The 57,671-nt window shown below is 57.1% G+C and carries 38 protein-coding genes and 10 pseudogenes; 15 read left to right on the top strand and 33 right to left on the bottom strand.

Going from position 1 to position 57,671, the window contains the following annotated elements; genetic code table 11:
* Nucleotides 1-210: 210 nt before the first annotated feature.
* From EOA13_RS12610 to EOA13_RS12590, 5 genes are all read right to left on the bottom strand, one after another.
* Nucleotides 211-708 carry an Lrp/AsnC family transcriptional regulator gene (locus EOA13_RS12610; RefSeq protein ID WP_063169306.1) on the bottom strand — a complete coding sequence of 166 codons (498 nt, stop codon included), beginning with the start codon at nt 706-708 and terminating at the stop codon, nt 211-213.
* A gap of 493 nt (nt 709-1,201) precedes the next feature.
* On the bottom strand, nt 1,202-2,725 hold the full coding sequence (locus tag EOA13_RS12605) for a fumarate hydratase (protein ID WP_063169307.1): 1,524 nt from the start codon (nt 2,723-2,725) through the stop codon (nt 1,202-1,204).
* A gap of 27 nt (nt 2,726-2,752) precedes the next feature.
* On the bottom strand, nt 2,753-4,186 hold the full coding sequence (locus tag EOA13_RS12600; protein ID WP_063170369.1) for an NAD-dependent succinate-semialdehyde dehydrogenase: 1,434 nt from the start codon (nt 4,184-4,186) through the stop codon (nt 2,753-2,755).
* A gap of 193 nt (nt 4,187-4,379) precedes the next feature.
* A complete protein-coding gene (locus EOA13_RS12595) occupies nt 4,380-5,306 on the bottom strand; it encodes a LysR family transcriptional regulator (protein WP_063169308.1) in 927 nt (308 codons plus the stop codon).
* A 167-nt stretch (nt 5,307-5,473) separates the two neighbouring features.
* Nucleotides 5,474-5,875 (bottom strand): hypothetical protein, encoded by a 402-nt coding sequence (locus tag EOA13_RS12590; RefSeq protein ID WP_063169309.1) that lies wholly within the window; start codon nt 5,873-5,875, stop codon nt 5,474-5,476.
* Nucleotides 5,876-7,360: 1,485 nt separating this feature from the next.
* Between EOA13_RS12590 and EOA13_RS12585 the strand changes: the two genes are divergently transcribed.
* Complete coding sequence (locus EOA13_RS12585; RefSeq protein ID WP_063169310.1) at nt 7,361-7,708, top strand: transposase; 348 nt, start codon at nt 7,361-7,363, stop codon at nt 7,706-7,708.
* 48 nt (nt 7,709-7,756) lie between these two features.
* Here EOA13_RS12585 and EOA13_RS38680 read toward each other — a convergent pair.
* From EOA13_RS38680 to EOA13_RS12530, 11 genes and pseudogenes are all read right to left on the bottom strand, one after another.
* A pseudogene (locus tag EOA13_RS38680) lies at nt 7,757-7,893 on the bottom strand (IS3 family transposase); the annotation flags it as partial.
* A gap of 958 nt (nt 7,894-8,851) precedes the next feature.
* Nucleotides 8,852-8,976: pseudogene (locus EOA13_RS12575) on the bottom strand (integrase core domain-containing protein); the annotation flags it as partial.
* Nucleotides 8,977-9,000: 24 nt separating this feature from the next.
* Nucleotides 9,001-9,903, bottom strand: a complete 903-nt coding sequence (locus EOA13_RS12570; RefSeq protein WP_210326668.1) for a CoA ester lyase — start codon at nt 9,901-9,903, stop codon at nt 9,001-9,003.
* Between the two features lie 133 nt (nt 9,904-10,036).
* Complete coding sequence (locus tag EOA13_RS12565; RefSeq protein ID WP_063169312.1) at nt 10,037-11,188, bottom strand: CaiB/BaiF CoA-transferase family protein; 1,152 nt, start codon at nt 11,186-11,188, stop codon at nt 10,037-10,039.
* An 11-nt stretch (nt 11,189-11,199) separates the two neighbouring features.
* Complete coding sequence (locus tag EOA13_RS12560) at nt 11,200-12,453, bottom strand: methylaspartate ammonia-lyase (RefSeq protein WP_063170371.1); 1,254 nt, start codon at nt 12,451-12,453, stop codon at nt 11,200-11,202.
* Between the two features lie 453 nt (nt 12,454-12,906).
* Nucleotides 12,907-13,902, bottom strand: a complete 996-nt coding sequence (locus EOA13_RS12555; RefSeq protein ID WP_063169313.1) for a succinylglutamate desuccinylase/aspartoacylase family protein — start codon at nt 13,900-13,902, stop codon at nt 12,907-12,909.
* A 319-nt stretch (nt 13,903-14,221) separates the two neighbouring features.
* Nucleotides 14,222-14,464 carry a hypothetical protein gene (locus EOA13_RS12550; RefSeq protein WP_127273917.1) on the bottom strand — a complete coding sequence of 81 codons (243 nt, stop codon included), beginning with the start codon at nt 14,462-14,464 and terminating at the stop codon, nt 14,222-14,224.
* A gap of 24 nt (nt 14,465-14,488) precedes the next feature.
* Nucleotides 14,489-16,267, bottom strand: coding sequence for an ABC transporter permease subunit (locus EOA13_RS12545; protein ID WP_063169314.1), 1,779 nt, complete (start codon nt 16,265-16,267; stop codon nt 14,489-14,491).
* Between the two features lie 20 nt (nt 16,268-16,287).
* Nucleotides 16,288-17,376 carry an ABC transporter ATP-binding protein gene (locus tag EOA13_RS12540; protein ID WP_224570037.1) on the bottom strand — a complete coding sequence of 363 codons (1,089 nt, stop codon included), beginning with the start codon at nt 17,374-17,376 and terminating at the stop codon, nt 16,288-16,290.
* 190 nt (nt 17,377-17,566) lie between these two features.
* Nucleotides 17,567-18,673 (bottom strand): ABC transporter substrate-binding protein, encoded by a 1,107-nt coding sequence (locus tag EOA13_RS12535; protein WP_063169315.1) that lies wholly within the window; start codon nt 18,671-18,673, stop codon nt 17,567-17,569.
* Nucleotides 18,674-18,735: 62 nt separating this feature from the next.
* Nucleotides 18,736-19,899 (bottom strand): M20 aminoacylase family protein, encoded by a 1,164-nt coding sequence (locus EOA13_RS12530; RefSeq protein ID WP_063169316.1) that lies wholly within the window; start codon nt 19,897-19,899, stop codon nt 18,736-18,738.
* Between the two features lie 443 nt (nt 19,900-20,342).
* Between EOA13_RS12530 and EOA13_RS37895 the strand changes: the two genes are divergently transcribed.
* Nucleotides 20,343-20,513, top strand: coding sequence for a hypothetical protein (locus EOA13_RS37895; protein ID WP_164548526.1), 171 nt, complete (start codon nt 20,343-20,345; stop codon nt 20,511-20,513).
* Between the two features lie 85 nt (nt 20,514-20,598).
* Nucleotides 20,599-21,230, top strand: a pseudogene (locus tag EOA13_RS12525) (IS5 family transposase).
* Between the two features lie 2 nt (nt 21,231-21,232).
* Here the strand turns inward: EOA13_RS12525 and EOA13_RS12520 are convergent.
* Nucleotides 21,233-22,408 (bottom strand): Xaa-Pro peptidase family protein, encoded by a 1,176-nt coding sequence (locus tag EOA13_RS12520; protein WP_063169317.1) that lies wholly within the window; start codon nt 22,406-22,408, stop codon nt 21,233-21,235.
* A gap of 258 nt (nt 22,409-22,666) precedes the next feature.
* Here EOA13_RS12520 and EOA13_RS37890 point away from each other — a divergent pair, with 258 nt between their 5' ends.
* Both EOA13_RS37890 and EOA13_RS12510 read left to right on the top strand, forming a co-directional pair.
* Entirely contained in the window at nt 22,667-22,822 is a 156-nt protein-coding gene (locus EOA13_RS37890) for a hypothetical protein (RefSeq protein WP_164548527.1), read from the top strand.
* Nucleotides 22,823-22,977: 155 nt separating this feature from the next.
* A pseudogene (locus EOA13_RS12510) lies at nt 22,978-24,434 on the top strand (MFS transporter).
* A gap of 830 nt (nt 24,435-25,264) precedes the next feature.
* Here EOA13_RS12510 and EOA13_RS12505 read toward each other — a convergent pair.
* From EOA13_RS12505 to EOA13_RS12490, 4 genes are all read right to left on the bottom strand, one after another.
* Nucleotides 25,265-27,604, bottom strand: a complete 2,340-nt coding sequence (locus tag EOA13_RS12505) for a penicillin acylase family protein (RefSeq protein WP_063170375.1) — start codon at nt 27,602-27,604, stop codon at nt 25,265-25,267.
* Nucleotides 27,605-27,956: 352 nt separating this feature from the next.
* Complete coding sequence (locus EOA13_RS12500; protein ID WP_135921822.1) at nt 27,957-28,700, bottom strand: amino acid ABC transporter ATP-binding protein; 744 nt, start codon at nt 28,698-28,700, stop codon at nt 27,957-27,959.
* A 94-nt stretch (nt 28,701-28,794) separates the two neighbouring features.
* Nucleotides 28,795-29,769, bottom strand: coding sequence for an amino acid ABC transporter permease (locus EOA13_RS12495; protein ID WP_063170377.1), 975 nt, complete (start codon nt 29,767-29,769; stop codon nt 28,795-28,797).
* Nucleotides 29,770-29,829: 60 nt separating this feature from the next.
* Complete coding sequence (locus tag EOA13_RS12490) at nt 29,830-30,672, bottom strand: transporter substrate-binding domain-containing protein (protein WP_063169318.1); 843 nt, start codon at nt 30,670-30,672, stop codon at nt 29,830-29,832.
* Nucleotides 30,673-31,130: 458 nt separating this feature from the next.
* Between EOA13_RS12490 and EOA13_RS12485 the strand changes: the two are divergent.
* Both EOA13_RS12485 and EOA13_RS12480 read left to right on the top strand, forming a co-directional pair.
* A pseudogene (locus EOA13_RS12485) lies at nt 31,131-31,508 on the top strand (alanine dehydrogenase); the annotation flags it as partial.
* A 354-nt stretch (nt 31,509-31,862) separates the two neighbouring features.
* Nucleotides 31,863-33,080, top strand: coding sequence for a serine hydrolase (locus EOA13_RS12480; protein ID WP_063169320.1), 1,218 nt, complete (start codon nt 31,863-31,865; stop codon nt 33,078-33,080).
* Between the two features lie 505 nt (nt 33,081-33,585).
* On the opposite strand, the pseudogene EOA13_RS12475 reads toward EOA13_RS12480, so the two are convergent.
* Nucleotides 33,586-33,972 (bottom strand): annotated as a pseudogene (locus EOA13_RS12475) (transposase); the annotation flags it as partial.
* A 269-nt stretch (nt 33,973-34,241) separates the two neighbouring features.
* Nucleotides 34,242-35,897, bottom strand: a complete 1,656-nt coding sequence (locus EOA13_RS12470) for an MFS transporter (RefSeq protein WP_063169321.1) — start codon at nt 35,895-35,897, stop codon at nt 34,242-34,244.
* 581 nt (nt 35,898-36,478) lie between these two features.
* On the opposite strand from EOA13_RS12470, the pseudogene EOA13_RS38675 reads away from it, so the two are divergent.
* Nucleotides 36,479-36,645, top strand: a pseudogene (locus tag EOA13_RS38675) (IS21 family transposase); the annotation flags it as partial.
* Between the two features lie 400 nt (nt 36,646-37,045).
* Here the strand turns inward: EOA13_RS38675 and EOA13_RS39370 are convergent.
* The 9 genes and pseudogenes from EOA13_RS39370 to EOA13_RS12425 all read right to left on the bottom strand — a co-directional run bounded on the left by EOA13_RS39370 (nt 37,046) and on the right by EOA13_RS12425 (nt 47,337).
* Nucleotides 37,046-37,252 carry an SDR family oxidoreductase gene (locus EOA13_RS39370; RefSeq protein WP_199489648.1) on the bottom strand — a complete coding sequence of 69 codons (207 nt, stop codon included), beginning with the start codon at nt 37,250-37,252 and terminating at the stop codon, nt 37,046-37,048.
* A pseudogene (locus EOA13_RS39365) lies at nt 37,240-37,521 on the bottom strand (SDR family NAD(P)-dependent oxidoreductase); the annotation flags it as partial. The pseudogene EOA13_RS39365 and the gene EOA13_RS39370, both read right to left, overlap by 13 nt.
* Before the next feature lie 27 nt (nt 37,522-37,548).
* Nucleotides 37,549-37,746, bottom strand: coding sequence for an SDR family oxidoreductase (locus EOA13_RS39360; RefSeq protein ID WP_063169323.1), 198 nt, complete (start codon nt 37,744-37,746; stop codon nt 37,549-37,551).
* A gap of 739 nt (nt 37,747-38,485) precedes the next feature.
* Entirely contained in the window at nt 38,486-39,379 is an 894-nt protein-coding gene (locus tag EOA13_RS12450; RefSeq protein WP_224570030.1) for a polysaccharide deacetylase, read from the bottom strand.
* Between the two features lie 145 nt (nt 39,380-39,524).
* Nucleotides 39,525-40,928, bottom strand: coding sequence for an aspartate aminotransferase family protein (locus EOA13_RS12445; protein ID WP_063169325.1), 1,404 nt, complete (start codon nt 40,926-40,928; stop codon nt 39,525-39,527).
* Nucleotides 40,929-40,941: 13 nt separating this feature from the next.
* Entirely contained in the window at nt 40,942-42,420 is a 1,479-nt protein-coding gene (locus tag EOA13_RS12440) for an NAD-dependent succinate-semialdehyde dehydrogenase (protein WP_063169326.1), read from the bottom strand.
* A 973-nt stretch (nt 42,421-43,393) separates the two neighbouring features.
* On the bottom strand, nt 43,394-44,572 hold the full coding sequence (locus EOA13_RS12435; protein ID WP_063169327.1) for a Xaa-Pro peptidase family protein: 1,179 nt from the start codon (nt 44,570-44,572) through the stop codon (nt 43,394-43,396).
* 401 nt (nt 44,573-44,973) lie between these two features.
* Nucleotides 44,974-46,122 carry a M20 family metallopeptidase gene (locus EOA13_RS12430; protein WP_063169328.1) on the bottom strand — a complete coding sequence of 383 codons (1,149 nt, stop codon included), beginning with the start codon at nt 46,120-46,122 and terminating at the stop codon, nt 44,974-44,976.
* A gap of 36 nt (nt 46,123-46,158) precedes the next feature.
* Nucleotides 46,159-47,337, bottom strand: coding sequence for an aminotransferase class V-fold PLP-dependent enzyme (locus tag EOA13_RS12425; protein ID WP_063169329.1), 1,179 nt, complete (start codon nt 47,335-47,337; stop codon nt 46,159-46,161).
* Nucleotides 47,338-48,181: 844 nt separating this feature from the next.
* Here EOA13_RS12425 and EOA13_RS12420 point away from each other — a divergent pair.
* From EOA13_RS12420 to EOA13_RS12390, 6 genes and pseudogenes are all read left to right on the top strand, one after another.
* Nucleotides 48,182-48,649: an Lrp/AsnC family transcriptional regulator gene (locus EOA13_RS12420; protein ID WP_063169330.1), complete on the top strand. Its 468-nt coding sequence runs from the start codon at nt 48,182-48,184 to the stop codon at nt 48,647-48,649.
* A gap of 409 nt (nt 48,650-49,058) precedes the next feature.
* Nucleotides 49,059-50,246 (top strand): M20 aminoacylase family protein, encoded by a 1,188-nt coding sequence (locus tag EOA13_RS12415; protein WP_063169331.1) that lies wholly within the window; start codon nt 49,059-49,061, stop codon nt 50,244-50,246.
* Nucleotides 50,247-50,325: 79 nt separating this feature from the next.
* Complete coding sequence (locus tag EOA13_RS12410) at nt 50,326-51,759, top strand: amidase (protein WP_063169332.1); 1,434 nt, start codon at nt 50,326-50,328, stop codon at nt 51,757-51,759.
* A 1,116-nt stretch (nt 51,760-52,875) separates the two neighbouring features.
* Nucleotides 52,876-53,205, top strand: coding sequence for an ATP-binding protein (locus EOA13_RS12400; RefSeq protein ID WP_272482847.1), 330 nt, complete (start codon nt 52,876-52,878; stop codon nt 53,203-53,205).
* Nucleotides 53,206-53,976: 771 nt separating this feature from the next.
* Complete coding sequence (locus EOA13_RS12395; protein ID WP_063169333.1) at nt 53,977-54,984, top strand: ATP-grasp domain-containing protein; 1,008 nt, start codon at nt 53,977-53,979, stop codon at nt 54,982-54,984.
* Between the two features lie 188 nt (nt 54,985-55,172).
* Nucleotides 55,173-55,453 (top strand): annotated as a pseudogene (locus tag EOA13_RS12390) (integrase core domain-containing protein); the annotation flags it as partial.
* 48 nt (nt 55,454-55,501) lie between these two features.
* On the opposite strand, the gene EOA13_RS38660 reads toward EOA13_RS12390, so the two are convergent.
* Nucleotides 55,502-55,741, bottom strand: a complete 240-nt coding sequence (locus tag EOA13_RS38660) for an IS110 family transposase (protein WP_063169335.1) — start codon at nt 55,739-55,741, stop codon at nt 55,502-55,504.
* Between the two features lie 209 nt (nt 55,742-55,950).
* Between EOA13_RS38660 and EOA13_RS12380 the strand changes: the two are divergent.
* Nucleotides 55,951-57,155: pseudogene (locus tag EOA13_RS12380) on the top strand (IS110 family transposase).
* Nucleotides 57,156-57,671: the final 516 nt, after the last annotated feature.

Below are 57,671 nucleotides of genomic sequence, written 5' to 3'. Positions count from 1 at the left end.
TGGCTGCTTCGATCCTCTCCTGGAATAGATCGGTTCCAGATTGCTCAAGCGCATCGTCCTTGCTCGCGATCAACTGGCGGATAGCGCTCGGCCACCTTTTTCCAGCAATTAGTATACCGCAAATGTCCCTTGAGTTTCGTCGGAATGGGTGCCTTTTGCCGACGAATCTACGGGATCCGTGCCAAACGCCGTTGAAACTTAGCTTTTGGGTTACCGTTGCCTCAGGGCGGACAAAGGTATCGGTGAATTGGACTTCACTGGTTTCGTGACGACAAGGCTATAGTATTGATCAATCCCCAAGCCTGCCTGCAGCAGTCCCTCCATGAAATCCTGATAGGCGGCCATAGAACGAGATGCGACCCGCATCAGATAATCCACGCGCCCCCCAATTGCCCAGCAGTCCAGGATTTCCGGAATGTCTTGGATAGCAGTTTCGAAGTGTCGTTGGTCCTCAAGACGATGACGATCCAGCACGACCTCCACCATCACAAAGATCATGCCGCCGATGAGGGCAGGACTCAGCCGCGCATAAAATCCCTCAATAATCCCCGCGGCCTTGAGTGCTCGGAGCCGCTCCGAACAGGCGGACGCCGAAAGATGAACTCGTTTTGCAAGCTCACTTTTTGAAATCCGACCGTCTGCCTGAATTTCGGAGAGGATCCGCAGGTCCCAACTGTCGAGTTGCACGGGATCGGGTTTCGACTTCATAACCTATGCTCTCAGCGATGACATCGCGTTGTGTGCCGATCAATTCTATCATCAATTGAAACGAGCGAATGTAGCAGTGGAAGGCATCCGTTCCAGGCCCGAGATGTGCCAGAATGGGGTACGAAAATCAGCTGAGGGTGAGCGATCCGCTGAGAAAAGCTGCAGAAGTAATTTGGCTATCGCCCCAACGCCCAACGGGGCAATGGTGCAGCTGGAGAGAATAGTCGGCGGCGGCGGAGACCATGATAAATAGATAACCGATTTTCTTGAATCTCGCTGCCGTACTTGATAGACGCGCGACTGCATTCGACCCTCGATCGCATGGACGGCATACTCAATGCAGTATTCACTCGCACATTCAACTATTAGGGTGAATTGAAGGCCTTGCTTGGCCGGCTCGCCGAGGCGCAGGGCACCGCAAATGCCGCTCGTCTTATGGCTTGCCCGATAATTTGGCGCTCGGGTCTGGCCGAAATCGCCCAACCGGAAAGACTCAAACACCGATGTTGCGTGCGATGCTGTCGGCTGCCATACGCTTACGCCACTCAAGAGGCCCGGAATTGTGAATGGAGTTTCCCTCAACATCGACAGCCATGACGACGGGCATGTCCTGCACATCGAATTCATAGATGGCTTCCATGCCCAGGTCTTCAAAGGCGACAATCCGCGCCGCCTTAATCGACTTTGAAATCAGGTACGCAGCGCCACCCACTGCAGCAAGGTATGGCGTTCTGTGTCTTACAATCGACGCGATGGCCGCCGGTCCCCTCTCCGCTTTGCCCACCATCGCGAAAAGGCCGGTTTCGGCGAGCACCTTGTCCGTAAAATCGTCCAAGCGGCTGGAGGTTGTTGGACCGGCGGGTCCAACGACTTCATTCCTCACTGCCCGGACGGGACCGACGTAGTAGATCACGCGGCCCCTCAGATCGACTGGGAGCGGCTTGCCGGCATCAATCAGTTCGACCATTCGTTTGTGGGCAGCGTCACGGCCCGTCAGCATCTTTCCAGAAAGCAGGAGCGTTTCACCGCAGCGCCACGATGCCGTCTCTTCCTTCGTAAGCGTATCTAAATTGACCCGCCGGACGCCGGCTGGGTTCAATTCGTCGGCTCCGATGTCGGGCCATTCGCGCAAATCGGGCGGCTGGAGGCTGATGGGTCCAGAGCCGTCCAAAGTAAACTTCAGGTGCCGGTTGGCGGCGCATTGCGGGATGAGCGCCACAGGCTTGGACGCTGCATGAGTAGGATAGGTCGCAACCTTGACGTCAACGACTGTCGTCAGACCACCAAGGCCTTGGGCGCCGATACCAAGCGCGTTGATCCGCTCATAAAGCTCAATCCGCAGCCCCTCTTCTGCGCTTGACGCCCCCCTTGCGATCAGTTCCGCCATATCTATGGGCTCGTTCATGGCCTCCTTGGCCAGCAGCATCGCCTTTTCAGCGCTACCACCGATGCCGACAGAGATCAGTCCAGGTGGACACCACCCGCTGCCAAGGGTCGAAACGGTATTGACCACCCAGTCGGAAACGGAGGCGGTGGGATTGAGGGTGGTAAAACGTGCCTTGTTCTCCGACCCGCCGCCTTTCGCGGCGATGGTGATCTCAATCTGGTTACCTTGCACCAGGTCGACATGGACAACTGCCGGTGTGTTGTCGCGGGTGTTGACCCGTCTAGCGAGGGGATCCGCAACGATCGATGCCCGAAGGGGATTGTCCGGATCGAGATAGGCTTGACGTACGCCCTCATTCACAAGATCCGCGAAACTGGCTGTTGACTTAATGCGGGCATCCATGCCGACCTTTGCGAAGACAACCACAAGTCCGGTGTCCTGACAAATCGGGCGCCGCCCAAAGGCCGCCATGCGGGAGTTCAGCAGAATCTGACCTATGGCATTCTTCGCCGACGGGCTCTGTTCTCGCGTGTATGCGTGAGAAAGAGACCGGATATAATCTGGAGGATGATAGTACGAGATGTACTGAAGGGCGTCGGCGACGCTCCTTGTGATGTCGCTACCGGCCATGGTCCGTGTTCTGTTTCCCACCGGATTTTATCCAAATGAACCGAGGCCATTGACCATTTTCAGAATCTGGAAGCTTCGCACCCCCTGCTCGCCGCCTTCATATCCATAGCCGCTTTGTTTGACTCCTCCATAAGGGGCATCAGCGGAAACCCCTTTCAGGTAATTCACACTAACAGCGCCCGCAGAAAGACCGCCCACAAGCCTCTGTTGCGTATCGGCCGCGCCAGTAAACAAGTAGGCGGCCAGACCGTACTCCGTGGCGTTGGCTTCATCGATCGCCTCTTCGATCGTATCGAAAGGAGCCACGGTGAGAATTGGTCCGAACGGCTCTTCATGAAGCACTCTCGCTTCCTTCGGTACGCCAGTCAGGATGGTTGGCGGCCAGTAAAACCCCGGTCGGTCAAGGGGGATGCCACCGGTCTCGATTTGGGCGCCGCCCTCTACCGCATCTTTGGTCAGGCGTTGCATGGCCTCGATTCGCCGCGCGTTTGCCATGGGACCCATCTGCGTTGCAGGGTCATCCGGTGGACCGATCCTGATTTTTCGGACCGCCTCCGTCATCCGGAACAGGAATTCCTCATAGCGGGATCGGGCGACAAGAATCCTGCTGGGCGCATTACAACTCTGGCCCGCGCACTCGAATTTGTATTCCGAAATAGCCGGTATCGCCGTTGCCAGGTCGGCATCTTCGCACACAATAACCGGGGAATGTCCACCGAGCTCAAGGATGCAGCGCTGCAGATTATTCGCGGCCAGTGTGGCCAGCTGTTTCCCAACAGCGGTCGACCCCGTGAACGTCAAGACTTTGACAATTGGCGAACTGAGCAGATGCCGTGATATATGCACAGGAACACCGAACACCAGGTTGACCACGCCTTCCGGTATCCCTGCTTGACGCAAAGATTCCACGACATGGACAGCCACGCTTGGCGTCTCTTCGGCCCCTTTGAGGATCACCGGGCAGCCTGCCGCCAGCGCGGGGGCGAGCTTGCGGGCGATGAGAACGGCTGGATAGTTCCACGGCGTAAAGGCAGCGACGACACCGAGGGCCTCCGGGACGATCATCCTGTTCGGACCCAACGGAATCGGGGTCGACAACTCATCGGCATGCCGGCCATTCCATTCCAGCGTTTCGACTGCGCGCGCGTACTCTCCTGTTGCTTCGGCAATCGTCTTTCCCTGTTCGGACGACAGGTCCCTGGCTGCGGCGCCAGCTTTCTCAGCCAGATTGCTGGCGGCAGAGACGAGGATCTCGCCACGCTCTTTGGCGGGGCGTGAGGACCACGCCTTGCGGCTGCGTTCTGCCGAAGCAAGAGCTTCATCCAAGTCTGGAACCGTAGCCGAGGCCACTGAGGCAAATACCTTCTCCGTCGCCGGGTTGATCACCGGCAAAGTGGCTCGGCTACCACCGGCTCGCCATTTGCCATTAATGAAGAGCTCGTAGCTCCTGGCGTGGGACATCGCGGGCTCCACTTGTGATTCTGGCCATGCGAGCGCCGTTTCAATTTTCGAAGCCGCTGAGCTCGCTTGAGCCAGTTTCATCGCGATGGTCGCAGCGGGTCAAATATCGATTAGTGCCTAAATCCATCTGGAATCCAGATCGATCTGTTCCGACAGGAAGGAAGTCATGCCGTTGTTTACAGATCGATGGTTCTCAGGTCGCGTCAGGAGCCGATGCTACCCAGCCCCGGCTCTCAATCAATTCTCTGGCGACCTTCGGAATGAGCTTGCGGACCGCAGAAACGGCCGCAGAACGCTCATCTTTGGGATTTACAGCAAGCACCACGGAGCGGGTAATTACCGGATCGACTATCTTGACCGTCCGGACCAGCCCTTGAGAGGCTTCTTTCTGAACGGCAGACGGGGCGAGAATAGAATGCGCTTTTCCCTCTACGACCATGTTGATGATCGTTGAGAGCGAGTCCACTTCAAACTTGACGTCCATCGCGCAACCGTGTTGTGCGACGACATCAGCCACCGAACGCCTGACATTGTTGTTGCGCATGGGAACCGCCAGGGGGAATGCATGCAGGTCGGCCAGAGATATCGCATCTTCAAACGGTGGCTCGCCGGACGGAACCACCAGACAAAGGTCTTCGCGCGCTAGCACAGTCATTCGCCCCACACTGTCCGCAGTGCGGTACAGAACCGCCAGATTGAAGCGTCCAGCCGCCATCCATTCCTCTAGCGGTCCCGTCATACCCTCGACCATCTTGAGGGACACCTTGGGCAGTTCGTGTCTTACCGTCTCAAGCAGCGGACCGCTCAGGACGCGAGCAGCTCCAGACGGAATGCCAATAGTCACCTCCCCGGCGGGGGAAGCGGCTGTGTTGGTCAATTCCACCTCGGTAATTCGAATTTCTTTGAGAATCGCCCGCGCCCGCTCCAGGAGTTTGGCTCCTGACGCCGTCACGCTCACGCCGGTCCTGTCGCGTATCAGCAGCTGAGTGCCGAAGCCTTCCTCCAATTGGCGCACATGCAGACTCAGCGCACTCTGGGCGACATTCAGAAAGCCAGCGGCCTTCGTGAAACTGCCTGCTTCGACCACGCCAACAAAGTATCTTAACTGCCTGATTTCCACGGGTACTCTTCCGAGGGCGGACTGCAATGATGTAATCTATCTCGAAATGTGATGGCGCGACAGCAATAATTGCAGAGCGACATGACGCCTAACTGTCGTGTCATCTCAGTGTGGTTTGACCAAAACCGTAACCTATGTGTCCAGAATGGACCCAACCCGCCGAGGCTTCAACCGGCCAACTCGGCGCCCTGATCCATGGAGATGATTTCTCGGACCCTTCGAATAACCGGTAGATCGACCATCTTCCCGTCCAATGTGAACGCGCCTTTGCCTTGCGCCGTCGCATCTTTTTCGCCGCGAGGACACGACGGGTCCCTCGAGTTCTTGTGCGCTTGGTGAAAAGCCCCATCGATGTTTAAATGGATCGCCTGCGGCCCCACGAAGTTATCATTGTCTAAGAATCGCCGATGCTTCCTATCGAGCCGAGACTGCCGCATGGGGAACAGAACGGAAAGGTTCGGCGTCAAAAGCAGGTCGAGTTCTGGGGCACCGCCAACAGCTGCACTGAAGTCTTCAGTACCAAGCGCCATTGCAACCAGCGGCGCTAACAAGATGGGAAAGGAGGTCATTGCTATTGCCGCTGGCGGACTTCGGCCGGCCACCCCATTTCCTCTTCCGAGAGGTGAATTGTCCAACCAACCCTGCTGACTAATGACGAGCATGATCGTATCGTCAACGTGTCACAGAATTGCTTGCAAGCTCACGGCCTCAGCTGGGCCAACGAACATTGAACTCCGTGGACGAAGCCTGGACCCGTCGTCATCCAAGTCAATCCGCGCCTCGATGAGGGGACAGATCCTCAATTGGTTCAGCTGGCTTGCAGTATTGCACCTAGCAGTCACGGCGAGGACTGGGATTTGCGAAGAAGGCATTCTCGCAGTGCGGCCGTACGGTACCTCATTCCTGGCACACTGGATTAGATCGCTGGCGACATTAAGATCAGGTGTGACCGAGGTGAAATTTTATGTCGAAAACCTGAAGGCAGGGCGTCAGGCAGGGCGATTACAGAGATCCTATCGGACATGTCATCGCAGTTTCATCCACCATTGCTCGACCGAGGCGACACTCATCGTCCCATCAACCTAATCCATTGGTCGATCACGCCGTTCACGACCCTTGGCGAAGAAGGAATCAGCAGCCCCTAGGCTCAATTGGAAAGCGGGGCGGGGTCCATACGTATCTTCGTTTCCGGGCACCTCATGCTAATGAAGCCGCGACAACAGGTTGGTTATGCACCCAGGTGCTGGCCAATCCGGCTTGACTGGAAAGTTTCATACCCAGGCCTGGCACAGGCGAGCGTGATGCCGCTCTCGCTATGTTGGACCGCAGACGCCGCGACGGCGCATCGACTGGCGCTGGCGAAGCCTAGGACGCGCCAGTCAAGGACCTGCAAAGAGCAAGATCACGCCGCGCGTTGCCTTCAACGCCCATTTGAGCAGAAAGCAACAAGCCTCGCGTATAGCGATCGATGACCGCACGAAGCGCCATCCGGGCTATGATCTCAGTCAGCACTGCCCTAAGGGGTCAGAGGAGGGTTCGGTCAGTCAAGACCTCAGACGGCATGGCCAAGGTCAAGCTGCGAGGATGTGCCACCGCGGGCGCGGCATAACTTGGCGGGCTACAATTTGGTTCGCTTGCCCAGGCTGCTGGCAGCGCCGGTAGTCGGCCGCGCCGGACTGGCACCTACGTCTGGTCCATGAACGGTTGCTTTAGCAAAACCGAAGTCCTCGCCAAAACTCTTCGCCGACGTGCGACGACCGCGCCGGTGCTCGTTCCGGGGTCGGCAAGACGAAGACAGGCCTACTCTGGATTTATGCCCGCGATGACTGATTAGGGAGGGAGCGGACCGCCGGGCGTCTTATGTCTATGCGCCGGACCGAAAAGGCCCAGCGTGCGATCGCTCATCTCGCAGGCTCTCTACCGGAACTTGCAGGTCGACGGCTATAGCGGGCCATCGCTTGCTGGCCGACGAAAAGCGGCTTCACGCTCGCCTTCTGCCATGCCGCGCCCGATCGAGGCGCTAAGAAGGATCCGCGAACTCTAAAAGATCGAGGATGACATCCGTAGCCGAGGCCAACGAGGCCTTGCTGCACGCAGGCAAAAAGTGCTCAACCATCACGGCACTGGACCCAGGGCGGCTAGAGAAGCTCGGCCAAATCAGTCAGAAGACCAAGCTCACAGCGGCGATCCCCTACACGCTCTCGCGCTGGGAAGCGCCTCTCGCGCATCCTGGACGAGGCCATATCAAGATCGACAGCAACGTGGTCGAACGCTCAATCATACGCAACTCTTTTTGCAGCTCCGGCGGTGGCGCTGAGCACTGGTCAGTCATCGTGTCGCTGGGTGATCGCCGGGATTGGCCGGATAGCCTGAAGCTAAGGCCGTCGAGCCAGACCCTCTGACCTGCCACTGAACTTTCAACCAGTGGCGATTAGCCTCGGCCGTTTCTGTTATGGCGCGGTTTGAGCAACGGGCGGAGGCGCGAAGCCTTCATTGAGTGCAGCGTCGGAGCCGGTTGCGGCGAGGGTTCCGGCGAAGACCGCCGGGGTCAAATAGCGAGCGAGGAATGCGGCCTCACGGTGTTGAACAACACCAGGAAAGAACACCCACAGGACCGAGGAACGCAAGTTTCTTTATCCGTGGCATCCTTGGGCCGGGCGTTGTGTTCACGTTCATGAGGTGATCGAGAACGCCGACCGGGAGGTTTTCCGCTGCAGTCTCTCCCGCCACGCCTCCGATCGGTGGCTGGAAGTTCCGGCCTGGATGTTTGATCGCGGTCTGCACCGCGTGGCGCATTGCCCTGCCCCACATATCGATCCCAGAACGCTTGGCGTCTTGGTGACACTGCTGCAGGACCCGACGGCCAATTCCCACACCCCATCGCAATTGGAGGATTCGGGCGCAGCATCGGGTCCTCACGAAGCGAACCGGGGAGAGGTCCATACCGCGCCAGCCTACGACATATCAGTTCGATCTTCTCCAACCCGCACGACGCGCAGACCGCGCAGATGCCGCCATTCGCTCGCGCAGCCGCCGTAAGGCGCGAGATGCTGGCGCTGATTCCGGGTGCACACGAAGGCTACGTCGGCTGGGAAAGGCGGAAGCGATCCGCAAGATGGTGAGCGACCACGTGCCCACGAGCCGGCATCACGGGGCGCCCAAGCATGGCGACGCTCTGCTCGCCGACCTTGTCCGCTGCCGGCGCTGCGGCCGCGAGCTGACGGTCCGCTACACGGGAACCAAGCACAACATTCCGCGCTATTCCTGCTGGCGTGGTCTGCTTGACAATGGCGAGCCGCGTTGCATCGCCTTCGGTGGACTCGCGTCGATCGAAGGCGTTCATCCTCTGCCGGACGGTCCATGGGTCTTCAGCCGATCAACGCTTGACGAACCGGCGGCTCAGCGCATCGTTCATCGCGCGCGGCAAAACCCAAAATACCCCATGGGATCGCATCCAGATCAGCAAAACCTATTCACTCAAATGACATAGACAGATGAGTGTTATGAACAGGATTTAGGTCCTGCCTCCATTCGGCAGTGGCACTGCGGGCGTGGTCGAGGCCGAAGAACAGGCCATCGTTCAACAGCTCGTCTCGCATTCGGCCGTTGAGGGAATCGCGTAGCCATTTTGCATCGGCTTGCCCGGCGCGGTGTAGTGCCATTCGCTCCTGTTCAGCCGCTGATAACAGGCCAGTCAGTTGTTGCCCACAAGAATCAGGATCTCGTGGGCGCGCCGCACCACTGGCGGATCTATCATTTTGCCATTCAACGAGAATGCGGACAGTCCACGCGTGGCGGCATCATTTGCCGCCGCGACAACTTTATGGGCCCACTCGAGCTCCTGGGCGCTTGGCGAGAAAGCCTCATTGAATATGGCCACCTGTGTCGGATGGATCGCCAAAGCTCCGGCAAAGCCAAGCCGCCGCGCCCGCACCGCGGCCTCACGAAGTTTATGCGTGTCCGAGAACTCGCCGATGCTTCCTATGAAGCCCAGCGGGAGCAAGCCGGCCGCGCGGGCGGCAAACAGAACAGAAAGGTTCGGCGTCAAAAGAAGGTCGAATCCTGGGGCGCCGCCAACAGCGGCGCTGAAGTCTTCAGGGCCAAGCGCCATTGCGACCATCCTTGGATGCGCCGACGCAATGGCCGCAAGCCTTTGCAAGGCGCCCGGGGTCTCAATCTGGGCAAGGAACCGGATGCCTCCCTGCGGAAGATTTCTTTCACGTTCTAGTTCCGAAACCGCATTCGCGATCTCTATAACCCACTCTGCCGAATCCGTCTTCGGAAGAACCAGTGCGTCAACACCCGCCATCACGGCTGCATCGAGATCGGCCGCCAAGGCGCGCAGACCATGATTCACGCGGACCAAAACAGATGCGCCTTTCCGGCCCACCTCTGCCACGCATTCAGGAAGCTGCTGCCGTGACTCTCCTTTCCGATCCTGGGGCACGGAATCCTCCAGGTCGAGAATGACGCCATCTGCGCCCCGCTCATGGGCCGTCTCTACAAAGCGCGGAACGTGAACAGGAACGAAGAGCAGGGATCTCCAGCGCGGTACAGACATCGCGCCTTCAACGGCCGCAAAGGTGTCCTTGATCATGGAGACGCCTTTGCGGCCGATTTTAGCGCGGGCGCTGCCAGTGAGCTTTCTAGGCGGCCGGTGCGCTGAAATGATCCGAGGTACACAGGCATTTTGTAAACCGCGAGCAGTCTCACCTTACTGAAACGCGCGCTCACGCTGACGCGGCTCTTTCGCGCAAAAGCGCCCGCACCTCCTCGCGGACAGCCTCGGTATGAGAGCCAAGAGCCGGGACTGGGCGAAGCGAGGGGAGCTCCGAGTTGAAAATCGCCGCCGGCGCTATCGTCTCGACGGCTCCATCGGGTGTTCCAACCTGCACCCTGCGAATGTGTGGATGCTTTGAAACATCCACCACTTCGTTCAGTCGGCCATATGCCAGGCCGGCCGCCTCGAGCTCCTGCATCGCATCGTGGCAGGATAGTTCAAAAAACCGCTGTTCAATGATCTCATCAAGTTGCGCACGATGAGCGAGGCGCTCCATATTGTCAGCAAAACCAGGTGCGCGTGTGAGCCCGGACTGCTTCAGGAATTTCTCGCAGAAATTCACCCATTCGCGGTCATTCTGAACCGAAAAGATGACCTCTTTGCCGTCGGCACAGCGATAGGCACCATACGGCGCGAGCGACGGGTGTTTCACGCCTGCGCGTACCGTCTGGTAGCCGCTGTAATCATTTTGCAAAACCGGCACGTTCATCCAGTCGGCGACGGCATCAAACAGTGACACCTGGATGCTGGTCCCTTCGCCGGTGACCTCGCGGTGGTACAGTGCCTGAAGAATGGCGCTGTGCGCTGTCATGCCCGCCGAGATATCGCAAACCGAGACCCCTACACGCGCAGGCCCCTGTTGGTTGCCGGTGATAGCGCATAGACCTGTTTCGGCCTGGACGATCAGATCGTAGGCCTTCAAATGGGAATACGGCCCTGACTCCCCGAAACCAGAAATGTCGCAGGTGATCAGCCGCGGATATCGTCGACGCAGATCAGCGGACGCGAACCCCAGTTTTTCTATGCTGCCCGGCTTTAGATTCTGGATGAAGACATCAGCACTGGCAATGAGCGTGTCGAGGACGGCGCGATCCGCCTCCAACCTCAGGTCTAGACAGACCGACTCCTTACCCCGGTTGAGCCAGACGAAGTACGCGCTCTGCCCCCGCACCAGCTTGTCGTAGTTTCGGGCAAAGTCCCCTTCGGGCCTTTCGACCTTGATCACCCGGGCGCCTGCGTCAGCAAGGCGAGACGATGCGTAGGGAGCTGCAACGGCCTGTTCGACCGCCACAACCGTGATGTCCTTGAGACTGTTTAGCATCAGGGCGCTTCCTACGCGGCTTTCAGGTTTTGTGCCCGACGCCGATCAAGCATGGCGAGCAACCGATTTTGTTCGTTGCCTACAATGGAAAGACCTTCGTCGATGCCCATGCCAGGCTTCGCGAGCATCATGTCCGCCTGTGTTGCCACCGAAATGTGAACCGTCGCTCGCGCGGAGAGATCCGTCTCGCTGCAGCTGCCTCCCACATAGGCGTCCACGTTGTTCTCTTTGCACAGAAGCACCGCACGGGCGCTGTCGGCGATCGAGCCCACGTCCGGCGTCTTGATCTGCACGAGATGGGTCGCCTTAGCCTCCGCAAACAGACGCACATCCTCTAAGGTGTTGCAGCGTTCATCGACAACGATGCGCGCACGTGACGCGCGCGCATTCAGAATGCCGACGATCTGCCCGTAATTTTCGACCTGCGCCGGCGTAGACCCGAAGTCGGCTGGCGATTCGATATTCACCGTGAACTCCGGAACCGCGTCAGCAACCTTACTGATGAAGTCGGCGATGCGCTGGACGTCGAGCCCGATCTCCATACCGATCCAGCCGTACACATCGAAATGCAGCACCGGAGAATAGTCTGGTTGGCCGATTTGCTTGACGCGGTGCGCCACCCATTTGACGAAATCCAGAAAGGTTTCTCCCCCAACGCCGAATTTGCTACGCGAGTTGATGAGGCCATGCGGGATCACATCCACCCCCTTCAGGATCATTTTATCGACATTGATTTCGCGCGCATCACCGCTCTGGCAATAAATTGGGACACGACGATGCGGCATGGATAGGCAAAATTCCGAACAAACCACCTCCGCCATGGTACGACGCGCAGCATGGGCAGCAGCGCTTAAAAGGGCTTGGCTGACCCCATATTCGATGCATAGTGGGAGTCGTTTCCCAGTATGGAGATCGAAGACACTGGAGCAGGCTGTCAAAAAGCTGGACGCATCAATGTTTAAGAGCCGCGGGACAACAACACGTGACGTGAGATCCATGATGGCTCCGACGTCAAACAGGGGGTCACGCCCGCCAGCCCCTGAGTATTGCACTCCCATCATATCGCCCCAGGCGACCATATCGTCTTCCAGGACAAGCCCGACGCTTAAGCAAGCTGCCGGAACACGGATATCACGGAAGCCGGGCGTCAATGGCTCGCCGACGTAAACAAAACCGTCCTGGCCAACCCCTGCCCTAATGGCAGCTTGATCGTCATAAAAGAAGGCGCCGTTGCCGGGCGTGAGAATGACGTCTTTGATCTGCACTGAATTATACTCGAGTTTGGCCAAGCTATGAGCTGCGGCCGGATTTGCGCGCTCTGTCCTAAGTTATGCCCCGTTCGGAATCGGTTTTGCCAATATAAAGCCCCGAACGTGCCCATCTCGTTTTAAGATACGATAAAGTTGTTTTACGGGCGTCAGCGGGGACGGCACCGTCCGCCTCCCCTCTTGGTCGCGGTGCGCCGGATCGTCGCCCCTGCTTCCATAACAGAAGCTAGGCGATCAATCCGTCCGGCCAGCTCCCATCTCGGACCGCCACTTTCAACCATGGTTAGTATAAACCAAGCGATCAAGGATCAAGCAATCTTTTTGGCATGATTTTGGAAGACAGGATCAGCCGCTGATCGATCCGAGGAGCTGGCCTATAAGCTCCAGTCGAGGCCAGTGCCTTCATACCGGAGTTACTACAGCTGGCCAAGGCGCGGCTAATCTGTACCTCTAGTTATGCAGCGGCCGCGCAAGGATGGCTACCCCTTCATTGCGGTCGACATGCGCGCCCGATCCTATGGCTAGGACGATTGATGGCCCAGGCGCTCGGATGTCAATGGACGGAGCGGAAACAGAATCCATAGAGTGTAGGATACCTATAAGATCTCCCGACCTCACTTCATCCAACACAGAGCAGCGAGGTTCGAAGATACCCTGCGCGGGCGATTTCAACTCGTCTGATATCAGCGTCTCAAGGGTCTGACTGGACCTTTTGTTACGGAAAGACACGTCCTCGACTTTTCCTTCGACGAGTCCAAGCATAACGAGCGCGTTGCGAACTCCAGCTTCATAAATCGCTAGAGCTTCTGCGCTAACCGTACCACCGCCGAATTCCGCGCAAACGAATACCTTCCCTAGGCTATGTGCCCAACTGTCGAACATCCCAGCCGTGTCGTCATGTTGCCAGAGCAATGTTACGGGCAGCTTAAATGCCGCTGCCATTGCGAGCGTCTTAGCCATGAGATCCGCATCAGCAATTGGATGCGTGATGACCGCCGGGGGAAAATCCCACGTTGGGCCGAAGCTGTGCAGATCGAAAACGATGTCGGCATTTGGCAACAATACGCGTGAAACCGCATCCGCGATTCGTTCCGTAACAGACCCGTCGGCACGGCCCGGAAACACGCGGTTCAGATTCAAACCATCAAGCGGAGTATTGCGGCTCCATGCTTGAACTGCCAATGGATTAAGCACTGGCAGCACGATGATCCTACCACTGGTTTGCGCTTGTGGCAGCCACTCGATAAGCCGCCGCGCGACTAATGGCCCCTCCATTTCATTGCCATGATTCCCACCGGTGATAAGAAGGCGCGGTCCATCGCCCTTATTAAGACTAAAAACCGGAAGCGAGAACTCTTCATGGTCGGCGCCTCCCGGCACAACGAGGTGTCCTCTGCTCACGCCATGCGCATCGAGATCAAACGTAAGATGTGGTGCTTCGTTCATTGCTTAACCTATTGCGGGTGATCTGGCGACTTTGACCGGGCATATGGTCTTGTACACGGCTATTTTTTTCGCCTGGAACTATGCACACGCGGTCACCACTTCGCCAATATAATGTCCGAGACGGCACCATCGCGTTTTCAGATGACCAGGGCTCGCTCTGCTGACCTGTCCCTTGGTTCGTCACCTTGATCCCGGTGCACTAAGGGAGGAGGAAGGTCAAAGTCGCGGTGGGTAGCCGATTTCAGAAATCGCGCGATCAGCCGGTTGACGTTGGCTAGCTGTTCGTTGTTCAGACGGGCGAAGGATCTGTGCGATCCGGTCAGCGCCGTTGACCTCGAATTCCATCCTGGCGCGCAGCAAGAGGATCGGCAGGTCTGAGCTTGCTGGCGAGCAAGGCCGGCCGATCCCAGACATAGTCCGAATCCTTGATCCGCATGTGCCAGATGATAATTGCAAGAGCTTTACTGGTTTCCGTTTTGGACCAGGTGGCCATTTTATCCGCCCGTTGAAGCCCCGAACAGATGCTTGTCGCCAGTCCGTAGGAATAGGTCGGACGCATCATCAGGAAGTGGATCTGCCACGCCAGTTAGGCAGCGGCTTCCTGTAATGTTCGCTGCATGCTCGGTCGAGAACGCCACCAGACGGCATAGAGGACAAGCATCCAGATTAAAGGCAGAAGCATCAAAAGAGAAGCGACTGCAGCAATCGTCGGGTCGATTTGGTGGCGGATATTCTCCAGCATCTTCAAGGGCAACGTCCGCACCGACAGACCGCCGACCAAAGACGTTATGACCGCTTCATCGAATGACTGGAGGAATGCGAACATGGCGCCGCCGATCACTCCCGGCCTGATTAACGGCAGTGTTACGCGAAAAAACGTTTGCAGTGGTCCGGCACGCATACTCTTGGCCGCCTGCTCTAACGTCCGATCGAAGTTGGCCAACGTCGCAGAAACGATCACCACCACAATTCCAACAGCGCCGATACTGTGAGCGAGGGCGATACCACCCTTTGTGCCGATTAGACCAATCTGGATGAGACCCAGATAAGTCGCGATACCGACCACGATAACTGGAAAGGTGATAGGCGTGATTATGATCATTGTCAGCACGCCGCGAAGTCTTGCGCTTATTCGGCTCAATCCGAAAGCAGCAAGTGTTCCCAATAGAGTAGAAATAACAGCTACCTCGACACCAATCTCGACGCTGGTCCAAGCTGCTCCGCTCCAAGATGCATCGCCGAAAAACGAGCGATACCATTGAAGCGACAGGCCCGAAGGCGGAAATTGCAAAAATGCCCCGGAACTGAACGACATGATGACAACGATTATCCCTGGGAATAAAAGAAAGGCCATCACCAAAACGATAAAAACGATCGCGACGACTTTAGGCCATCGCCTTTCCGCCCCAGGCACGTAGCGCCGTCCCGTCCACCGTTTGACACGATAGGGACGCAGAATTTCGCTGAAGTTTCGTTTGATAACAAGAACAATGGGTAGTCGGGACATCGAGCCCTTCGGAGCTCGAGTTTGGCTTTGCTCTTGTTTGCCGGAGAGGTCAAGCCCGACCATGGAAAGCACCACAATGGCAAACCCGAGAAGGATGAAGGACGCAGCGGCAATGCGCGGAATATCGAACGAGCTATTCACCTCGGCCGCAATGAAGGTTGAAAGCATGGCATCGCGCAATCCCCCAAGTGCCGCCGGCGTGATATAGAATCCTAGGCAGAACACAAAAACTAGGAGCGAGCCACTCCGTGCGCCTGGAATGCTAAGGGGGAGAAATACACGCCTGAAAGCGGTGAAAGGTCCCGCTCCCATACTGCGTGCAGCAGCCATCAAGGACCGATCGATCCCCATCATCGCACTAACCAAGGGAAGTATCATCATCGGCAGCATGATGTGGACCATGCCAATATAGACCGCGGTTCGGTTATAGATGAGTTGCAGAGGTCGATCGATCAATCCGACGTCCAGCAAGATGTTGTTGATGACCCCGCGATCCCCAAGAATAACAATCCATGCGTAGGTACGCGCCAGCCCACTGGTCAAATAGGGGATGATCACGAGAGCGATGAGCGTCATGCGCAGAGTCTTGGATGCCGTGACGATCAGATACGCGGTTGGATAGCCTACGATTAAGCAGATGGCAGTTGCGACCAGACTTATTTCTATCGTTTGAAAGAGCACCCGCACATTAGCTGGCTGGGCGAAAAACGCTCCGTAGTATTGGAACGAGAAATCGGGGGCATTGACACTGCTTAGGAAAAGCAAGGTTATAGGGGCACCGAAAACCACAAGCAAAAGCGCGAACGCGGGCGCGGTTAACCCAAGTGGCACCTTGGCCATTCTGCGCAAAAGCTTCATGGATATCCCTTATCAATCGCTTATGGCGAAACGAAGCGAATGTCTGACCGCAGCCACGTGAGGCAAACCTCCTCGCCTGGCTGGAAAACAGGTTGGTCTGCCGCGACATGTTCCCGGACGATGAGAACATTGTTGCCAACGCGAACATGGTATTTTCGCAGAGGGCCGGCAAAAATCATATCGTCGACCGCACCGGCAACATATTGCCGCTGGTCCGTTTGAGCCCACTCCGCAGTCTTCGGAAGTACACTGATGCGCTCTGGCCTTATCATCGCAACGGTGCCGATTTGCGGCGCGTTGCCCCCTCTGGCCAGCAACAAGGCATCCTCGAGAATGTTCGCCTCACCCAGAAATTTAGCGACAAAGCACGATGATGGCCGATCATAGAGGGCCTCTGGTGTATCGATTTGCTCGACACGTCCTGCGCGCATTACAACAATCCGGTCTGACAGAGTAAGCGCCTCCTCCTGGTCATGCGTAACGCACACCGTCGTGATACCGAACTCCTTGTGCAAGCTCTTCATCTCGATCTGCATCTGCTCACGCAGGTTACGGTCGAGTGCGCCAAGCGGTTCATCAAGTAATAGGAAGGGTGGATCGGCAATCAGCGCGCGGGCTAGCGCCACGCGCTGCTGCTGACCGCCACTCAATTGGGATGGCATGCGACCGCCGAATTCCCCTAGATGCACGCGCTCAAGCATACGGGCTACCCGAACCTTCCTCTGATCGGGAGCCATGCCCCGCATTTCGAGAGGGAATTCCAGGTTTCGAGCCACTGTGAGATGCGGGAACAGCGCATAGCTCTGGAACACAATTCCTTGATCGCGCCGGTAGGACGGGACCGAAGCCACTGAATGGCCGGCGATCATAATATCACCCGAACTCGGGGCCTCAAAGCCGGCCAAGAGCATCAGGGTAGTGGTCTTACCCGAGCCGCTCGGGCCGAGAATCGTCAAGAACTCGCCGCGACGCACGGTCAGCGACAGATCCCTGACCGCCGGAACACTCCCGTACATCTTGGTAACACTGCTGAACTGAATTTGTGGCACCGATTGGTTCACATCTGCAGCGTCAACTTCCGAACGGGGGGCGGTATTCATTGCGTGCATGTTCACTGTGGCTCCTCCACCATCGCTGGCGTGCATTAGCAGGCATTTGCCGTACCTTCTGCCGTCGTACCCGATGCCGTGAGCGGAGAGGCTAGTGGGCTACCCCGCTCCCCGTCACATTTTCAGCATCAGTTTCGACTTTAGCCCGGTATGGAGTTACCCCGACCGGACTTTCGCACTTCAACCAACCCTACTGCAGGATCCACTCATTCCACCGCTGGATAAGCATCTCAGTGTTGGAAACACCGCTGGGGCCTACCTCATTGTACCATTTGCCGTTGATGGAAACGCTGCTCTTGATGTAATCTGGGTGGGTAGGGAGCTTGCGCGCAACTTTCTCGGGAAGAAGTTTGAACGCATTGCCGTTGCTTGGTCCCTCAGGAAACAATTGGCAAAATGCTGCCTGACGTTCCGCGCGAGTGGCGAATTCGATAAACTTCTGCGCAGCCTTCGCGTTGGGTGAACCCTTTGGAATGACCCAATAATCCCACTGCAGCTTCGCCTGGTTTCGATTGATCTCCGTCGCGGCGCCCTGATCGATCAACAGTAGAGCTCTTCCGTCATACGATTGAGCGATGTCAACGACCTTATCATGCAACATCTGTTGAATCTCTGATCCGCTGCTCCACCACTTACGGATGTGCGGCTTTATTTTGTCCAAACTGGCAAACACCCGGTCGATATCCATCGGGTAGAGCTTATCGGGAGATACACCGTCCGCTAACAGGGCCTCTTCCCAGGGTCCTTCTGAACCAAACTGGCCGGACACCAAGGTGCGAACGCCGGGAAACTTATCAGCATCCCAGAATTCAGCCCAGTTTGTCGGCCGGGGTTTATCAGCTGGGAATACGTCTGTGCTATATACCATATTATATGAGTAAATCAAATTTGCCACGCCAAACGGTTGCTTGGCAAATTCATAAATTCCGTCTAGCTCTTCTTTCCTGAACAAGGAGTAATCAATTTCTTCAAGAATTCCTTTCTTAGCTGCGACCAAGCCGGACCCTTGCGTAAGCGCCCCGACATCTACCGTGACATTGCCCGATTTTACCATCAACTCGACCTGTCCCATACCCATGTCGTCGGTGATTGGGTTGACCTTGATACCGGTCTCAGCTTCAAATGGCTTAGCGTAAGCCTCAATGTTAGCCTTTCCCCAATCGCCGCCGCCTAGCACTACGTTGATCTGGTTGGGTGTTTGGGCCGCAACGCGGCCCGCAATTGAAGACAGAGCGCCAGCCGCCATGGCGGTCGATGTCGCCTGCAGCAATCGTCGGCGATTTATTTCGTATTTCATGTCGTTACCCTCTTCTTGTGATCTCAGCCTTGATTAGCCAAGGTTGTTTTGCTTGGACAATGTCATGGTGCTAGAGCAGCCTCGGCCAAGTTGACCCAGTATCCAATGCCGTATGGCAGTGCTTCATCGTTAAAGTCGTAGGTTGGATTATGGAGAGCAGCAGTCGATCCATTTCCAAGCAGTATACATGCCCCCGGCCGCGCCTCTAGCATGTACGCGAAGTCCTCTGACCCCAAACTAGGTTTGACTTTGGGGTTCACCGATGAATGGCCGACCAGAGCACGCGCCACCTCTGTTGCCCGACGCGTTTGATCGGGATGATTGACAGTGAGGGGCTCCAGGCGGCGATGCTGAAACTCGACCTTCGCCCCGGAAGCGCGTGCAATATTTTCCGCGCACGCCTCAATCTGTTTTTCAGCGAAGTCGCGCAAAATCGGTGACAGTGTCCTGACTGTTCCGGCAATCTCCGCGCGTTCGGGAATGATGTTGTAAGCTTGTCCGGCGTTCAGCTTTGTGACGGAGATCACCAGGGACTCGGTGGGGTCCGTGTTGCGTGAGACTAGTGTCTGCAAGCCTAAAATGATCTGAGCTGCAACAACGACGGGGTCAATTGTCAGATGGGGAGCGGCCGCGTGACCCCCTCTGCCTTTGACCACAATATCGAACTCGTCGAGCGCGGCAAAAATCGAACCTTCGCAAATGCCGAACGCACCAACCTCCATGCCTGGCCAATTGTGCATGCCAAAGACCTGAGATATCCCGAAACGGTCCATGATCCCCTCCTGGACCATTCTTTGGCCGCCGCGGCCATCTTCCTCGGCAGGTTGGAAGATCAGGGCAACGGACCCTTTGAAGTTCCGGGTCGCGGCGAGGTATTTCGCGGCGCCAAGGAGCATTGCAGTATGCCCGTCGTGACCACACGCGTGCATCTGTCCGGACCTTTTCGACGTCCAAGGTTTGCCTGAAGCTTCGAGTATAGGCAGAGCGTCCATGTCGGCCCGCAACCCGATAGTGGGCCCATCTCCGAGTTGACCTTGGATCAACGCAACCACGCCGGTTTCAGCTATCCTGCACTCGATGTGGTTAATCCCGAAGGAAGCCAGCTTTTCCGCCACAAATGCCGCTGTGTCATTCACCCGATAGTCAAGCTCCGGATTCTCGTGCAGGTACCGGCGCCAAGTCATCGCTTCGATCTCGATCTCCTTGAACCTGTCAACGCCAACCATAGGCACGTTCCCGCATTTGAGTAATTTGGATCAGGCGCCGGTGCGTAATTAATGATCGATGCCACCGGTGTTTTCGTCAAATGCAGTTTGGATATCGTAACCATCTAGAACCGAGATAGCCCCGCGTTCAGGCCTCGGTGTTGGCGCCGGCGACTGCGACCCGATAACAAGCCGTTTGCCCTCAAATGGATAAGCTTCGGCCTTAGAGGACCAGCTGCGAAGTGCTGGCAATCATAAACTCTGGCTCTGCTGGCAACGGCCAATGGCAAAGGTCTGAGTAGGAAGAGCTGTCACCATCGCGACACTCCTCCCCCTCCCACGACCTACTTTCCAGGACTGCATGCGCTTTGCCACTCAATCCGCAAACCGCAGACCCTAGGCGGCGTGGACAAATTCGATGTTAGCAGGGTCGCTTTCCTGCGATCGGGTTGTTAGCATTGGGAATGACACTGGAAGAAGAGAGCGAACGAGCTACGTCGATGCTGATTGGCAAGGTTGTTCGCCGTGTCATGCGCCACCGCGATGGAGAGGTGGTGATCGAGTTTGAGGATGGCAGCCGATTTTTCGCGGATAGCGACAGCCCTCTCGAACTGTCCATCACCTTGGCGGAATAGTATATCCGCCTTACGGAATTTCGGACGTCGATGCGATTGACGTAGCCCAAGAGGATTGATTCAAGGCTGCTTTTTGGAGGCAGGTTTGAGCAGGGGCGATCTCACCGAAGCAGAATGGCGTGTTCTCAAGGGCTTGCTGCCCATCGACCCTGACAAACGCGGCCGAGGTAGACCTCCCAAGCAGAATCGTTCGATCATCAACGGCATTCTCTGGCGGCTCCGCTGCGGCGCTCCATGGCGGGATGTCCCGCCCAAATACGGCAGTTGGAACACCATCTATCGTCGGTTCCGACGCTGGAGCGAGGCCGGGGTCTGGGAGACCGTGGCGGTAATGCTCGCCGAGGTCATGGCGGACAGCGGCCACTACAGCATCGACAGCACCACAGTTCGCGCCCATGTCTCGGCAGCGGGCGGAAAAGGGGGACTCGTGCACCGGACGCCTTCCTTGCGGACAAGGGCTACGATGCCGATACCATTCGCGCCGATCTCGCCGAGCGGAAGATTAAACCCGTCATACCCGGCCGATCAAACCGCCGCGTGAAGATCGAGTATGACCGGGCGCTCTACAAGCAGCGGAACCGAATCGAGCGCATGTTCGGCCACCTCAAAATCAACCGGGCCATTGCCACCCGCTACGATCAATTGGCCAATAGCTTCCTCGGAATGGTCTACCTAGCCACCGCCAGATACTGGCTCAAATTTGTCCACGCCGCCTAGCATCACGCCCGATAAAGTGTTGGCGGGATTTCGCTCAGGAGTTCCGCGCCGCGCTCTGTCACGAGCACGTGTGCGCCGGCACCAAATAGGTAGCCACTTTCGCTGCACAAAATGTTTGGCATGTGCAGGGTCATGCCAGCTCGGAGTGGTTCATTTACATCGGGCTCCAGGCTTAGGTCGCCGCGCTCAGTCCAATTGATGCCAGTTTGGTATCCTGTTCGTTGGCGGAAGACGCCCTTGCGTCCAGATCGCTTCAACACCTCGCCCCCAGCAGCGTGAACGTCCGCCGGCGTAGCACCTGGTCGAATCGAGGAGACAAGGGCCGCAATGACCTCTTCAGCCAAGCCGTGCAAAGATTCGGTTTCGGGATGTTTGCCAAGGACTGCGCATCGAACCATTCCCACTGTATACCCGTGTTTCGAAGCCCCTATCTCCAGAAAGGCAGGTTCGTTGTTGCTGAGAGGATGATGGGTCGCTGGCGCATGGGGCAACTTCACTCGCTCTCCAAACAAAATGGTACCCGGCGCAAGCCCGATATCCCCAGCGGCGTTGCTGGGGTCGTTTGTTACCGCCGCAGCTAGGGCCGCTGCCATTTCGATCTCCGTAATGCCGGGACGAAGCGATTGCTGAAAGGTTCGAATTGCCACGTCAGTGAGTCGAACAGCATCGCGCATACACGCCAACTCAAGTTCTCCTTTCACTGCTGACACTGACGAGACCAGTCGGGTGACGTCAGTAATCTTCAGATCCGGGAGCTGGTCTTGGACTGCGCGCACGTCGGCGGGCGCGAGATTCCAGCAGCCAAGCTCGAAACCGACTCGCTTATTGTCCAGTCCGAGTCGACGCAATACATCGGCGCAGACCCTGCCAAAATCAGGCTGATGTGTATAGGTTTCAATTTCCTCGATGCAGCTATATGAACGTACTGCCTGCTCGTCATATTCTCGGACAACAAATATCGGGACCCGACCCGGCATCAGAATAAGAGGGAAAGGCGCGAAATATCCACCGCTCCCATCGTAGCCGCTGAGATACTTCAAGTGGCCGTGCGCCGTTACTACGATTGCGTCCAAGCCTGCCGTAGCAACCGCATCCAGCACATTGTTTTGCCGGCGCTCATACTCTGATATCGGAAACGGTACACCAGTCAGAGGAATTGCGGAGCGTGTCGTCGCCATATCTCACCTCAATCAGTGTGTCGTGGTTTGGTTGCGCAAAACGCGCGATCGCGTCCATGTTCGAAATTGAACAAAAGCTTCGCCGGCTCATGCGGGGTGACAATCCCCTTTCCTGGCGGCTAGCGTCAAATGCTGTTTTTATATCGGCTGCATCTCGCAGCGAGATGCGCATAGTGCCTTCATCGGCCGCTCAATGCAGGCAACGCTGGTCTCCGACAGCTTTGTTCTCGCCAGAGGATCGCCGACAAAGGCGCCGAGTTGCTCGGCAAGCTCGTCAGCCTCGGCCAGAAGAACCATGCTGACGACCTTGAGCTTGGCAGCGAGTCGGCGCGCCTTCGCATTCTTGCCGGCGAAGCCGCCGACGCCGGGGGAACTGTGCCGGCGCCACGCAACAGCATGTTTGCACTGATGTAAGGCCGCTGCGACACCAGCGACGGCTCTCCGCCGCCACCTCCGCATCTCGCTACCAGATGACACTAATACAAAGACTGCATTTGGCGCATCCGACGTGTAAGAGGATCGTGTCGCGCGAAGTGGTTAAGCTTGGCGGAACCGAATCGGTCGGAGCAATGAGCAAAGCGGCGGGCGCAGATGCGGATGTAGTTTCGCCGAAGACGTTTGCGCCGCTCAGGAATACGACATTTCGCTCAATCTGGTTTAGCCTCTCAAGTCTCTTCCCTTGGCTGGCTGATGCAGACCGTTGCTATCAGCTGGCTAATGGCAACGGTTCCGACCTCCGATCTGATGGTTGCGCTCGAGCAGGCTTCGTCTAACCTGCCCGCTTTCATTTTGTCCATTTTCGCTAGGGGTTCTCGCCGACAACTTCAGCCGTCGAAGAGTCATGTTCGCCGGCCGATGCCTAATGGTAATAGCATCCGCGATGCTACGGCTTCAGTGGTGCTGGGCTTTATCGCCCCGTGGATGATCTTCGGCTTCAGCTTCTTGATCGCAAGTGGTGCCGCGCTCAACGATACCGCCTGGCAGGCTTCTGTTGGCGATATTGTGGACCGACGCGAAGTTCCCGCTGCCGTCACCCTCCTCTCCATTGGCTTCAACACTGCACGGACCGTGGGACCGGCGCTCGCGGCATCATGATTGCGTCGTTCGGACTTATGACGGCTTTCGCTATGTTTACACTCACCTATATGATCCCTTTGGTCACCATATGGCGATGCAAATGGAAGGTTCGCTCCTCACTTCTCCCACGTGAGTCAATGAGGACGGCCATCTATGACAGGCTGCGCTTCACAGCGATGTCATCGGAAATCAAGACGGCGATCGCCCGCGGAACCTTCTTTGGCCTGTCGGGCATCGCCATACTCGCACTGCTGCCATTGGTTGTCCGCGATCAGCTGGGCGAAGGACCGCTCGCCTATGGCACCATCATCGCCGGCTTCGGCACAGGCGCCGTCATGGCTGGCGTCGCCAACAGCCTATTAAGACGGAGCTTGTCAGAAGAGCAACTAATGACGCTGGCATGCGTCGCCTGTGCGGCGTGCTCCCTTTTTCTGGCACTGCCTCTTCCATTGCGAGCGGCGTCCTGTTTCCCCTTCGCGAGGGTCGCGAGGCCGAGCCCGACCCTTTGGAGGAATTCGACGCGCCGGCAGTCGCCCTCAGTCTCAAGCCGAGAAGCGGCCCCATCGTGGTCAAAGTCGAGTACCTCATACTCGTGGAAAATCTAGAAGAATTCCTCGCCATGCGCGGGTGCCGGCATGTACAGAGTCGCGTTGGTGCTCGGCACTGGACTCTCCAGCGCAACCTTCAGGAGCCTGTGCTATGGACGGAGACATTCCGTACGCCGACCTGGACCGACTACCTTCGCCTGAATCATCGCCTTACCGAGGCCGACAAGGAACTGGACGAGAGAATCATCCTCCTCCACAAAGGAAAGCATTCTCCACGAATAACATTGTCAATCGAGCGCCCCACGAGTGCTCCACGCAAGCCTGAGTCATCAACGCCTTTTTTCCCCCGCCATTCAACGAAACGGCCAGCGTGCCACCGCAGGCTGAATGAAGATACATAAGAAGGCACGTCAACTGCTAACCACATCGGGCGGGCAACAAGCATCGCCGCCTTCGGGTATATGACAGACAGAATGTAGCGGACTTGAAAAATGAAAGGCGCTCACCCACCGCCAACATTTCTCGGCTGGTTCCCGGCATTCAAGGTCCTGCGGCTATACGCGAAGGCGGCAAGCCGCGTTGAAGTCGTCGATATTCAGTCGCATCGAAGGACAATGACGTGTTGCCCTGATGCCACTCTCTGCGAGGTTAGCTTGTTTCTCGGATGAGGAGACAGACAATGGTCTGCCCCCTGAAAGGTCCTCCCTGAGGTATGTGTCCATTCTTGAACTCGGCTCGACAATGATAGCGAACCCTGTTGACCGTCGCACTGTCAGTCTCGAATCAAGTGCTCTCCTACAGCAGATGCGATTATCGCCAATGCGTACTGGTAGCGCCCGAAGCGCGCGTTATCGGCAGCCGCCGAGGGCCGTGATGCGGCCGCGATCGAGCCTTGTAGTAACAGACGCGCTCTCCGGTGGTCGGGCCAGCACCTTACCCCTCTTCCCTATGGCCCCAAGGCAGAGCAATTGCCAATGCGGGACATCCCGCTTCTAAGTCTCCTGCAACATTATTGGAGGCCGCGACGGCCCTGCTCGTGACGATCAGGGGTGGTCGCCGCACACCAGCGGGATCATTGCCCCACAAGCGCATCCAGATTCCGGCCGGGCGTTCCGCTGTCAATATCAAAGTCGGCCGGCGGGCGCTAAAGTGTCGATCCTCACCTTGCCGCCAGGTGAGTTCGACCGATATGTTCCTGCTACAATGGTAAGCGGCCTATACTGTCGCATCCTCAACAGTCAGCGGGAGACAGGACGACCCTATGTTCGAGCTCCCTCCGTATGGACTCCTCTGAATATAACAAGGGCTTGTATTCGCCCCGTTGCCAATCGTGATTGAGGTCACGATAATGACTTGAGATCGGAACACCCGACTGACCTGGATTGTTAATAAAGAGACTGTCATCCCATGACCCAACGTCCATGATTATCCGCACTGACGGTCCTTCTGAAACAGAGAATTGGCCGCTTCGGTAACTCGAAAAATTGAGCGTTGAGCTACTTCCGCCGAGGGCTATGGCGCCCAACGACCATTGTTCAGACGTCAGTGCCTGCAGAGGGTGGCGCAAATCAAGCTTATGTATACTGCCCCATGCCCATGAGGCAGAATCGTCGCCAAATCGACATATGCATTCACTCCAGGCAGAAGTTAGGGATTCCATTATGGAATGCTTCAACTTTTCACTAGGCTCTGCCTGTTCGAGCCAAGAGGCTATGGCCGAAGGCTGTAAAGGCACGAGCAGTGCCAACACTTCATCGTCAGCGCTTTCTAAGCGAGCTACTGTCGGGCCAAGGTGTTTGCTAAGCCAAATCTCAAAGAACGCGGCGGCTGGCGAACTCGCATCCAAATGCCGGTCCCAGTTAGAAAATAAGTGCAACGCAGGCATGTTTGCAACCGAACCGAGAAGAGTGTCTAGTTTCGCAAGAATACGAACTGCTATCGGCGAATACACCGAACATTGCAGCGACATGCAGTCCCGCAACGAGATCTTCTCTGATCGTGAGAGAGTTGTATGAAGGGTATCATGTCTGCTGCTGTCAGACCACTCGTAGCCAAAAGCAGGATGCGATCTACTCCATTCCTCCGGAACATTCATTGCGTTGGCAGTGGCGACAAAACCTTTGGCGGGGTTCATCTCGAACGGCCCATCGTCCGGTGACAAATACCCTTCCCATTCGAACCGACCGTCTCCTGGAACCGGAAGCAGGCCGTCCCAATTTCTTCGGACCGGAGCCGCACCTGACGGTTTCCACGCAATTACATTCGACGTGTCCGCATAGATGTGATTAACTGAAGGACAACCCCAGTTTGCTAGACTGGAGGTGTATTCTGAAAATGTCTTAGAGCGCATTACGGCCAAGCTGGCCATGTAAGGTGCCATGCCGGGATCCATCCATACGGTTCTCAGTGCGAAGGCGCGGTCTTTTTCAGCATTTTGGTTTAAAATGGGTCCATGGCGTGTGAACTGAAGCTTTACCTCCTGGTCGGTGTGGGCGCGAACTGGAATTTTCTCGTGTATAGTCTTCACCTGCTCCCAGGCCCCTTTATATAAGTATTTATTTCCCTCACTCTTGGTTTCGTAAACATAAATATCTTCTTGGTCAGCGCCGAAAATAGTCAGACCAAAGGCGGCTGTCCCGTTGTGACCCATGGAGATTCCTGGGATCATAGGCTCTCCAGCGCCAATTACATCGAGCCCGGGCATACTCAGGTGTACAAGATACCTGATGGACGGAAGGACGTGCTTGCGATGCGGGTCTAGAGCAAGGATTGGTCGCTCCGTTGTGGTTTTTGTTGCGGATATGGCCCAGTTGTTTGAGCCCTCTTGGAACACCGTCTGCATGATCTCATCACTCGGTGTTACGCGGGTCCAACGGTCAGCTTCCTGAAGACTTGCTGCAAGTCTTTCCCTCGAGAATGAGACGGGACAGATTGCCAAGCGAAAATCCTGCAGTACTCGATCTGTCATAAAGGCGAGGTCAAGGCCCTCCGCTGGTCGTGGCGCTATCGGAGGTGACAATTCTTGTCTCAACCTGTCGAGGCGGGTACCTCGTTCCACACCTGCCAATGCCATCACCCTGCAGCGCAGAAGCTCCGAAATCGCATTTCGGGTTAGTGAGTGCGTTCGCACGCGAACGACGTCTTCGGGTTTCCAATAGTCGGGAGTGTGACCGAGGAGGCCAAACTCGGGTGGCAAGGCAATCAAACCGTCATGGCAACTGTCTACGTAGGAATTGATCCCCTCGGCAAACGCTGAGCATATCTCTTCGGAATCCGGGCCGTACGCCTGCCATTCTGCACTCATGGCTCCGCGAAATAAAAAGAGACGCGCCGCCCGATCCTGCTCCAAATATCCGGGGCCAAAGTCTCGTGACAGGAGACCGAGACCTCGTTTGCGCGCAATATCAATTTGCCAGAGGCGGTCTCGAGCTGCATTCCAACCCTGCGCGAAAAATAGGTCGTGCAAGTTCTGAGCCTTGATATGAGGAACCCCCCATTTATCAATGTCGATCGTGACCTCACTCTTAAGCTTGTCGGAGCTGTGGCGGTCGAAGGTTATGTTCTTTAACATGTGTTGATCCGTTTGGTTCACCCAAAGATGGTCGGGAATCTGCCAGAGGACGACGTCTGCAGATTGTGGTCGGTTGCGGGCAGAGGGTTGAGGCCGCACTCTTGCAACCTGATCATGTGTGGCGAGCCAATCCTCAGCGCGCCTGGACGCGAACTGGCACGGTGGGCTGCGCACAAGCTCAGCGGGATCCTACTCTCGCGCTTCCGGGAACGAGGCGCTTGCCGAGAACGCTCTGATGTATGTCAGCCAATACGTACGAATACAATATCCGCACATGTTGTCTCGCTGGCCTGAGGCAACGCATTCGATACACAGTAACTCGGTCGAACGGCCTCGTTGAAGGATGGCTCCCTCAATGCGACAAGATCTGGCTGAGAAACAATTTCGTTCTTTCGTGCTGCGGGTTTCTGAAGAAGTCGTGCGGTGTACCCTCTTCGACGATCTCACCTCGATCCATGAAGATTACTCGATCGGCCACGGCGCGCGCAAAGCCCATCTCGTGGGTGACGCATACCATGGTCATGCCGTCGCGTGCGAGTCCGGTCACAGTCTCGAGCACTTCAGCGACCATCTCTGGATCGAGCGAGGAGGTCGGCTCATCGAAGAGCATGACTGCAGGCTCCATACAGAGGGACCGGGCAATTGCGACGCGCTGCTGCTGTCCCCCGGAGAGCTGAGCCGGATATTTGTTCGCCTGTTCGGGAATGCGCACGCGCTCTAGGAATTTAAGCGCGATCTTTCTAGCCTCACCCTCTGGAACGCCCTTTATCCACATCGGCGCCGCCATACAGTTCATCAGCACGGTCATGTGCGGGAAAAGATTAAAGTGCTGAAAAACCATGCCGACGCTTTTGCGAACTTCAGCTACGTTGCGCATTTTGTTATGTAACCTAATCCCAGTGACGGTAATCTCGCCATCCTGGTGCGCTTCGAGCCGATTGACGCAACGGATCAGCGTCGACTTTCCCGAGCCTGAGGGCCCACAGATGACGATACGTTCGCCCTTGCGGACGGTTAGGTTGATGTCAGTTAGTGCTCTGAAGGCACCATACCATTTGGATACATTCTTAGCTTCGATGACTTCGTCGCTCAATATTGCATCTCTCTTGTTCATTGGCGCATCTGTAAGTGCCTTGAAAATGGCCGAACCAACTTAGACGTCTTTTTTAGCTTGACCAATGAATTCACGATCATCGCTTCTTACTTCTGGCAAAATGGTCCTCGATCCGGGATTGGACCAGTTCCAGGCAGGCGGATAAAATCCAATAAATCATTGCCGCTGTTACTAGCATCTCCATAGTATGGAAGGTTGGCTGGCCGAGTGAGTGAGCTAGATACGTCAGCTCCCAAACGCCAAGAACCGAAACGAGAGAGCTGTCTTTGAGCATTGAGATGAACGTGTTTCCCATCGGGGGAATGATAACCGGAAGCGCTTGCGGCAGAATGATTCTGCGCATTGTGAGCGCAAAGCCGAAACCTAATGACCGGGATGCCTCCCACTGGCCGCGATCGATGCTGGCTATGCCCGAACGGAAGATCTCCGTCATGTAGGCACCACTGCATAGCGAAAGCGCCAACACGCCTGCAGGCACGGCATTAATAACGTAACCTACCTGGGGCAAGCCCATGTAGATCAGATAAACCTGCATGAGAAGCGGCAGACCCCGGAAGCATGAAGTGTAGAAGCTGACTATCGCGTAAGCCATGCCGTTGCTTGACAGTTTCGCAATCGCGCCGATTATTGCGATAGCCGACGCAAATAGCAGTGACATCGCTGATACGTAAACTGTAGTAACTACCCCCTGCGTAATTAGAAATGGCAGGTTTGCCCAAATAAATGGCATGCTTAAGTCAAATGCCGCGAAGAGCGAAAGGAACAGTAGCACCAACTCAAACCATACGATCCCGATTTGGATTTTGAGCGGGACAAAACCAATCAGCACGAGGTTGAGGCAGAACATTGCGGCAATTACAAAAGCGATCGCAATGCGACTGTAAAACTTCACTTGTGCGTGATCGCCAATCACGGGCCGTAGGAGTTCGCCCATCGTGGTGCCCGCTACGTTGAAGATAAGAAAAACCGCGAGCACAATTGCAAATATGCAGCCGATAAACCATGGCTTGTGGACGAGCACCTCAGATTCAACTGTATCGTGGTAAAGCATAAGCATTTTCTTCCTAAGAAGAGGCGCCCCCGGGAAGGGGACGCCCACGATTGTGTCATGTTATTTATCGACGCTGAAATCCCCCCCGAACCACTTGACCGAGAGTTTAGCAAGAGTGCCGTCATCCTTCATCTTCTTGACCGCGGCAGCGACCTTGTCGATAAACTCCTTATCGCCACGCTCGATTGTGACAGCGCCCGGGGCGTAGAATAAGGGATCGCCAATAACCTTCAATGGATAGCCAGATTTGATTGCCGCAGCCGCCGTCGTTCCTTCAGTAATGACGCCATCGAGACGAACACCATCGCCGAGGCGCAGGTCGTCAAGCGTAAGAGAGTTAGCACTTGGATAAGCCTTCACTTGGCCCGCTGTAAATTGATATTGTATTGGCTTAGCGCCGATCCATGCCGGTGTGAGCTTGTGATTGGCATACAAATCGCCAAGAGTTCCCGCTCGGACGCCGACGATCTTGCCCTCCAGGTCGGAAGGCTTCGTCGCTTTGCTATCCTTGTGAACGACAGCGACTTCGCCTTCGTAGAAGTACATGGCCGGGAAGGCGAATTTTTTGGCGCGATCGTTGGTCGGCGTCATTTGACCCATGGCCATGTCCCAACGCCCCCCCCACTGGCCTGCCTGAATGATATCCCAGCCCGGGGTCACGAATTTGATCTTCACGCCCAAGTAGTCCGCAATGCCCTTCGCGACCTCTACATCATCACCGTCGAGTTCATGTTGGTCGTTCAAGTGAGACAAGGCTCCCCAGTCGGACCCGACCGCTACCGTCAATGTCTGTGCCGCGAGCACACGATCAAGGACTTCGCCGGCGCAAGCCTTGGCTGACAAAGACATCGACGCAACCGCCATGGAGACTGCAACTACGACCGTCGTTACATGATTGTTCATCTATAGTTCCCTTTTTTCTCGTTCTTATTTTCTTGAAAGCTACCTTCGTCGCCACCGAGAGGAGTGTCTTAGCGGTGCGCCATTGCTCCCTGCTGATTGGACCCATCCCGGTCCGTCATTTAACGAACGACACCTTATCGCTCTGCATTGTTGGCATTCAGCGAAATCGAGTTCGATGATGCAGGTTTCCTGCGAACTACCCTTGGCTTTCGCCGGATCGCTCTGGCGATTTCACAAAGCACGGATACCCTGGCCTCAGAGAGGTCGGCGAACTCGCCAACTCGCTGGACTCCGAAGGCTGCAGATTGCATCGCCACAAGACGTCTTGTTTGGAAGGATCTAAACTGGACTGGCGCGTTGAATTACACCTTGCAGGGCTGACTCTGGTCACGTGGGAACTGCGGTCCAAGCCCCTCTCTCTCCCTAATCTCGACCTCCCTAATCTCGACCTCCCTAATCTCGACGACCTCTTCGCCGGCCGTGTGCGCACCCGCTACTCAACCGTCGGGGCGCTCGAGGAAGAATGCTTCTCTGCCGACATCGTGGTCGGGGCCGTGCTGATCGCCGGTGCTGCCGCGCCAAAGCTCGTCACCCGCGAAATGATGTCCGGCATGAAGAAGGGCTCGGAGCTGGTCGACGTCGCTATTGACCAGGGCGGTTGCTTCGAGACGTCGCATGCGACGACTCAAGCCGAGCCCACCTACGAAGGCGACGGCGTTATCCACTATCGCGTCGCCAACATGCAGAGTCGCCCATGCCATTTCGCGATTTCTTGCCTTGCGAGTTCGCACGTATCCCTCTGGGTCAACATCGTTGATAGACCAGAGAATTTTTGACTCATCGTAGCTCGGACAGCGGAGACGCGTTACAATTGTCAACCCGTTCGGACCCGGTTTAATCGAGATGTACTCGGCATACTGCGCATGATGGCTCATGCCTCTTGTAGCTGGAAGCGTTCGGCAAGTTAGGTCCTACTTGCCACGCGAGAGCGGGGCCGCAAGTATGCGCCGGCCGCAATACAACGCTGATTTGCTGCGTTGTCGAGGACATTTCGCATAGAATGCGCGCCTGCCGCTGCTATGATCATAACATGTTGTGATTTAGTCCAGTCCGAACTCCCGAGGTTGGGTCGCAACTCTCGATAGCCAGCTGGCGCCGGGGGCGCCTAGGCATGAAATTGGATCCCATGTATGACAGAATTCAAACAACGGCAAACCGTCGGTAACGCGTCGGAGAGCGTACTCGAATTCGACGGACAGCAATACCTGGACGGCCGTGCATCGGATCCTCGCGAATTTGGCTGGATGCGCGGTGCGCCGCCGCCGCCAGACAAGCGTGTAACATTCGAGAATGAAACTGTTTGGACCTTTCCTCAGCTTCGCTGGTCGCTATCGCATATGCGTGAGCTGCGGCCCACAGTCCAAGTGTGGCGAGGGCGGGGCGGACCGTCGCAGCTTGAGTGCAGCAACAGGTCTACCGAAATCGATGGGCTCACGTTCGTCGACATGGACGACCGCACCAACCGGTTCGAGGAGGCGCTATTCGACACCTACACCGACGGCATTTTGGTCCTGCATCGGGGGCGGATCATATACGAACGATACTTCGGCGCACTCGCGCCGCACGTACAACATTCGTGTCAGTCAATCACCAAATCGTATGCGGGCACCCTAGCCGCGGCGTTGGTGCATGAGGGCATTCTCGACGACAGGAAGACAATATCGCAGTTTGTGCCGGAATTACGAGGTACAGGGTGGGAAGATGCAACGCTCCGCCAAGTCATGGACATGCAAACTAACGTTGCTTTTACTGAAGATTACACAAGTGTAGACAAGTCATATAGATGCGAATACCTGCGTACCATACGAAAGGAAGGGGCGCACGGCAAATTTGTCTACAAAGGCGTCGATACCAATGTTATGGCTTGGGTTATGTCGCGCGCAACGGGCCGGTCGTTCGCACAACTGTTGGAGGAGCGCTTATGGTTGCCACTGGGCTGCGAAGAAGACGCCTATGTCGAGATCGACCCGACAAACGGTATGCCGAGGGCGCATAGCGGACTCAATGTGACGTTGCGCGACTTGGCGCGTTTCGGCGAGCTGATGCGATGTGAAGGCTCGTGTAATGGCAAGCAACTGGTTCCCGCGAGTGTTGTCTACGACCTTCAAGATCTCGACCACCCCGCCAAGCCGGACCTCCCATTCGGCTATACATACCGAAGCCAATGGTGGGTATCACACGACGAGCTTGATGCTATTGAAGGTCGGGGCCTTTACGGCCAGAACCTGTACATAGCGCCAAAGGCGGAGATGGTGATTGCGCGCTTCGGGTCGCACCCCGCTTGCGACCACATTGATCGGATTAGAAGGCCGCAGATGCAGGCATTGGGGAGGATGCTCCGCGCGTAACTTGATGCACTAGACGGTCACCGCGCTTGTTTAGGAATTTCCTGCAAATTCGCGGTTGAAGAACTGGGGCGCCTACGCCGAATTCCTGCGTTCGGCTAGGGGGCAATTGGCGCAAAAGGCCTGTAGACGCTGCTACGCTTATGAAGTAAATACCAGAAGCCTCGCTTCCCATATGCATAATGCAGACCGATCTGGCTCGCTTTTGCTGAGGAAACAATGATCACCGAACATTGCATATTGATTGGGGCCGTCGCGACTTTGTATTGCGAGAATGGAACCGGTGGACCTATTGTATTCTTGCATGGTGCCGCTTTCGGGCTTATCCGTCAGCTTGACCTGAAACAAAACCCAACCCAAACATCAACGAGACCCAGGATCAGACCGAAAAATGGCCGCCTTCAAATCGGAATGCTGGCCGGAATGAAATCGGAATGACTGGCCGGCTTCAAATCGGAATCGGTGGCCGGCTTCATCGGAATACGCAGGCAATGGTATCGGCATCAGTGGCAGCGCTCTTGCGCTGCTTCTGGACGGTGAGATCGGCGGTTACCTGGGAAAGCCGGGCGACCAGCGCCTTGAGCCGCTGCTGGGCCGCGCTCGGCGGCAGCGTCGGCTGCAGCCGTTTGACCTCGCTATAGCGGGCGATGACGGCGGCGTCGATCCTGTCGGTCTTCTCCAGGAAGCCCATCGCCTCGGCGAATCAGCGTACGCTCCTCGCATTGGCCATGCCGCAGGCTACTCCCAACTCCCACGACAGCAGGAAGGGAAGCCGTTCGTAGCCGCCACTGGCCTCCATGACGACGAGCTCGACACCATTGACCTAACACCAGGCAGCAAGCTCGGCTATGCCTGCCGCATCGTTGCGAAAGCGGCCCGCCGCTCCGCTCGGCACGACATGGGTATCGAGCCAGTCTTTCGAAACATCCACTCCACAGATAGTCTTGTTCACGGTAACCTGCCTTGTGCGTGCGATTGGAGCCAAGCGACTATTCGGTCGTACGTGACGAAGGCGAAGATCCCAGGCTCACCCACGGTTGTGGCCGGAGGGGTGTCGGGCGACTTCGCCTTGCTTCGAACCGGATGGCCATCCGGTTCGAGGCTCAGTCGCTTCCATCGCACAAAGTCCTCTGCGTGCAGATACAAGGGGTTAACCTCGAAGAGTCAGTGTCGGAGAAAATAACGTGCTGATTCATCGGACTTTAGGGCCGAGCTTGTTGGTCGCTCGATAAAAAGCATGATTTTAGGCGGAAGCTGTCCTGCATGCAATTTCAGCACTTGTTTACCCAATTCCTTGTCTGCTTCCGTGAGACGATGGTTCAGGCGAAGGTAGTCGGTCCAGGTCGGCGTGCGGAATGTCTCTATCCATTGCATAGGCTCCTGAAGGTTGCGCTGGAGAGTCCAATGACGAGCGCCGACGCGACTGTGCACATGCCGGCGCGCCCGCATGAGTTCCAGGAATGCTTCGCGATTTTCCTCGGGCACTAGGTACTCGACTTTGACCACGATGGGACCGCTTCTTGGCTTGAGATTGAGGGCGACTGCCGGTGCGTCGAAGTCCTCCAAAGCATCTGGATCGGATTCGCGGCGCTCGCGAAGGGGAAACAGGAGGCCCGTGGCGGCGACCAGCAGAAGGGCTCCAGCGGAGCCCTCCAGTGCCAAGGTCAGTGAATGGTTCTGGGCCACCGTGCCCCACACCCAACTGCCCGCTGCGATGCCGCCATCGATCAATGCATAGTAAATCGAGATGGTGCGCCCCACGACCCAGCGCGGGCTTGCCAGTTGCACGGTCACGCCGACCCCGGACCAGGCGGTGACCCAGCCCGCGCCACCCATGGCGAGTGCAATTGCCGCCACTGCAATCGAAGAAGTCAGCGCAAGCGAAAGGGAGCATGCCGCGCAGGCGACGCATGCGAGCGTCATCAGCCGCTCTTGTGACAAGCTCCGTCTGAACACGCTGTTCGAGATGCCGGCGAAGACGGCGCCTGTCCCGAATCCGGCCATGAGCGTGCCATAGGCGAGCGGTCCGCCTCCCAGCTGGTCGCGGACAACCAGCGGCAGCAGCGCGAGAATGGCGATGCTCGCCAGACCAAAGAGGGTTCCGCGAGTGATCGCCGTCTTAATCTCCGACGACATCGCCGTGAAGCGTAGCCCGTCATAGATCGCCGTCCTCATCGACTCACGTGGGAGAGGTGATGAGCGAACCATCCACTTGCAGCGCCATATGGTTACCAAAGGGACCAGATAGGTAAGACTGGTTACGGCGAAAGCCGTCATCAGCCCAAAAGAGGCAACTACTATGCCACCGAGCGCCGGGCCTACGGTCCGAACAGTGTTGAAGCCAACGGAGAGGAGCGTGACGGCGGCGGGAACGTCGCGTCGGTTCACCATATCGCCAACCGAGGCCTGCCAGGCTGGATCGTGGAGAGCGCCGCCGCATGCGATCAAGAAGCTGAAGCCGAGGATCATCCACGGATCGACAAAGCCCAGCACCACAAAAGCCGTCAGCATCGCAGATGCCAATACCATAAGGCACCGGCCGGCGAACATGACCCGGCGCCGGCTGAAATTATCAGCCAAGGCCCCGGCGAAGACGGATAAGATGAACGCTGGCAGGTTTGAAGAAGCCTGAACCAGCGCGACCATCAGATCGGAAGTCGAAATCGTAGCCATCAGCCAGCTGATGGCAACAGTCTGCATCAACCAGCCGAGCGAGCTGACCTGCGTGGCGAACCAGATTGAACGAAAGCTCGGATTTCTGAGGGGCGCAAATGCTCCTGGCGAATTTGGATCGGCGACTTGGTCCGCAAGACTGCTCATCAATCTAACTCTTGCCTATGAGCCAGTTTTACATTGCTCCGACAGCCAGCAGCCGCCCAACCCGTTGAAGGTCCGAATCGGCCAATGTGCGCAAATAGTTACAACGCCCGGCAGGAGATTGAACTCGCTGCCGGGCCGATGCGCCTTGGGAGGAGGCGTAGTTGGAACCTTTGTGAAGACTTGGAACCAGCCGCATCAGGCCAGCCTACACTTACAATATGAGGATCAGACCACTCCAGGATTTTAGTGCATTGAATGGGTACTCTTCCAGCAATCCTCGCCAACAAATGCAGGAGATCGGCGTCGAGCTCCTAAATCTGCATAATATCGGTGATTCGCGGGCGAGCAGTGCAGTGGGCACATTCTCCAAGCTAAACGCTGAACGGGCTTTTTGCTTCTCAAATCGCCATAACAGGGAGAGATGGGCAAATACTACTTCAATATGCTCCCAAGGACGCTGAGTTGACTGCAGCCTCAGCAGAGCTCTCCGCGTGCCTTTTTGCGGCTCCCCGCGGTGCTCGCGCCCGCCGCGCCTGCAAAGGCTTTCCTCAACAGTCGTTCAGTTCGAGCAGCCTTTGCCAACTCTGACTCAAAAGCTGCCCGACTGGATTGACGGCCTCAGCTTCTTCGGCGGGTCACTGAGGCGATCCGTCTGCTACAACCTGGTGTGGCCAAGGCGCTGTGGTTCGCGCCGACGCTGAACGCGACCGTTGCGACAATGACCGAGCAGTACGACACTGCCATATTGATCGCTGGGAAGCGCGCGAAGGGTAAATTCAACTTGCCCACCACCGCGATCAAATGTGCGCCGGGTAATGGCGCCGCTAACAGGATCGACCACCGGAACCGGTTACCGGCAGAGTCGGTCTGCATCCGGGAATTGCAGGGCCATCCTGTGTATAGGCTTAAATTGCGCTATTCTTCTCTACTGTGACAGGCGGGAGCCGCCGTCGACGGGGATCACTGCGCCCGAGACGTAGAACGCGTCGTCCGAAGCAGGAAGGCGATCACCGCCGCCTGCTCCTCCGGCGAGGAGACGCGCTCGAGCGGATTGGCGCGACCATCAGGCGTTGGTAGCTGCGTACGTGCAGCGCTCGAGTCATGTCGGTGGGGACCACGCCGGGCGCCACCGCATTCACGGTTATACCCTACAGGCCCTGCTCGCCGGCCTGCTGGAGCGTGAGATACGCGATCCCGGCCTTGGCCACCGAATAGCCTACCGTTCCGGGATAGCCCGTAAGCCCGAGGATCGAGCTGACATTAATGATCCGCCCGCCCGGCTGGCGCATCCGCGGCCGCAACTCGCGGGTCAGGCTGATGACTGCACGCAAGTTGATATCGATCAGCGGGAACAAAAGGCATCGTCAGTATCGGCGAGCGACTTCGAACCGCCAATGCCGGCATTGTTCACGAGGACGTCGAGCGTCTCGATCCTTGCGGCATCCAAGGCGGCCAGAACCCGCCCTGCGGCGTCGGGCATGGCCAGATCGCAGACGAGCGCCGTCTGGCCAAGGCCCGCAGCTGTGTCGTGCACTTTATCCAGAACATCCACTAGCAACACCCACGCCTCTTCCGAGCCAAGCCACGCCGCTGTTGCGGCACCGATCCCGCGCGCCGCGCCGGTGACGACGACAGTGTTTCTGACCGGAGCTTAGGCAAGGCTGCCTCCGTCGACCGTAAGCGCGGCGCCGATGGTGAAGCCCGCCGCATCGTCCAGCAGATAGCCGACAGCTGTCGCCACCTCGGACGGCAACCCCATTCGGCCCATCGGATGCGCAGCGATGATCTTCGTCCGGCGCTCGACCTGTGCCGCTTCTCCCCGGGCGAAGGCGACGCCGGCCTCGGCCAACGGCTGGCGATGGTTCCGGGGCAGACACAGTTTGCGCGGATATTTCTGCCGCGTGGTTCAGCGCCAGCGTGCGAGTCATCATCACAACCGCCGCCTTGGTCACCGAATAGATCGGCACGTCCTTCGAGGCCTGCAGACCAGCAGTCGAGCTGAAGAGCACCACCGATCCGCGGCCAAGCTCGCGCATCTGCGGGATGCAGCTTGCAGATTCGCCAAATGGCCCCGACGTTGAAGCTGAACATGGCTTCGTACCCTTCACGTCTATCAGCCGCTTCATCGCACCGTAATGCCAGCGGCCGCGACCAAGCCCTCAACCGGCCGGCCAAAGCTCTCGCGGGCGAGGTCGACCAGCCCTTCCAGCATCGCCGGATCGGTCACGTCGCAGACAACTCAACGGGCACCAGGACAGGCGGCCAGAGTTTGGTCCAGAGCCTCTTGCGACAGGTCAGCCAACACCAAATCCGCTCCACCCGCCGCCAGCAGTTTGGCACTGGCCGGGCCAAGCGCGCCACCCGCCGGTAATCAGCACCGTTTTTCCGGCAAAGGTCGTGTCAATCAAGATTGTAGTCCTCCTCCAAGATAAGAACTCCCACTGTACCCGCTCTGAAAGCGAATACCGGACAGCGGATGATCCGCGTCATTCCAAATCCATTGGTGACCGCCGCAACGGTCGAGGCGCAGGACGGCTTGCGCCGCCCCAAGAACACCGCACTCTACCGGCGTTCCTGTCTGAGAGTTTTCAGAGACATGAGGACGCACGCTCGGCGACCTGATGATGTGTGGCGAACCAAACGTCACCCTTTGCTTTGGCGCGTCGAATTAATTCTTCTACGATCCAGATCCGTGAGCGATATCCAATGACGTGTGGATGCAGAGTCAGCTGAAATAAATCGGCATCTTGATAGGCCCCTTCGAACTCCCGAATAAATACAGAAAGCACGTCGTCGACTGATAAATCTGGCCGTGAAGACCCATCGGGACTCATCCAAAGATAAGTGGCATCGTCTCGAATCCATTCGACCGGTATTTCAATCACTCCCGTGGGTTCCTCGTCTTCCAGCAGCTCATAGCAACTATCATCGGCCATAAGGGATGAGTCGTATGTCAATCCGGTTTCACGTATGATCCGTAGAGTTGCGTCGGAAAAATCCCAGGAAGGCGTTCGAATTCCCGTCGGGCGTTTGGAAGTGATTTTTTCAAGAGTGTCGGCACTCCTCATCATTAAAGAGCGCTCGCTCTCTGCGCTCAGTTCCGAGTTTAGCTCGTGTATCCAGCCGTGCATGCCAATTTCATGGCCTTCATCGACAACTGCGCGTTGCTCGTCTGGATACAACTGAGCGATCACAGCGGGAACGAAAAAACTCGCCGGAACGTCGTACTTTCTCAAGAGTTCCAAAGCCCGAGGCATCCCTCGTCGGCTCCCGTACTGACCCCAGGATAATCTGCTTAGCGATCGCCCTCCCCTGCGCAATTCGTTCGACTCATGATCGACGTCGAACGAGATGGCGAAGGCACAGCGTTTACCGCCGGGCCACATTGGTCTTAGTGCCTTGCCCGCTCTGACTTTGTTGATGCGCCGCCGCCAATGGCTTTCAGGCCATTCCCAGGGATTGAGTGCGGTCGAATTGGCCACCAGTTCCTCCTGAGCAGTGTCTGCATTGAATTCCGCCGAAAACTCAATGAGCGGAACGCGGCACCAGCTCAGCTGGCAGCCCCGCAAGCCGATCAGGCCGTCGCTTGAGTTTGCGCCTTGATTACGACAAGATGGCCCAACTCATTCAGATTTTCTCACTCTCGCGAACAAGCTCATCCATAACCGAGCGCACGGCGCTTTCTGCGATTGCAACAATCTCCTCCGCCTCAGCTTTGGTTGTAACCAGCGGCGGAGCAAAGCCCAAAATGTCCCCGTGCGGCATGGCCCGAGCGATAAGACCACGGTCACGGGCGGCCTTCGAGATTCGCGCACCTACCTTGAGCGCCGGATCGAAACGCTTCCGATTGTCGCGATCGGCAACGAACTCGATTGCGCCCATAAGACCGACGCCCCGCACTTCGCCGACGATCGGCAACTGCGCGAACCTCTCCTGCAACTGCGCCTGGAAAAACGCGCCGACGTCACGCGCATTGCCGGGGAGGTCTTCTTTCTCGACAATATCGAGGACCGCGTTGGCCGCGGCGGCGCCGATCGGATGACCAGAGTAGGTGTAGCCGTGCGAGAATGCCCCGACCTTGTCGGCTCCATCCTCCAGGACTTTATACACCTTCTCACCGACGATTGCCGCTGAAAGCGGGAAGTAGGCCGACGTCAAACCTTTAGCGATCGTGATGAGGTCTGGCTCGATGCCATAGTGCTGTGAGCCGAACATGGAACCGGTGCGGCCGAACCCTGTGATCACTTCATCGGCAATCAGCAGCACATCATGTTTTTTGAGGACCGTCTGTACCGCTTCCCAATAGCCTTCCGGCGGAGGCGTGATACCACCTGTGCCGAGGACGGGCTCGCCAATGAAGGCGCCGACGTTGTCCGGGCCGAGCCGCTCGATCAACTGATCAAGCTCGGCGGCGCGGCGAGCGGAGAATTCGCGCTCGGTTTCGCCCGGGGTTGCGCCCCAGTAATGATGTGGAACACCCGTGTGAACAATCTGCGGAAGTGGCAGGTCCATGTGGTCGTGATAAAAGCTCATGCCCGTCATCGAGCCCGACACGACGCTGCAGCCGTGATAGCCGCGTTCACGGGAGATGATCTTCTTTTTGGTCGGCTTGCCACGCAGGTTGTTGTAGTACCAAACAAGCTTGGCCTGGGTCTCGTTCGCATCCGAGCCGGACATGCCATAGAACACCTTGCTCATCTTGCCCGGCGCCATCTTCACAAGGCGATCGGAGAGGATCGCAAGCTCGTCGGTCGTGTGCGCCGCATAGGAGTGGTAATACGCCAAGCGATAGGCCTGACGCGAGATCGCATCGGCGACTTCCGTGCGGCCATACCCGACATTGACGCAGTATAGGCCGGCAAAGCCATCGATAAATTGGTTGCCATGCGCGTCCTGGATGCGGATCCCCTTCCCTGTCACCACGATCGTTGGGTCGCCGAGCTTGCCAGTGGCGAAATCTTTAAGCTGAGTGAAAGGATGCAAGACCGAGTTGCGGTCCTTTTCGGTGATCTCTTTGATGTTGATGGTCATTGAATGCTTCCTTTCAGGCCGCGATGTTGCCGATGCAGAGGTATTTGGGTTCGAGATATTCGATAAGACCGTGCCTTGAGCCCTCGCGACCAAGGCCGGATTGTTTCCAGCCGCCGAACGGAATGCCCGGCCCCGTAAATTTTGGAGTATTCACGGCAACCATGCCATATTCGAGCCGGTCGGAGAGCCGCATGGCTCGGTTGAGATCTTGGGTATAGACGTAGGCCGCAAGTCCCATCTCGGAATTGTTGGCTCGCGCGACCACCTCCCGTTCGTCGTCGAAGGGCAGGATTGCAGCGACAGGTCCAAACGTTTCGTCCTTCGCAATCACCATGTCATCGGTCACATTAGCAAGCACGGCCGGCGTGACGAAGTTCCCGCCAAGCGAATTGTGCTGTGCGCCTGCTACCATTCGAGCCCCGGCTGCTAGAGCCTCAGAAACCTGGTGCCTGCATTTGTCAGCACCAGACGTCTTTGTCATCGGACCGATGTCGACACCTGGCTCCAATCCGTGCCCGACCTTTAGTTTACTGGTGGCCTCGGCAAATTTTTCCGTAAAATGCTCGTAAATCTCTCGCTGCACATAAATCCGGTTTGCCGCGAGACAGTCCTGACCGGATGTCGCGAACTTGGCTGCCATGCAACCGGCGACCGCAGCGTTGATCGGCGCATCGCCGAAAAGGATGAAAGGAGCATTGCCGCCAAGTTCGAGCGAGACTTTCTTCACTGTCTTCGCGGATTGCTCGAGAAGGATTCTGCCGACCTCGGTGGAGCCCGTAAAAGAGAACGCACGCACGTGGGTATGCAACAACAGCCGTTTGGCAAGTGGCGGAGCTTCGCCCGTGATCACCTGAAACACGCCGGGCGGAATGCCAGCATCCCCGGCAAGGCGGGCAAGCGCGAGGGCCGACAGTGGCGTTTCGGGTGCCGGCTTTACAATCATTGTGCAGCCAGCGGCCAGTGCAGCTCCAGCCTTTCTGGTGATCATTGCCGCTGGGAAGTTCCATGGCGTAATGGCGACAGTCACCCCGATCGGCTGCAAATGCACGGCCAGCCTGCTTGCGGGGAGATGGCTGGGAATCGTTTCGCCGTAAGCCCGCTCCCCTTCCCCTGCAAACCAATCTAAAAAGCCGGCAGCGTATGAAACTTCGCCGCGGGCTTCAGCAATCGGTTTTCCTTGCTCGGCCGTTATGATGACAGCCAGGTCTTCGGCGCTCTCCCGCATGCCTGCCGCCCATTTCCGCAGATATGCACCACGCTGTAACGGAAGCATGTCGCGCCACTTGAGGAACGCTGCTCTTGCGCAATGGACCGCGTCGTCAACGTCGGCGTCTGCGCAAGCCGCAACTTGAGCGATCTCGTCACCGCTGGCAGGATCAAACACGGCAAGAGTATCTGATTTGGAGAGCCAGGCGCCGTTCAGATACGCATCACCACGCAAAAGGTCTGGCCGTTTGAGCCTGCGTAATGCCGTGATTGACGTACCCCTCATCTAAGACTCCAATGGTATGCTGATGCCTTTAGGTTATTGCTGCCACAGCGCCGATCGGCAGCGCAGTTGATGCCCCTTTAGCTGCATTCCTGCAAACAGCAGCCAATTCGCGTAGAATTGGACACGGCTCACAACTTCACTTGCCAGGAGGCTTAGCGACCGCGAGCGAAGGTCGCGCTGGTCGCCGGCGGCGCGGAAAGTAGTTGGTTCCAGCGCCGATCTCCCGATCCCGAGTTCCCGATCTGGCCTCGTGGCATTAAGTTCTCGACCGACACCGATCAGGCGCACTGACGCAGGCGCAACCGCCTCGAATCTTAGACGGAACTCGCCGCAAGGCTACTTTCGTCCGGCACTGTGCAGGGTGACCGCGACCGCTTCAGACACGATGGCATCGCGGACGACTTCATTCGGAAGGAGGTCTTGGGGTCCCGAAATTGAGGTCCCCGCGATAACCCAGACATTCACTTGGTGAAGTGGTGAAGTCGCACGAAACAGCAGAAAAGGATGAAGCGAGCCCCGGGCAAAAGGCGAGCTTCGCTGCCGAGCCATCTATCGGGAACAACGTGTGCTGATGTCGCGACGTGTTGCACGGACGGGGCGGACCATACTCGCGTTCCCACCGGCGCGCAGGGTTGGCAAGAGCCCGCTTCAGGCGCGCGTAAACTCGTCCTCAATGCTCCTCAAAAGCTAAGTCCTCTTGCGTCATCCGCGCATTTGTAGAATGGGGCAACGTTCACGCCGCGCTCGCGTCACAGGTGGCTCATTTCGGCCTACGGATCTTAATCTCCGCTGATGCAGAGAACTCATGTGCTAGGCGAGATTCTCCTGTCCCAGAGGTTGGGCATGCCGCACCTCTCAGACAGCGCCGTCCTTAAGCTAGATCCGTTCATCCGCTCGCCGCAGAAACAAATTTCAACCGGCTTCGAACGGACCCAGTGAGATCGCAAAACGATTTGGGTCACATCCAAATCACCTAGTCCACGACGATCAAGCGGCGATCAACATCTGCCAATCGCTCACCGCCCCTTTCGGTTACAATAAATGATTCAGAGATGGCGGCGCCGAACCCTTCGAGCCTAACCCCCGACTGAAAATGGAAGCACATTCCTGGTTGTAGGATGGTCTTGTCGCCCGCGCGAATACTAACCGTGCGTTCGCCCCATTCCGGCGGGAAGTTGAGTCCGATTGAATAGCCGGAGCGGCCTATCTTGATATACCCGTTCCGCTTGAGGATATCTTGCCACACCGCATTAAGCTCCTCAACGACGGTACCAGGCTTTGCCATCTCGAGCACAGCATCCCCGCCTTCCACTATAACCTCAGCAAGACGCGAGACCTCTGCGGGTGGCTTTCCGATGTGGACGGTGCGGCACAGCGGCGCACAGTAGCGGCGTCGGGTGGCGCCGAACTCCATGAGAACCAGGCCAGAGGTCGGCAAGGGCTCCTCGGTCCAACTGAGGTGCGGAGCGTTCGTTTGTTCGCTAGTCTGGATAAGAGGAGGACCGCTAGAGTCGCCATATTTACCGTCCACCCCTCGTGTCTGGGCCCGGTACACCTCCGCGACGACCTCATGTTGCGGCACTCCAGGCCTTAGGTTAGCGATTGCCGTCTGCATCGTATGCGTTGCAAGGTGGCCCGCTTCTCTCATGTAGACTAGTTCAAGGTCAGATTTTATAAGCCGTGCCCAATTGACTAATTCGCGGCTATCAGAGAATTTTGCATTCGGAAGGCCTTTGACGAGATGTTGATGTGCTCGGGCAGTATAGAAGTGGGCGTTAAGCTCGACACCGATTCGATCAGATCCCCAGCCGCGCGAATTGATAAGCTCGCAAAGATCGTCAAATGGATGTAATTCTGGATGTTGAAGTCTATGATCGGAAAATGAGCTTATATTTTCTCTAGGCAGATCCGTCGTTATATAAGCGGAATTTACATCGACGAAACGTCCGAACCAGAGGGGCATGTCCGACTGGAGATGCACTAAGACCACCTGAGGCACGTAGAACGAATAGCCGTCAAAGCCGGTAAGCCAATACATATTCGCGGGATCCTGGCAGATCAGCAAGTCCAGCCCCGCTCGCTCCATCCGCTGCTTCACGTCATGAACACGACGCCGAAACTCCTCGGGCGGAAATGGCTTCTCATATTTCATCTCGTCGAGTCCTTCAAAACAGGCATTCCTCGAACGGATCAGGCATTCGTCCTGTCCGCATACTTTCTCTTCGTATCACGTCACAAGAGGCTGTTTTCCCCGAGGATTTCTTCTTGTCGCGGAAAATCTGCATTTCCTAGGCACTTGCCGTACGTTATCCGCATATGAGCGCCAAATTTTCGGTGGCTCTGCGTCTCCGGTGGAAGATCATGCCCTCCCTATGGTGAAGACGCACTCTGCCTGTCGCAACAGAATTTCAAGCACGGGCGGCAAGATCTACGTGGGAAGCGCCGACGAGACCAGCGAAGATCGGGACGTTGCGGCCGCCACGCTCATGCAGCATCCGGGGCGTCCGCGGCCCAATGGACGGGGTTTGAGCACCCCCATCAGGCCGGCCACTCCTAATATGTGAGCATGATTCTCTGGTACAAATCAGCAGCCTTGGTCAGTTGATCGATTTCAACGAACTCGTTGTTCGTATGGGCTTGGGCAGTACGCCCGGGTCCGATAATCACACACGGGATCCCAGCCAATGACAGCTGATTTGCATCCGAGCCGCCGGTGGCTCCCTTCTGCTCTCCGGTCCCCGCGACGTGGGCACAAGCCGCTCCTGCGACTGCTGCAATTTTGCTCGACCCGGAACTGATTGGAGGCGGGTCTTCCAATGCGGGAAGCAATGACCGAACATTGATCTTGTCTTCGCCCTGGCGAAGGCCTTCCAGTATGCTTTCTACCTCCGCCAACGCGTCCTGCGGCCGCTCCCCGGGTATGAGACGCCGATCGACCCAGATACGGCATACCGGCGGTACAGTGGTAAGTTCCAAACCTCCTTCGATGAGGCTCACGGTCAGCTGTGATGACCCTACCAATGGGTGCTGCGCCCGAGACACAAGGGATCGATGGTGCTCATCAAGTGCCAATACCACCTTGGCCATGCCCGTGATCGCGTTCACTCCGAGATGAGGCTTCGACGTATGAGCCGGTACACCCTGAACCTCGATTTGCCAGCGGACAGAACCCATGTGAGCTACAACGAGCTCTAATTCGGTGGGTTCACCGACTACCGCACCCTCATAAGCGACACCGGAATCGGCTATAGCGCGGGCGCCAAGTTTGCGGTACTCTTCGTCAATGCTGGCTGCCACAACAACCGTGGCCCGGGGCTGCCGTTCACCAAGTGAGCTAAGCGCAATCAACATAGCTGCAAGTGAGCCTTTTGTGTCGCAGCTACCTCGCCCATATATTCGCCCGTCCCGTTGCTCACCCGAGAATGGATCTGATTCCCACCTATCGATAGGAACGGTATCCATATGAGCAATGAATAGAATACGCCTATCGGGTTCTTTCCCAGGTACCCAGGTCAGGAAATTCGAGCGACCATCGGCCACCTCCTGTATCCCGTAAGCCAGCTTCCGCTCCTTGCAAAAACCCTCGAGGAACTTGGCTACACCTTGCTCTCCACTACCTTTTGGCGACAGCGATGGATTGATGCTCTCGATCTTTATAAGATCTTGGAGAAGTCCGATAGTCTCGGCGCTCTGGGTCGACATGTACTCTCCTGTGTGCATGAACTAGCCGTGTCGCTCTTACTTCGACCAGCTCTTGGCCAGATTGATTACGCGATCGACTTCATCGGCGGTGTTGTAAAGATGCAGGGAAAACCGGAGCATGCCTCTGCGTATTGAGACGATTACCCCGTTCTTCGTGAAATGCTCGTGAAGCGACCGAATGCGGGCGTCGACTGGGCGCCCTTCAACAAGATCGCTGGAATCGCCAACGGCTACGATACTTCCAGTGTGAGCGCCTGGTGGCCCGCCGCAGACCGGAAGCCCGATATCTAAGAGACCAGTGGCCATACGTTTTGCGAGTGAGGTAACGCTCTGGTCGATCGCCTCGGTTCCGATATCAAGTAGCTGGCCCATTGATGCATATGCAGCCAACATGCCAGGGAAGTTGTAATGCCCGATATCAAAGCGGGGCGCGCCAGAGCGCAACTTTACAAAACTAGGTACCGGAGCTGATTCTGGCGCGTTTCCGAAATCTACGCTGAAGCGCGCAAGATAGGCCGGGCTCAGCCGATCGGCCCATTCTTTACGGCAATATAAAAAACCCGATCCATAAAGACCCATCAAACCCTTCACAGTGGACACTGCTACACCGTCTACGCCAAGTCGATTGACGTCGGTGTGGAGTATCCCAACAGATTGCGTCGCGTCCGCCAAAAGAAATGCACCGTAGTGCCTACAGGCTTCGGATATCTGCTCCATGACGGTCCGAAACCCCGGAACCATCGTCACCGTCGCCAAGGCAACAACGCGGGTATGAGAATCAATCGCCTTTACGAATGCATCAGGGGGAATTGAGCCGTTATCCGGCTCTACGACTCGCAACTCGACATTGTAGCGGTCTCTGATCTGAATCCATGGCAAGATATTATTTGCGTGTTCCAATTTTGGGCATAGAACGACGTTGTCTCCATCTCTCCAATCGATCGCATTAGCGATGATGTTGATGCCTTCCGATGCATTCTTGGTAATTGCAATTTCATCGTGATCTGAATTGATAAATTGTGCGAACCTAGCGCGAGTACGCTCGACGTGTTCGAGCATTCTTTCTTCGTCGTTTAGGCCATGCAGCCGATTGTTCAAATGAGGCTCGATTGAAGCCAATGTTGTGCTTGATATGAGGCCCTGGTTCGCGACATCCATGTAGATGGCGTTTGCTGTGGCTGGAAACTCCTTTCGGAGGATGTCCAAGGGAAGCATATGGCTTTCTCTCCTGGGAGTGCGGACGGCGGTTGAGCTACCTTGTTCAGGCGATCGTTCCGGCAAGGGTAAGAATGCCGCCAGACTGGTCTGCGCTGACCTGCCCATTTTACACGGTGCTCGTGCCGACTTTGGTCTAACATTCGGTCTCCCACGCCGCATTCCTGCGCCAAACCGCGATTCACGCAGAGATCGCGAGCCATTCTCGCGGATCACTGAAGCGTCTCGACGGAATGCAGCTGCAACAACTGCCTCACGAGAGATCAATTTGGGTAATTCTCAGACCGCGGATAGGGCTTCTTACCAGTGCTTGGAGCGACGTTAGCCTGACTGAGCCGACGACCTTCTCCTCCAGCCCCACACCCATGCGGATCATAGTTCACTCGCGGCCGACGCGCGAGGGCCGTAAGGCATCCGAAAGCCGGGGCCGGTTCATAGCCTGACTCTCATGGTCTCCGATTTATGCTGCAACGCCGACACCCTTGGTGATGTCGCTCCCTAACACGCTTGCCTCGAACTGATGCGAGCGTGCTGCAACTCATGTTTTCTGCGCCTGAGCAACGAGATCGGTAGGATCTTTTCGACCGGGGATCGCCCCCACCCGATCGAATCTGCCGTTCTTGCGCTGGCCCGCAACTGCTCACCAGCAACGCCCATCGATTCAGCGGCACCCCTCAGATAGTTATACTATGCCGGTATTGTGCGCAGATGGCGAAAGAAACGCCGATTTTCTGCGACTTGGACCGACTTTAGCGCCGAGAGGGCGTTTGGCACTTGCTACATTTTGGACGTACGGACTGGCGGCCTTGGCATTGGCCGATATCATCATGAGCAGAGATTGTGAATGGATCTGGATCGAATTGACCGGAAGATTCTCAACGTCGTGCAGCGCAACAATCGCCTTACGACAGAGGAATTGGGCGAACTTGCCGGACTATCGGCTACCGCTTGTCAGCGGAGATTAAAGCGACTTCGAGACGCTGGCGTCATCGAAGCGGACGTTGCCATAGTTTCACCGGAAGCCGTCGGTCGGCCCCTGCTCCTGCTGGTATCCATCACTCTCGAGCGCGATCGCGCCGATATCATCGATCGTTTCAAGCAGGCAATTCGGCGGACGCCTGAGATCATGAACGCTTACTACGTTACGGGTGAAGCGGATTTTATTATTACGGTCTCTGCTCAGGACATGGCCGAGTACGAGGCGTTTACCCGTCGTTTTTTTTACGAACATCTTGAAGTAAAGGGGTTCAAGACAATCGTTGTAATGGATCGGATCAAGGCGTCGTTTGCTCTGCCAATTGCTGAAGAGTAGCCTTCAAAAGAGCCCGCCCAGGCAACCACCACGCGCCTTCCGCGGGTCGCAGTTGTCCCGCACTTCTGAATGTCGGCTGTCCTATTTTGAATGGTCCCGCATATATACCAGGGCACCTCCTCTCAGCCTGCAGGTGTTATGCGCCAATGACCAAAAAACGATGATATTCTGCGGGACCAAGGCGCCCTTCGCGCAACCAAGCTCTTTGGCACTTGCTACATTCTGGGCGGAGCGGAATTCAGGATTGTCGGTCCCCGGCTAATTGGAGCGGCTTCAGTCGGCGGAATAGCTGGGGTGCCTACGTCGCACAGAGGATGCTGTGCTCCCGGCAGCGCGGAAACGGGTCTCCCGGCTCTCGCAAGGACAAAGCGTGAAATTCGCCTGCAACCGGCAAGAAAGGAAAGTCCCCGTGGCAATTCTCAATAGCGTCGCAGAGTTTCTCCCCGAGATAGTGGCTTGGCGCCGGGACATCCATGCACATCCCGAACTGGGCTTCGACATCCCCCGTACTTCGGCATTTGTCGCCGAGCGCCTGCGCGAATTCGGCTGCGACGCCGTCGCGACCGGCATCGGCAAAACCGGCGTCGTTGGCGTCATCAAGGGCAACGGCGTCGTGAGCGACGGTAACCCAAAGGTTATCGGATTGCGCGCTGACATGGATGCGCTGCCGATCAACGAAGCGACCGATCTGCCCTATGCGTCCAAGAACAAGGGCTTGATGCATGCGTGTGGGCATGACGGCCACACCGCGATGCTGTTGGGTGCCGCGCGCTATCTTGCCGATACTCGGAATTTCGCTGGAACGGCGGTCATGATCTTCCAACCTGCCGAGGAGATCGGTACCGGCGCCGTTGCCATGCTAGATGACGGTTTGATGGAGCGGTTCGGCATCGAGCACATCTACGGAATGCACAATCGTCCGGGCTTGCCGGTAGGTGTCTTCGGAATCCGGCAAGGTCCAGTGATGGCGGCAACTGATAGCATAGAAATTAGCATTGAAGGGCGAGGGGGGCACCCTGGAAGGCCTCATGAATGCATCGATCCGATTCTGGTCGGCGCTCAGCTTGTGACGGCCCTGCAGCATATCCTGGCTCAGAACATTGACCCTGTCGACTCGGCAGGAATTTCGTTCCACCAGTTCCAGTCCGGGCAGAGACTAGTCCCCGTCGTTCCGCAAACAGCGGAGTTGGTGGGCACCATGCGGACGCTAAAGCCGGAGGTGCGCAAGTTCGTGAAGGAGCGGGTGGGCGAAGTGGTCGCCGGCATCGCCCAGATAACCGGCGCGAAGATAGATATTAAATTTCAGAGCTTCGACGCAATTCTCTTCAATGAGGTCCAGCAGACCGACCTTGCGAGAAGCGCGGCCAAGGGCGTGGCCGGTGAAAACAATGTGCTCGAGACGCCACCGGTAATGGGGGGGGAAGATTTCTCCTTCCTGGCGCAGGCGCGGCCGGGTGCTTTCGTCTGGTGCGGGAACGGTGACAGCGCCGGCCTGCATCACCCTGCCTACAATTTCAACGACGAGGCGATTCCTTATGGAACATCGTACTGGATCAAGCTCGTAGAGAACACGTTGGGATCCCGTCCGACGTCTTGATGATCGGTCTGACAAGGGCCGCAGAACGAATGAATAACTGCCGTCTTATGCCAGGCTTGAATGTAGCGGACCTCGTAAAATGAAAACTCGTTCATCCGTGCCAACATCTCTTGAGGGTCTGTCGGCGTGCGAATGCCTGGAACTCTACCGAAGGCGGCAGCTCTCGCCTGTTGAAGTCGTCGATGACTGTCTCAGCCGCATCGACGCCAACAACCCGGCGCTGAACGCATTTTGCCTCGTCGACCACGAAGGGGCCAGGTCTGCTGCCCGGGCCTCGGAGGGTCGATGGATGAAGGGGGAACCAGCCGGAGTACTAGATGGCATTCCGGCCACCATCAAAGACCTCACCTTGACACGAGGCTGGCCGACAAGACGTGGCTCATTGTCCGGCAGCACCGAGGGACCCTGGACTGAAGACGCCCCTGTTCCAGCCCGTATCCGTGAGACCGGTGGCGTTATCCTGGGCAAGACAACCACTCCAGAATTTGGCTGGAAAGGGGTAACAGACAGCCCGGTCTACGGGATCACCCGCAATCCCTGGAATCCTGACCTGACACCAGGCGGGTCGTCGGGAGGGGCGGCAGTTGCGGCTGCGCTCAACCTTGGCTTTCTTCATCAGGGTAGCGACGGCGGGGGATCAATCCGGATACCGGCGAGCTTCACGGGGACCTTCGGCTTCAAGCCAACCTTCGGCATCGTTCCGCAATGGCCAGCTAGCGCCATGACAACGCTGTCTCATTTGGGGCCGGTGACCCGCACCGTTGCGGATGCGATCCTGATGATGAATGTGATTGCACGAAAGGACGCTCGCGATGGCTATGCGGGTCCGGCGTACCTAGGTCTCGACCCCGATCCAGCAAAGACCACCATCAGGGGCCTGCGGATCGGCTACAGTCGGAACCTCGGCTATGTCAAGGTGGCGCGAGATATCCAAAACGTTACCGATAATGCGATCGACCAGCTTCGAGCTCTTGGGGCCGAGGTGGCCGAAGTCAATCCGGGATTTGCGGATCCGGTGGAGGTGTTTTCTACATTCTGGTTCGCTGGCGCCGCCCGTATTGTGTCACGAATGAACAAACAGCAAAGACAATTACTAGATCCTGGCTTTCTGGAAGGTGCCGAACGCGGGCTGAAGATCACCCTTACCGAATTTCAGGAAGCTGAGGCGATGCGGTTCGAGCTCTCCGCTCTGATGGCGAAGTTCCACGAAAATTACGATCTCTTGGTCACACCGACGATGCCTATCGCGCCGTTCCCCGTCGGGCGAAATGTGCCGGATGATAGTTACAAGGGGTGGGTGGACTGGACGCCCTTCACCTACCCTTTCAACTTGACCCAGCAACCAGCAGCATCGATTCCATCGGGCCTGGATGATCAAGGGCTGCCCGTCGGGCTACAACTGGTCGGCGCGCGCTATTCCGACACCTCCGTCCTAGCCGCGGCATATACGATCGAAAGTCGCCTGGGGCTTCCTTCTTTCGCGAGGAGCAGATTCCACGCTGCCACCCCTTAAAACTTGAGACTGCCGCGCTCAAGCACCTGACGGCCTCCAAGCGGTCAAGCCACGGACGCGAATGTCATTCGATAAAGGGGCGCGGCGTCATAGATGGGCAGTCCTGTCCTACGACGGATTGCTGACGTCACCATCGGGGACAATGTACATTCAAATAGGAGTGCGTCAATCTTGGGATGTGCGGCGCGAAGTCGCGACACAGACTGCAACCCGGGGACTCCATTTCGGTAACACTAGCCGGCCGCGTATTACCTTCGATGCCGCCGATGGCTACTCTTGCCCCTGCGGATGAATCCATGCCCAGCAGCTCTTCGCCGCAGTGTCTTGAGTCTGCGGCCAGACGGCGAGCTTTGCGCCGGCCGGAAGCTGCCGGAGGAGCGTGGGCGCCAGTAGCAGGCTCGACATGGCCACGGGAAGTTTGACAGACGTGGCCAGTGCAGCCTGGCACCAGATACTGAAGCCGCAGTCCCTGGTTATCGCGACGGCTCCGCGCTCAACCAACCGCCTGGCAGCTGCAATGTAGGCCGGCTCGAGAGAGGCATCGCCAGGACTGACCCTCTCCGCCAAAGCCCCGGCCGCGGTCTCTATTATAATTGGGAAGTCGAAGTTGCCGGGTTGAAGACCGACCCCGATGCGGTGGCGGAAATTCACCAGGGCGCAAGTCCGATCTCCAGCCTGTGATTTTTGCAACACTGGCCATCCAATGAGGATCCAACTGCCGTCTGATCGTGACAATTCAGCTGCGTCAAATGCCTTTGCCGCCAAGATGGCGCGTATCGTCAGGTTGTGCTGACCAAGCTGGGACGCTCTACGAGCGCAGGAATCCTGCATTCGCCTGACGCTTCCGGCTCGGTTGCAAGGCTCGGGAATAGTAATGACGAAACAGTGGATCAGCACGCCGTAAGCCCAGTGCAAAAAATGCGGGCTTCGTGCCGAACCTTTTTTTGGAACGGCGGGCGCGGGTCTCATCATTGAGATTACCGGAAAGCCTGTCCGGACTTTTCCGAAGCCGCACTGTTATCCTGTTCGAGAGCGACGCATCGATGGTTCCTTTCCCCGCCTCATCGACAAGCTCACCCGTGTCCACTTGGCTCATCCACGACGACTTCGGCAACCATGCTCTCTCCGATCAGCAGCGCTTCCACCTCTTCGAAAATCGTCGAGGAGCGCTATCAGAGAAAATCCACCCTGATCACCGCCCAGGTCCCCGTGGCAAGCTGGCACGACCTTATTAACGACAGCACGGTCGCCGACGCTATACACGACCGCTCGTGCACAATGCACACCGCATCGCCCTTCAGGGCGAGAGCATCCGAAGAAAAAAGCCTCGGCCCTCTTGACCGACTCCGAGAACACCGAAATCAATCAGCCCTACAGCAACCAGGCTGCCGAGGACCAACCTCGACGAACTGTCGGACTTTTGTGAAAACGCTGTCCGGGAATTAGCGGAATCGCTGTCCAGCTTTTGAAGCGCGCAATAACACTATGGCCGTCATCGAAATGAGCAAGGCGAAGTGCTGATTGCCGCGTTTGTTCCGGGATTAAGCGCCAGCCTCTCAAGAAGATTTATGCCGACTCGCCATCATTGTTGAAACTGCTGCAGCGCTCGCACGTTGAAGCCGGCCAGGCCGGGCATACGATTATGCGGATCGCCTTCGCCCAACTTCAATTCTGGACGCCAGGGCTCGATGTAAGGGACCGGCGAGCGTCAAAAGACTGCGGATGGGTCGCCGCTCGTCCCCTGGGATACGATCTCTGTCGGATTTTGTCGCGCCTGCGACATAGTGGTTGTGCGGGCCAGTTTAGTACCTGATATGACCGTAAGTTTGATATCAAACTCAAAGCACTGGCCGACGTGCATTTTGCGAGGTTGGCACGGTTTTTGAAGCGATCATTTCGCGTCGGAGCGCTCTCATCCGCCGGTTATCATCTGTTTTGGCATAAACCCTGCATAAGGCTTTATTGATGGTACCGCAACCCAACTCGCCGTCTTTCGAGCTACTTGGGCAAAAAGAGCACCGCCAGCGGAAAGGGTCGGGAACCGGAGAGGGAACCGGGTGGTGGACCTATGTTTGTGGAGGGGGTTGTGAAAAGGGTCAGCCATGGTGCTTCGAGCCTCTTGTACTCGTGCAGGTCGTCAATGTTGATATAGCGGTTGGCCTCCATCCAGTTTTCATTGGTTTCGTGACAGCAGACAAACGTCAAAGGAGATAGCTCATGCGAGTAGCCATCGTAACGAACAGTGATTTCAACGGTGTGATTAACCGGTTCGGTCAGCCTTGTCCGCAGCCGCCGCAGCCTTGGCCGCATAGCGGCACGTTGGAAGATGTGGTGGCGGCACTTCAAGAGGGCGGCCACGAGACGGTAGTGTGTGAAGGCGATAAAGGACTGCTCGCCAGTCTCGAGCGGTTCATGCCACCTGATCCGCAAGGTCGCCCCTCGGGAATGGTCTTCAACTTGGCGGAGGGAATTCAGGGCGAAAAGCGTTACACTCATGTTCCTGCCATGCTTGAGATGGCCGGTGTTCCATACACTGGATGTAGCCCCTTCGGGATTGGGCTGACGGGAGACAAAGTCATTACCAAAATGCTCATCCGCGATCAGGGCGTGCCGACTCCGAACTTTCGCGTGATGCGTCGCGGCACCGAGAACACCGGCGACCTGAGATTCCCAGTGGTAGTGAAGCCGCGGGAGGAGGACTGCAGCTTCGGATTGCAGATCATACATGAACACTCTAAGTTGCGGCAGGCCGTCGAAGTGATCGTCACGCAGCATGCTCAGGATGCGCTAGTGGAGGAATACATCGAGGGGCGGGAAATCTGCGTTGCGTTGCTCGGAAACGGGGAGCCCGAAGTTTTGCCTCTAGTGGAGCAGGACTTCGGTGACCGCGAAACGCGTGTTATGAATTGGGATGCGAAGTACGTGGCGGCCGCAGCGGTGCCCAAGATTTGCCCGGCGAAAATCGAGAGCGGGCTTGAGACGATGTTACGGGATATTTCGGTTGCGACCTTCCGTGCCTGCCACTGCCGGGACTATGCCCGCGTCGATTTCCGGATCGATCGCTCAGGCCAACCGTTTGTCCTAGAGATGAACTCGGTGCCGGCCCTTGGTATACACTCCAGTTATGGCACAGCTGCAACGGCCGGCGGACACAGCTTCGTAAGCTTGATCAATCGCATCCTCAATGTCGCCCACACCCGCTATTTCGGAATCGGCGTCTCATAGTGGATTGATCGGATCAAAAGAGTCCGATTTCGGGATTCCGTTTTGCGGTTTGGCGTGCGAGTTAGATGCATGCGCAATAGCATCCCCCTTCACCGTTTTGGCCAGCGACCGTCAGCGCCTGCAAGCGCTCGTCGCGGCGCCAGGAAGCCCGCAAGCACGTTCGGGGGCCGCATCGTCGCGCTGTGCTTCGAACCACGAAGCCAAAGCATACTTGGACCACCGGCTAGGTCGAGCGAATGAACCGCACCATCAAGGACGCGACGGGCAAGCGTTTCCACTACGACGATCATGACCAACTGCGTCGGCATCTTGCCGACTTTGTTGCGGCCTACAAATTTCGGCCGCAGGCTGAAGGCCCTCAAAGGTCTCACCCTACGAGTTCATCTGCAAGGCATGGGCTTCCCAGCCCGAGCGCTTCACTCTCAATCCGCTCCACCAAATGCCTGGACTTGTCTATTCGGCGTGTTGAAGTCAATCCCATTCAAGCTTCCTAGGCTGACCTGCCGACGCGATTATCCTAGCCTGATTGATGTAACCGCGGCGTCAAACCGAGATACGGCCCCACGTCCTTCGAATTCCTGAAGGGGGCAGGAATATCGACCGTGGCGTTGAAACCCAGTGCAACGATAGGGCCGACGCCCAGCACGGTCATCAACCGCCTGCAAACCGTGTCACCCCTCACGATCGACAACAGTCTTTCGTGTAGCACCGTGAACTGCTCGCAAAGTTTCCGACGGGCGGTGAGCAACGTCTCCATGATGTCTCGAGTTCCGGAATGTCACCGGAAGGGTCCCGGATGCGATCCGCGAATTTGCCGGCCGTCGACAATGCCAACTTTGAGACCGAAGTTACGAAACAGGCCACGGATGTCGTTCTCGATGGCGATGGCCTTTTCCTGAAGCGACTTGAGGGCCGTCAGCAGCGCCCGGCGATTCTGGGTCGTCAGCGTCTTGACAGTAAGACCGTATGTCCGCCTCTGCCGATGAGGTGGCTCGCCCTACACTGCGCGTCCGAGGGTTGCTCGGACGGGCCGAGCCGATCCTCACCACAGGAGGACGAGCCGTGGCGGATTATAGAGAAGCATTTGTCGGAATCGATGTTGCGAAGCTTAAGAACGCTATTGCGATTGCGGAGGCAGGCCGGGAAGGAGAGGTTCGGTTCTTCGGTGAGGTCGACGCGTCGGCGACCAGCATGCGGCGGGTCATAGGCCGGATCGCCAGCCGCTTTGATTACGTGCATTTCTGCTATGAGGCTGGGCCGACCGGGTACGGCCTTTATCGCCTGATCCGGTCGCTCGGGCACGAGTGCACCGTGGTTGCACCATCATTGATACCAAGGAAGCCCGGCGATCGGGTGAAGACGAACCGTCGAGACGCCATTTCCCTTGCCCGACTATTGCGCGCCGGCGAGCTGACCGCGGTGTGGGTTCCCGATGAAGGGCACGAGTCCATACGGGATCTTGTTCGCGCGCGGGCGGGCGCGGTCGAGACGCTGCGGGTCCATCGCCAGCAGGTGAGCGCATTCATGCTCAAGCACGGCCGTAGCTATCCGCGAAAGAAGAGCTGGACGATGCGCTATCTACGCTGGCTTCAGGAACAAGGTTCGATCATCCCGCGCATCAGATCGCACTCCAGGAGATGGTCGAGGCGGTGCGCGTCTCGAAAGAGCGGGTCGAGCGGCTGGAGCGTGTGATCGAAGAGTTCGTCCCGGCCTGGTCGCTGGCACCGATCGTGTGGGCGCTTCAGACATTGCGTGGGGTAGACCTAATTGTCGCCGTGACGTTCGTCACCGAAGTCGGCGACGCCAGCCGGTTCGAAAGCCCACGCCAGCTCATGGGATATCTCGGTCGGGTCCCCGGCGAGCGCTCAACCGGGGAGACAGTCCGGCGCGGCGGCATCACAAAGGCAGGCAACGGTCGGGTTCGCCACATGTTGGTCGAGAGCGCCTGGACCTATCGACATCCGCCCAAGGTCGGGAAGGCGAAGCTATACCGGTTGGAGCAGGCGTCACCGAAGGTGCGTGAGATCGCCTGGAAGGCGCAGTCCCGCCTGACAGCCCGCTACCGCATGCTGAGCGCTCGGGGCAAACGGACAACGGTCGTCTGCACCGCGATCGCCCGTGAACTGGTCGGCTTTATGTGGGCAGTCGCAAGGGAGGCGCGCGTCACCTGATCGCTCGCCGCGATGGCGCACATATCGCGCATGGGCGGAGGCGGGACCACGGCAGGGGAATGCCCGTCAGACGCTTTGTGGCCGGCAAATCGACCGACGCCCGCAGTAAGATAGGAACAGCCCCGGACGCACAATCGGGAATGCGGTAGCCAACCCGCGCATCAGAGCTTGATCACCGACGTCCTTCAGTTCCGCCTCCCCACCCATGCGCGATCATCAGAATGAGCAGCCGTTCCTCGGATCGGGCGACCTCATGCGTTCCAAACCTTGACAGCGGACATCAGAGCGGTGTTTCCGGACCACCTTTCGGGAGTGGTCGCGATCTGTGAGGTTGCCGATCCTGTATTGGGATCGGAGATCGGCTTGTGTCTGGACTTGACCTTACGCTTGACCCGGAGCGGCAGCTTCGGCGTTTCGAGGTGATCAACGGTGCCGGCGGTCGGCGTCACTGGTCGGTGGATGACAAGGCGCGGATCATCGCAGAGACGCTGGAGCCGAATGCGATCATTTCCGAGG

Source organism: Mesorhizobium sp. M7A.F.Ca.US.011.01.1.1 (assembly GCF_003998295.1).
Classification (GTDB): Bacteria; Pseudomonadota; Alphaproteobacteria; order Rhizobiales; family Rhizobiaceae; genus Mesorhizobium.
The sequence above is the reverse complement of the archived record's forward strand: the minus strand, read 5'-3'. Positions and strand labels throughout refer to the sequence as shown.

What these genes read in the sequence shown, in the direction of transcription:
- EOA13_RS12585 (WP_063169310.1), top strand. Translation starts at nt 7,361, where the DNA reads ATGACATCCGTAGCCGAGGCCAACGAGGCCTTGCTGCACGCAGGCAAA.
- EOA13_RS12590 (WP_063169309.1), bottom strand. Translation starts at nt 5,875, where the DNA reads ATGACCTCCTTTCCCATCTTGTTAGCGCCGCTGGTTGCAATGGCGCTT.
- EOA13_RS12490 (WP_063169318.1), bottom strand. Translation starts at nt 30,672, where the DNA reads ATGAACAATCATGTAACGACGGTCGTAGTTGCAGTCTCCATGGCGGTT.
- EOA13_RS12430 (WP_063169328.1), bottom strand. Translation starts at nt 46,122, where the DNA reads ATGTCGACCCAGAGCGCCGAGACTATCGGACTTCTCCAAGATCTTATA.
- EOA13_RS12545 (WP_063169314.1), bottom strand. Translation starts at nt 16,267, where the DNA reads ATGAAGCTTTTGCGCAGAATGGCCAAGGTGCCACTTGGGTTAACCGCG.
- EOA13_RS12410 (WP_063169332.1), top strand. Translation starts at nt 50,326, where the DNA reads ATGAAAACTCGTTCATCCGTGCCAACATCTCTTGAGGGTCTGTCGGCG.
- EOA13_RS12445 (WP_063169325.1), bottom strand. Translation starts at nt 40,928, where the DNA reads ATGACCATCAACATCAAAGAGATCACCGAAAAGGACCGCAACTCGGTC.
- EOA13_RS12520 (WP_063169317.1), bottom strand. Translation starts at nt 22,408, where the DNA reads ATGGCGACGACACGCTCCGCAATTCCTCTGACTGGTGTACCGTTTCCG.
- EOA13_RS12610 (WP_063169306.1), bottom strand. Translation starts at nt 708, where the DNA reads ATGAAGTCGAAACCCGATCCCGTGCAACTCGACAGTTGGGACCTGCGG.
- EOA13_RS12440 (WP_063169326.1), bottom strand. Translation starts at nt 42,420, where the DNA reads ATGAGGGGTACGTCAATCACGGCATTACGCAGGCTCAAACGGCCAGAC.
- EOA13_RS12540 (WP_224570037.1), bottom strand. Translation starts at nt 17,376, where the DNA reads ATGCACGCAATGAATACCGCCCCCCGTTCGGAAGTTGACGCTGCAGAT.
- EOA13_RS12600 (WP_063170369.1), bottom strand. Translation starts at nt 4,186, where the DNA reads ATGTCCCACGCCAGGAGCTACGAGCTCTTCATTAATGGCAAATGGCGA.
- EOA13_RS12470 (WP_063169321.1), bottom strand. Translation starts at nt 35,897, where the DNA reads ATGAGCAGTCTTGCGGACCAAGTCGCCGATCCAAATTCGCCAGGAGCA.
- EOA13_RS12420 (WP_063169330.1), top strand. Translation starts at nt 48,182, where the DNA reads ATGGATCTGGATCGAATTGACCGGAAGATTCTCAACGTCGTGCAGCGC.
- EOA13_RS12480 (WP_063169320.1), top strand. Translation starts at nt 31,863, where the DNA reads ATGACAGAATTCAAACAACGGCAAACCGTCGGTAACGCGTCGGAGAGC.
- EOA13_RS38660 (WP_063169335.1), bottom strand. Translation starts at nt 55,741, where the DNA reads ATGGAGACGTTGCTCACCGCCCGTCGGAAACTTTGCGAGCAGTTCACG.
- EOA13_RS12495 (WP_063170377.1), bottom strand. Translation starts at nt 29,769, where the DNA reads ATGCTTTACCACGATACAGTTGAATCTGAGGTGCTCGTCCACAAGCCA.
- EOA13_RS12550 (WP_127273917.1), bottom strand. Translation starts at nt 14,464, where the DNA reads ATGATGCGTCCGACCTATTCCTACGGACTGGCGACAAGCATCTGTTCG.
- EOA13_RS12605 (WP_063169307.1), bottom strand. Translation starts at nt 2,725, where the DNA reads ATGGCCGGTAGCGACATCACAAGGAGCGTCGCCGACGCCCTTCAGTAC.
- EOA13_RS12565 (WP_063169312.1), bottom strand. Translation starts at nt 11,188, where the DNA reads ATGCTAAACAGTCTCAAGGACATCACGGTTGTGGCGGTCGAACAGGCC.
- EOA13_RS37895 (WP_164548526.1), top strand. Translation starts at nt 20,343, where the DNA reads ATGACACTGGAAGAAGAGAGCGAACGAGCTACGTCGATGCTGATTGGC.
- EOA13_RS12530 (WP_063169316.1), bottom strand. Translation starts at nt 19,899, where the DNA reads ATGGTTGGCGTTGACAGGTTCAAGGAGATCGAGATCGAAGCGATGACT.
- EOA13_RS12555 (WP_063169313.1), bottom strand. Translation starts at nt 13,902, where the DNA reads ATGAACGAAGCACCACATCTTACGTTTGATCTCGATGCGCATGGCGTG.
- EOA13_RS12400 (WP_272482847.1), top strand. Translation starts at nt 52,876, where the DNA reads ATGCTCTCTCCGATCAGCAGCGCTTCCACCTCTTCGAAAATCGTCGAG.
- EOA13_RS12395 (WP_063169333.1), top strand. Translation starts at nt 53,977, where the DNA reads ATGCGAGTAGCCATCGTAACGAACAGTGATTTCAACGGTGTGATTAAC.
- EOA13_RS12425 (WP_063169329.1), bottom strand. Translation starts at nt 47,337, where the DNA reads ATGCTTCCCTTGGACATCCTCCGAAAGGAGTTTCCAGCCACAGCAAAC.
- EOA13_RS12505 (WP_063170375.1), bottom strand. Translation starts at nt 27,604, where the DNA reads ATGTTAAAGAACATAACCTTCGACCGCCACAGCTCCGACAAGCTTAAG.
- EOA13_RS12535 (WP_063169315.1), bottom strand. Translation starts at nt 18,673, where the DNA reads ATGAAATACGAAATAAATCGCCGACGATTGCTGCAGGCGACATCGACC.
- EOA13_RS12570 (WP_210326668.1), bottom strand. Translation starts at nt 9,903, where the DNA reads ATGATCAAGGACACCTTTGCGGCCGTTGAAGGCGCGATGTCTGTACCG.
- EOA13_RS12435 (WP_063169327.1), bottom strand. Translation starts at nt 44,572, where the DNA reads ATGAAATATGAGAAGCCATTTCCGCCCGAGGAGTTTCGGCGTCGTGTT.